At 37.6% G+C, this 57,671-nt stretch carries 57 protein-coding genes, 4 pseudogenes and 2 CRISPR repeat arrays (1 of these 63 running past the window's edge); of the genes and pseudogenes, 33 read left to right on the forward strand and 28 right to left on the reverse strand.

What is annotated here, in order from left to right; all coding sequences use genetic code 11:
• Window positions 1–194: 194 nt before the first annotated feature.
• From QWY93_RS19575 to QWY93_RS00015, 6 genes are all read left to right on the forward strand, one after another.
• Entirely contained in the window at window positions 195–434 is a 240-nt protein-coding gene (locus QWY93_RS19575) for a condensation domain-containing protein (protein ID WP_353959642.1), read from the forward strand.
• Between the two features lie 171 nt (window positions 435–605).
• Window positions 606–929: a condensation domain-containing protein gene (locus QWY93_RS19580; RefSeq protein ID WP_353959643.1), complete on the forward strand. Its 324-nt coding sequence runs from the start codon at window positions 606–608 to the stop codon at window positions 927–929.
• 400 nt (window positions 930–1,329) lie between these two features.
• The gene (locus QWY93_RS00005; protein ID WP_290246151.1) at window positions 1,330–1,539 is read left to right on the forward strand and encodes an AMP-binding protein; all 210 of its coding nucleotides are present in this window, start codon (window positions 1,330–1,332) and stop codon (window positions 1,537–1,539) included.
• The gene (locus QWY93_RS19585) at window positions 1,532–1,723 is read left to right on the forward strand and encodes an AMP-binding protein (RefSeq protein WP_353959596.1); all 192 of its coding nucleotides are present in this window, start codon (window positions 1,532–1,534) and stop codon (window positions 1,721–1,723) included. Before QWY93_RS00005 ends, QWY93_RS19585 begins: the two co-directional genes overlap by 8 nt.
• Window positions 1,720–2,619 (forward strand): AMP-binding protein, encoded by a 900-nt coding sequence (locus QWY93_RS00010; protein WP_290246152.1) that lies wholly within the window; start codon window positions 1,720–1,722, stop codon window positions 2,617–2,619. The genes QWY93_RS19585 and QWY93_RS00010 overlap by 4 nt, the downstream gene beginning before the upstream one ends.
• Window positions 2,616–2,945: a phosphopantetheine-binding protein gene (locus QWY93_RS00015; RefSeq protein WP_290246153.1), complete on the forward strand. Its 330-nt coding sequence runs from the start codon at window positions 2,616–2,618 to the stop codon at window positions 2,943–2,945. Before QWY93_RS00010 ends, QWY93_RS00015 begins: the two co-directional genes overlap by 4 nt.
• Here QWY93_RS00015 and QWY93_RS00020 read toward each other — a convergent pair.
• The 20 genes and pseudogenes from QWY93_RS00020 to QWY93_RS00110 all read right to left on the reverse strand — a co-directional run bounded on the left by QWY93_RS00020 (window position 2,930) and on the right by QWY93_RS00110 (window position 17,966).
• Window positions 2,930–3,379, reverse strand: coding sequence for a sulfotransferase family protein (locus QWY93_RS00020; RefSeq protein WP_290248793.1), 450 nt, complete (start codon window positions 3,377–3,379; stop codon window positions 2,930–2,932). The genes QWY93_RS00015 and QWY93_RS00020 overlap by 16 nt on opposite strands.
• 55 nt (window positions 3,380–3,434) lie before the next feature.
• Window positions 3,435–4,022 (reverse strand): hypothetical protein, encoded by a 588-nt coding sequence (locus QWY93_RS00025; protein ID WP_290246154.1) that lies wholly within the window; start codon window positions 4,020–4,022, stop codon window positions 3,435–3,437.
• Window positions 4,023–4,201: 179 nt separating this feature from the next.
• A pseudogene (locus QWY93_RS19590) lies at window positions 4,202–4,914 on the reverse strand (sterol desaturase family protein).
• Between the two features lie 273 nt (window positions 4,915–5,187).
• A pseudogene (locus QWY93_RS00030) lies at window positions 5,188–6,107 on the reverse strand (IS1595 family transposase).
• A gap of 266 nt (window positions 6,108–6,373) precedes the next feature.
• Window positions 6,374–8,469: direct repeats of the CRISPR family, unit length 46 nt; unit sequence GTTGTGAATTGCTTTCAGAATTATACCTTAGCTAGGTAATCACAGC.
• A 115-nt stretch (window positions 8,470–8,584) separates the two neighbouring features.
• Complete coding sequence (cas2, locus tag QWY93_RS00035; protein ID WP_290246155.1) at window positions 8,585–8,932, reverse strand: CRISPR-associated endonuclease Cas2; 348 nt, start codon at window positions 8,930–8,932, stop codon at window positions 8,585–8,587.
• Entirely contained in the window at window positions 8,925–9,425 is a 501-nt protein-coding gene (gene cas1 / locus QWY93_RS00040; RefSeq protein WP_353959644.1) for a type II CRISPR-associated endonuclease Cas1, read from the reverse strand. The genes cas2 (QWY93_RS00035) and cas1 (QWY93_RS00040) overlap by 8 nt, the downstream gene beginning before the upstream one ends.
• Window positions 9,376–9,816: a type II CRISPR-associated endonuclease Cas1 gene (gene cas1 / locus QWY93_RS00045; protein WP_290246156.1), complete on the reverse strand. Its 441-nt coding sequence runs from the start codon at window positions 9,814–9,816 to the stop codon at window positions 9,376–9,378. The genes cas1 (QWY93_RS00040) and cas1 (QWY93_RS00045) overlap by 50 nt, the downstream gene beginning before the upstream one ends.
• Window positions 9,817–9,833: 17 nt before the next feature.
• Window positions 9,834–10,109: a hypothetical protein gene (locus tag QWY93_RS00050; RefSeq protein WP_290246157.1), complete on the reverse strand. Its 276-nt coding sequence runs from the start codon at window positions 10,107–10,109 to the stop codon at window positions 9,834–9,836.
• A 74-nt stretch (window positions 10,110–10,183) separates the two neighbouring features.
• A complete protein-coding gene (locus tag QWY93_RS00055) occupies window positions 10,184–10,438 on the reverse strand; it encodes a hypothetical protein (RefSeq protein WP_290246158.1) in 255 nt (84 codons plus the stop codon).
• A 31-nt stretch (window positions 10,439–10,469) separates the two neighbouring features.
• Window positions 10,470–10,628, reverse strand: a complete 159-nt coding sequence (locus QWY93_RS00060; RefSeq protein ID WP_290246159.1) for a hypothetical protein — start codon at window positions 10,626–10,628, stop codon at window positions 10,470–10,472.
• A gap of 246 nt (window positions 10,629–10,874) precedes the next feature.
• Entirely contained in the window at window positions 10,875–11,282 is a 408-nt protein-coding gene (locus tag QWY93_RS00065; protein WP_290246160.1) for a hypothetical protein, read from the reverse strand.
• Window positions 11,234–11,767, reverse strand: a complete 534-nt coding sequence (locus QWY93_RS00070; protein WP_290248876.1) for a hypothetical protein — start codon at window positions 11,765–11,767, stop codon at window positions 11,234–11,236. The genes QWY93_RS00065 and QWY93_RS00070 overlap by 49 nt, the downstream gene beginning before the upstream one ends.
• A 149-nt stretch (window positions 11,768–11,916) precedes the next feature.
• Window positions 11,917–12,663: pseudogene (gene cas9 / locus QWY93_RS00075) on the reverse strand (type II CRISPR RNA-guided endonuclease Cas9); the annotation flags it as partial.
• Complete coding sequence (locus QWY93_RS00080) at window positions 12,567–12,968, reverse strand: hypothetical protein (protein ID WP_290248877.1); 402 nt, start codon at window positions 12,966–12,968, stop codon at window positions 12,567–12,569. The gene QWY93_RS00080 and the pseudogene cas9 (QWY93_RS00075), both read right to left, overlap by 97 nt.
• A gap of 267 nt (window positions 12,969–13,235) precedes the next feature.
• The gene (locus tag QWY93_RS00085; protein WP_290246161.1) at window positions 13,236–13,583 is read right to left on the reverse strand and encodes a hypothetical protein; all 348 of its coding nucleotides are present in this window, start codon (window positions 13,581–13,583) and stop codon (window positions 13,236–13,238) included.
• Window positions 13,584–13,597: 14 nt separating this feature from the next.
• A complete protein-coding gene (cas9, locus tag QWY93_RS00090) occupies window positions 13,598–15,058 on the reverse strand; it encodes a type II CRISPR RNA-guided endonuclease Cas9 (RefSeq protein ID WP_290248795.1) in 1,461 nt (486 codons plus the stop codon).
• On the reverse strand, window positions 14,947–15,198 hold the full coding sequence (locus QWY93_RS00095) for a hypothetical protein (RefSeq protein WP_290246162.1): 252 nt from the start codon (window positions 15,196–15,198) through the stop codon (window positions 14,947–14,949). Before QWY93_RS00095 ends, cas9 (QWY93_RS00090) begins: the two co-directional genes overlap by 112 nt.
• Window positions 15,199–15,346: 148 nt before the next feature.
• Window positions 15,347–15,823, reverse strand: a complete 477-nt coding sequence (locus QWY93_RS00100) for an HIRAN domain-containing protein (RefSeq protein ID WP_290246163.1) — start codon at window positions 15,821–15,823, stop codon at window positions 15,347–15,349.
• 436 nt (window positions 15,824–16,259) lie between these two features.
• Window positions 16,260–16,990 (reverse strand): annotated as a pseudogene (locus tag QWY93_RS00105) (LytR/AlgR family response regulator transcription factor).
• 13 nt (window positions 16,991–17,003) lie between these two features.
• Window positions 17,004–17,966: a sensor histidine kinase gene (locus tag QWY93_RS00110; RefSeq protein WP_353959597.1), complete on the reverse strand. Its 963-nt coding sequence runs from the start codon at window positions 17,964–17,966 to the stop codon at window positions 17,004–17,006.
• Between the two features lie 421 nt (window positions 17,967–18,387).
• On the opposite strand from QWY93_RS00110, the gene QWY93_RS00115 reads away from it, so the two are divergent.
• The 19 genes from QWY93_RS00115 to QWY93_RS00195 all read left to right on the forward strand — a co-directional run bounded on the left by QWY93_RS00115 (window position 18,388) and on the right by QWY93_RS00195 (window position 33,119).
• Complete coding sequence (locus QWY93_RS00115; protein ID WP_290246164.1) at window positions 18,388–19,041, forward strand: sensor histidine kinase; 654 nt, start codon at window positions 18,388–18,390, stop codon at window positions 19,039–19,041.
• Between the two features lie 166 nt (window positions 19,042–19,207).
• Window positions 19,208–19,426, forward strand: a complete 219-nt coding sequence (locus QWY93_RS19600) for a LytR/AlgR family response regulator transcription factor (RefSeq protein ID WP_353959598.1) — start codon at window positions 19,208–19,210, stop codon at window positions 19,424–19,426.
• A 38-nt stretch (window positions 19,427–19,464) separates the two neighbouring features.
• Window positions 19,465–19,617, forward strand: a complete 153-nt coding sequence (locus QWY93_RS19605; RefSeq protein WP_353959599.1) for a hypothetical protein — start codon at window positions 19,465–19,467, stop codon at window positions 19,615–19,617.
• Window positions 19,592–19,768, forward strand: coding sequence for a LytTR family transcriptional regulator DNA-binding domain-containing protein (locus QWY93_RS19610; protein ID WP_353959600.1), 177 nt, complete (start codon window positions 19,592–19,594; stop codon window positions 19,766–19,768). Before QWY93_RS19605 ends, QWY93_RS19610 begins: the two co-directional genes overlap by 26 nt.
• Window positions 19,769–20,205: 437 nt before the next feature.
• Window positions 20,206–20,682: an HIRAN domain-containing protein gene (locus tag QWY93_RS00125; RefSeq protein ID WP_290246163.1), complete on the forward strand. Its 477-nt coding sequence runs from the start codon at window positions 20,206–20,208 to the stop codon at window positions 20,680–20,682.
• A gap of 148 nt (window positions 20,683–20,830) precedes the next feature.
• Entirely contained in the window at window positions 20,831–21,259 is a 429-nt protein-coding gene (locus QWY93_RS00130; protein WP_290246165.1) for a hypothetical protein, read from the forward strand.
• Complete coding sequence (locus tag QWY93_RS00135; protein WP_290246166.1) at window positions 21,220–21,660, forward strand: hypothetical protein; 441 nt, start codon at window positions 21,220–21,222, stop codon at window positions 21,658–21,660. Before QWY93_RS00130 ends, QWY93_RS00135 begins: the two co-directional genes overlap by 40 nt.
• Window positions 21,641–22,156, forward strand: a complete 516-nt coding sequence (locus tag QWY93_RS00140; protein ID WP_290246167.1) for a hypothetical protein — start codon at window positions 21,641–21,643, stop codon at window positions 22,154–22,156. Before QWY93_RS00135 ends, QWY93_RS00140 begins: the two co-directional genes overlap by 20 nt.
• A 90-nt stretch (window positions 22,157–22,246) precedes the next feature.
• Window positions 22,247–22,639 carry a hypothetical protein gene (locus QWY93_RS00145; RefSeq protein WP_290246168.1) on the forward strand — a complete coding sequence of 131 codons (393 nt, stop codon included), beginning with the start codon at window positions 22,247–22,249 and terminating at the stop codon, window positions 22,637–22,639.
• 262 nt (window positions 22,640–22,901) lie between these two features.
• Window positions 22,902–23,369, forward strand: a complete 468-nt coding sequence (locus QWY93_RS00150) for a hypothetical protein (RefSeq protein ID WP_290246169.1) — start codon at window positions 22,902–22,904, stop codon at window positions 23,367–23,369.
• Window positions 23,335–23,796, forward strand: a complete 462-nt coding sequence (gene cas9 / locus QWY93_RS00155; protein WP_290246170.1) for a type II CRISPR RNA-guided endonuclease Cas9 — start codon at window positions 23,335–23,337, stop codon at window positions 23,794–23,796. The genes QWY93_RS00150 and cas9 (QWY93_RS00155) overlap by 35 nt, the downstream gene beginning before the upstream one ends.
• Entirely contained in the window at window positions 23,759–24,589 is an 831-nt protein-coding gene (locus QWY93_RS00160) for a hypothetical protein (protein ID WP_290246171.1), read from the forward strand. The genes cas9 (QWY93_RS00155) and QWY93_RS00160 overlap by 38 nt, the downstream gene beginning before the upstream one ends.
• A 165-nt stretch (window positions 24,590–24,754) precedes the next feature.
• Window positions 24,755–25,429 (forward strand): hypothetical protein, encoded by a 675-nt coding sequence (locus QWY93_RS00165; RefSeq protein ID WP_290246172.1) that lies wholly within the window; start codon window positions 24,755–24,757, stop codon window positions 25,427–25,429.
• A gap of 170 nt (window positions 25,430–25,599) precedes the next feature.
• Complete coding sequence (locus QWY93_RS00170) at window positions 25,600–26,205, forward strand: transposase (RefSeq protein ID WP_290246173.1); 606 nt, start codon at window positions 25,600–25,602, stop codon at window positions 26,203–26,205.
• Window positions 26,206–26,222: 17 nt separating this feature from the next.
• Complete coding sequence (gene cas1, locus QWY93_RS00175; protein WP_290246174.1) at window positions 26,223–27,116, forward strand: type II CRISPR-associated endonuclease Cas1; 894 nt, start codon at window positions 26,223–26,225, stop codon at window positions 27,114–27,116.
• Entirely contained in the window at window positions 27,109–27,456 is a 348-nt protein-coding gene (gene cas2, locus QWY93_RS00180) for a CRISPR-associated endonuclease Cas2 (RefSeq protein WP_290246155.1), read from the forward strand. The genes cas1 (QWY93_RS00175) and cas2 (QWY93_RS00180) overlap by 8 nt, the downstream gene beginning before the upstream one ends.
• Window positions 27,457–27,572: 116 nt before the next feature.
• A CRISPR array of direct repeats spans window positions 27,573–29,668; the repeat unit is 46 nt; unit sequence GCTGTGATTACCTAGCTAAGGTATAATTCTGAAAGCAATTCACAAC.
• A gap of 265 nt (window positions 29,669–29,933) precedes the next feature.
• Window positions 29,934–30,854: an IS1595 family transposase gene (locus tag QWY93_RS00185; RefSeq protein ID WP_290246175.1), complete on the forward strand. Its 921-nt coding sequence runs from the start codon at window positions 29,934–29,936 to the stop codon at window positions 30,852–30,854.
• 230 nt (window positions 30,855–31,084) lie between these two features.
• Window positions 31,085–31,867, forward strand: coding sequence for a sterol desaturase family protein (locus tag QWY93_RS00190; protein ID WP_290246176.1), 783 nt, complete (start codon window positions 31,085–31,087; stop codon window positions 31,865–31,867).
• Between the two features lie 157 nt (window positions 31,868–32,024).
• On the forward strand, window positions 32,025–33,119 hold the full coding sequence (locus QWY93_RS00195; RefSeq protein ID WP_290246177.1) for a sulfotransferase family protein: 1,095 nt from the start codon (window positions 32,025–32,027) through the stop codon (window positions 33,117–33,119).
• On the opposite strand, the gene QWY93_RS00200 is transcribed toward QWY93_RS00195, so the two are convergent.
• The 5 genes from QWY93_RS00200 to QWY93_RS00220 form a co-directional block, all read right to left on the reverse strand.
• Window positions 33,104–36,337, reverse strand: coding sequence for a non-ribosomal peptide synthetase (locus tag QWY93_RS00200; RefSeq protein WP_290246178.1), 3,234 nt, complete (start codon window positions 36,335–36,337; stop codon window positions 33,104–33,106). The two genes, QWY93_RS00195 and QWY93_RS00200, sit on opposite strands and share 16 nt — an antisense overlap.
• Entirely contained in the window at window positions 36,327–42,005 is a 5,679-nt protein-coding gene (locus QWY93_RS00205) for a type I polyketide synthase (RefSeq protein WP_290246179.1), read from the reverse strand. The genes QWY93_RS00200 and QWY93_RS00205 overlap by 11 nt, the downstream gene beginning before the upstream one ends.
• Before the next feature lie 47 nt (window positions 42,006–42,052).
• Entirely contained in the window at window positions 42,053–43,357 is a 1,305-nt protein-coding gene (locus tag QWY93_RS00210; RefSeq protein ID WP_290246180.1) for an LLM class flavin-dependent oxidoreductase, read from the reverse strand.
• The gene (locus QWY93_RS00215; RefSeq protein WP_290246181.1) at window positions 43,354–45,078 is read right to left on the reverse strand and encodes a fatty acyl-AMP ligase; all 1,725 of its coding nucleotides are present in this window, start codon (window positions 45,076–45,078) and stop codon (window positions 43,354–43,356) included. The genes QWY93_RS00210 and QWY93_RS00215 overlap by 4 nt, the downstream gene beginning before the upstream one ends.
• A 541-nt stretch (window positions 45,079–45,619) precedes the next feature.
• Complete coding sequence (locus QWY93_RS00220) at window positions 45,620–45,922, reverse strand: hypothetical protein (protein ID WP_290248878.1); 303 nt, start codon at window positions 45,920–45,922, stop codon at window positions 45,620–45,622.
• Here QWY93_RS00220 and QWY93_RS00225 point away from each other — a divergent pair.
• Both QWY93_RS00225 and QWY93_RS00230 read left to right on the forward strand, forming a co-directional pair.
• A complete protein-coding gene (locus QWY93_RS00225) occupies window positions 45,921–47,540 on the forward strand; it encodes a 3-oxoacyl-[acyl-carrier-protein] synthase III C-terminal domain-containing protein (protein ID WP_290248796.1) in 1,620 nt (539 codons plus the stop codon). The genes QWY93_RS00220 and QWY93_RS00225 overlap by 2 nt on opposite strands.
• Window positions 47,541–47,551: 11 nt before the next feature.
• Window positions 47,552–48,907 carry a cytochrome P450 gene (locus tag QWY93_RS00230; protein ID WP_290246182.1) on the forward strand — a complete coding sequence of 452 codons (1,356 nt, stop codon included), beginning with the start codon at window positions 47,552–47,554 and terminating at the stop codon, window positions 48,905–48,907.
• A 1,236-nt stretch (window positions 48,908–50,143) separates the two neighbouring features.
• On the opposite strand, the gene QWY93_RS00235 is transcribed toward QWY93_RS00230, so the two are convergent.
• Window positions 50,144–50,599, reverse strand: coding sequence for a hypothetical protein (locus tag QWY93_RS00235; RefSeq protein ID WP_290246183.1), 456 nt, complete (start codon window positions 50,597–50,599; stop codon window positions 50,144–50,146).
• Between the two features lie 132 nt (window positions 50,600–50,731).
• Complete coding sequence (locus tag QWY93_RS00240) at window positions 50,732–50,854, reverse strand: hypothetical protein (protein ID WP_290246184.1); 123 nt, start codon at window positions 50,852–50,854, stop codon at window positions 50,732–50,734.
• 314 nt (window positions 50,855–51,168) lie between these two features.
• On the opposite strand from QWY93_RS00240, the gene QWY93_RS00245 reads away from it, so the two are divergent.
• The 5 genes from QWY93_RS00245 to QWY93_RS00265 all read left to right on the forward strand — a co-directional run bounded on the left by QWY93_RS00245 (window position 51,169) and on the right by QWY93_RS00265 (window position 55,093).
• Window positions 51,169–51,723 carry a peroxiredoxin family protein gene (locus QWY93_RS00245; RefSeq protein ID WP_290246185.1) on the forward strand — a complete coding sequence of 185 codons (555 nt, stop codon included), beginning with the start codon at window positions 51,169–51,171 and terminating at the stop codon, window positions 51,721–51,723.
• Window positions 51,701–52,162: a protein-disulfide reductase DsbD domain-containing protein gene (locus QWY93_RS00250; protein WP_290246186.1), complete on the forward strand. Its 462-nt coding sequence runs from the start codon at window positions 51,701–51,703 to the stop codon at window positions 52,160–52,162. Before QWY93_RS00245 ends, QWY93_RS00250 begins: the two co-directional genes overlap by 23 nt.
• Window positions 52,163–52,365: 203 nt before the next feature.
• The gene (locus QWY93_RS00255; protein WP_290246187.1) at window positions 52,366–52,842 is read left to right on the forward strand and encodes a nucleoside deaminase; all 477 of its coding nucleotides are present in this window, start codon (window positions 52,366–52,368) and stop codon (window positions 52,840–52,842) included.
• Window positions 52,843–52,881: 39 nt separating this feature from the next.
• Window positions 52,882–53,409 carry a hypothetical protein gene (locus tag QWY93_RS00260; protein ID WP_290246188.1) on the forward strand — a complete coding sequence of 176 codons (528 nt, stop codon included), beginning with the start codon at window positions 52,882–52,884 and terminating at the stop codon, window positions 53,407–53,409.
• Window positions 53,410–53,740: 331 nt separating this feature from the next.
• On the forward strand, window positions 53,741–55,093 hold the full coding sequence (locus QWY93_RS00265) for a transposase (protein WP_290246189.1): 1,353 nt from the start codon (window positions 53,741–53,743) through the stop codon (window positions 55,091–55,093).
• A gap of 292 nt (window positions 55,094–55,385) precedes the next feature.
• On the opposite strand, the gene QWY93_RS00270 is transcribed toward QWY93_RS00265, so the two are convergent.
• The gene (locus tag QWY93_RS00270) at window positions 55,386–56,939 is read right to left on the reverse strand and encodes a hypothetical protein (RefSeq protein WP_290246190.1); all 1,554 of its coding nucleotides are present in this window, start codon (window positions 56,937–56,939) and stop codon (window positions 55,386–55,388) included.
• Between the two features lie 141 nt (window positions 56,940–57,080).
• Here QWY93_RS00270 and QWY93_RS00275 point away from each other — a divergent pair, with 141 nt between their 5' ends.
• Window positions 57,081–57,671, forward strand: partial view of a 2-isopropylmalate synthase gene (locus tag QWY93_RS00275; RefSeq protein ID WP_290246191.1) — the 5' portion only. 582 nt of this gene lie beyond the right edge of the window; 591 of the gene's 1,173 nt are visible here — the first part of the coding sequence; the start codon lies at window positions 57,081–57,083; the stop codon falls past the right edge of the window.

Consider the following 57,671-nt stretch of genomic DNA (forward strand, 5'->3'; position numbering starts at 1 on the left):
TGCGCACACACTTTGTTTTGGCCTTGGAAGGCCTGTCCCAGAAATTAATCACAAAAGCCAAAATAATTATTCCTGTATAAACCTAAAGAGATATGAAACAGAAGACCCGATAAAAACTGGTGGCGTCAACTAGCGAAAAGGAAGTTTTGAAACCTTTTTGATTTAACCCAGGCAACCGTTAATTCAACTTAAATATTTCAAGCCAACATCAGGTCCATTATCTGTTAGTGAATGCCCATCACACAGTTGCAGATGGGTGGTCATTGGGGGTTTTTCTAAATGAATTAATTAGTTTTTATAAAGCAAATGTCAAGGGTGAAAATGTTCAATTGATTGATTTGCCCATCCAGTATGCTGATTTTGCTATTGGCAAAAACAGCAAAGCTGCCCAACATGAAGCCAGTTTTCCCTATCATATTGGAAAGAACAATTAGCTGGCGAAATTCCTATATTGGACTTGCCGATTGATAACCAAGGGTTCTAAGCGAACCTTCTCCGGGGGAACGCATCGGTTTGTTCTTTCGAAGAAATGGCAATTGCTATCGAAGATCTTGCCCGAAAGGAGGATGTTACTCCTTATATGATACTTTTAAACCGTCTTTTACATTTTTCTTCATAGATACAGTGGCCAGGAAGATATTATTATTGGCACCCCAGTTGCCAACCGAAGTTACCCAGAGCAGGAGCTTTTAATAGGAGTATTTATCAATACACTTTCACTCGGGCCAATCTTTCAGGAAATCCAATTTCCGGAATTTATAAAACAGGTGAAGAAAGTTGCCTTAGGTGCTTTTGCCCATCAGGATTTGCCCTTTGAGAAATTGGTAGAGGAGCTTAAGCCCAAGCGAGACTTAAATCGTACTCCTCTTTTCCAAGTTGTTTCAATTTTCAAAATTCACCCCAGCCAAAACTGGAAATGCCGGTCTTGAGGTTACCTCCAGGATATTGATACCGGGGTTTCCCAATTTGACCTGACCCTAATGCTTTCCAAGGTGAGGGAACAGTATCATGCAACGTTGGAATACAATAAGGATATTTTTAAACCTACTTCCATCCAAAGGATGTTTATGTCCTTCCCATTACTTTTAGAAAATGCTATACGCTATCCAGAAAGGCCAATATCAAAGTGAAATACCTGTCTGGAATGCAACTAAGCCCTACTTCTTTATCAAGGAGTCATTCCAAAATTGAATTCCCTAGGGATAAGTGTTTTCATCATTTCTTTGAAGCGCAAGCTGCAAAAAAACCTAATAATATTGCAGTGATCTATAATCATAAGCACTTTTCTTATAGAGAATTAAACTTAAGAGCCAATGCCTTAGCTAAGCAATGCTTGAAAGGGGAGTTGGTGCAGGTTCAAGGGTAGGCGTTTGGATGAAAAGGTCAATAGAAATGCTGGTAGCTCTTTTGGCAGTTAGTAAGACTGGTGCAGCATATGTTCCTGTACATGCCTCCATCCCAATACGCCGGGTTGAGTTTATTCTAAAGGACGCACAGGTAGGTGTTTTGTTGACGAATATTGAGACCAAATTTGGATAATTTTGAGTTATCAATAATCCGCTTAACAGAAAATTCAAAGTTTAAAAATGGGGAGTTTTCAAACCCCAACATTAAAATTGACCCAGAGCAACTTGCTTATATTATCTATACCTCCGGATCAACAGGTACTCCAAAAGGGGTAATGATTAGTCATGCTTCTTTGACAAATTTCTTTGTTCGATGAGTAAAAGCCCTGGGATTTGTCAGAATGATATCCTGTTAGCAATTACTTCCCTTTCTTTTGATATTGCTGCTTTGGAGCTATTTTTGCCTTTGATGGTAGGAGCAACCATTATTATTGCCAGTGATGAGCTGCTCTCACAACCCCAGGAGCTTTGTGAATCAATAGATAAATTTAAGGTAAGTATTATGCAGGCCACCCCTGCAATTTGGCAATTGCTTCTCGAGACAGAATGGAAAGGTAGGCCAAACTTAAAAGCCTTATGTGGTGGTGATGTTTTGTCACTTCAACTGGCAAATAATCTTTTGGAAAGGGTGGGGAAATTGTGGAATATGTATGGGCCCACTGAAACGACTATTTGGTCCTCTATAAGTTTAATAAAAAAAGGAGATACACGGATTACCATTGGTCAGCCTATTGACAATACGCAGCTTTATATTCTAGACCGGTACCAACAGCAATTGCCGGTAAATGTAGTAGGGGAGCTTCATATTGGAGGGGAAGGAATAGCCCGTGGATATGTAAATATGCCCCAATTGACAGAAAAGAAATTTATACCTGACCCTTTCTCCCTCCAGAAAGGGGCTAAATTGTACAAAACTGGTGATCTAGCAAGGTATTTGGCTGATGGTTCTATTGAAATTTTGGACAGAAAAGATGACCAAGTTAAAATTCAGGGAAATCGAATGGAGTTAGGGGAAATTTCTGCTCTAATGGTTCAACACCCAATAGTAAAAGATGCCATTACCCTTGCCAGGCAAGAAAAATCTGGCGAAAAACGATTAGTCACTTATTTTGTCCCTAAAGCCTTTGATAAACCTCTTGATTTGGGAGAATTGAAAGAGTTTTTGGGTGAAAGACTTCCTAATTATATGATTCCAACTTCCTTATTCCAATGAACTCATTTCCTTTAACTCCAAATGGAAAGATTAACCGGAAGGCTTTTCCAGTACCAGAAGATGTAAGGCTACTTTCTGGTTATATAGGGCCAAGGTGTGAAGAGGAGCAAATTTTGGTGGAAATTTGGCAAAACATATTAAATATTGAACAGGTGGGAGTGAATGAGAATTTTTTTGACCTTGGTGGAGCATCATTGCAGAGTCTCCAAATGGTGGCCAATGCAAATATGTATGGATTAAAAATAAAAGTAGAAGATATCTTTGAATATCAAACCATCCATGAATTGGCAACTTACCTAAAAGGGGAAAATTACAATATGGGATAATTCCAATAGCGGAGAAAAGGTTCCAGTTTTTCAGTAACAATTTCCCTTTCATTTTTAGCTATTGTATGTTTTAGTTGCACAAAATCCTTCTGTGGTCCAATAAATGATTTTAACTTATCTTTACAATAATCGAAATCTGGAAGGTGGAGAGTTTGATATGTTTTTTGAAGGGTTTCCAGTGGATTTTTTATGAAATCAATATAGGCGAGTTCGGTCAATTGCCCTGGTGGAATTAAATCTTTTGTCTCCAAATACCGTGACATCATTTGAGAATAGGTGTCCAAAATTATTTTATTGACATTGACCTTATTGCTGTTTTGTAAAGCGTAAACTTTTTGAACTACTTTCCAAAAACACTTATTGGAAGCGTATACCTCATAGGGATTACGATGAATGAAAATAAATTTAGCTTTGGAAAAATGGAAAGCAAAAATTTTATTCTAGCTGTATTGGGTGGACTTTTGAGTACAAGTTGTTTTTGATGATTCGCTATGGAAATTTTTTGAGCAGATAAACAAACGAATCCTTCCAAGCTTCTAATTCGGATTTTGTAATATTCTCGAAAAGCACATATTTACTAAACTGTTCATTCATCATCCCAGGGAAGAAGTAACCCCATTGGGCCCCTTTTTCATCTAAATAAGTGGTCATTGTGGCATCCTCTTCACCGGGAAAGCGAAAAGATAAGGGTACCCTGTGCACGGAATCTTTTAGTTTAAAAATCCGACAAATAAGCTCAAAAATTGGTAGTAATTTTTTTTCTGTACTTAACATTATTTCAGGTAGTACCATTTGATAATTACTATGATAACCAAAACGGTTGTCCTGCACCAAGCACTGGTGTAGATAAGAAGTTCCACTGCGATAATAACCAAGGATAAAAAGGGGAGACTTTTCAATTTGATGTTGACTGATTTTTTGATCATATAAGGCTAGCTCGATCCACCTGATAGGTTCAAATAATATGATCTTTAACAGCCATGGAGGGGTGTTTTTAAGCTTTGAAGGGTCAATACCACCATTTTTTCTGACCATCTTGTAAAAAGAAAATAAAGGAAGTGGAAAAAAACGGTGCATGAGCTGGCTGTTTTATCTTAATACATATAGCATTTTGAAAAAAAGTTAAAGTTTTTCCTCAATATTTCTCCAGGGAATACATTTATTAAATTTTGATAATTTTAATTCAATTAAAAAAATAAAGACCTGCCCAAGGTTAACTTTTTTTTGGGTAAAACTAATGGGCCATTTTTATTTTTTCACCAAATCTTTTTTTGAATGCTATCGTAAATTTTTACATAATCCGAATGTTCTGTCCCCATCAATCTATCCCAAATTCTAAAATATAGTCCATAATTCCCTTTAAAATTTGAATGATGAAGATTATGGTAAACAGAACTATTTATTACTTCAAATAACCAGGAGTTCCTAAACCACTTGGGCATGATTTCAAATCCCAAATGCCCGTAAACGTTTATGGTAAATGTACAAAAATTAAAAGTCAAAAACATTAATGGGTGAATTGGGACCGATAAAACGAGAATTGGAATAAAGAAACCAAAGTAAATGCTTCCCAAAAATGAAAAGAGTAAGAAGCCCAAGGGGTAGGGGAAATGGATTTATGATGAACCCAATGTATGGTTTTAAAAAATAAGGGAAGATGGTATATCCTATGTAACCAATAAAAGTAAGTGTCATGGATAAATAAGGATAAAATCAAGCTAATAGGCATCCACCATAAGGGATAAGCCGTAATATCCCTGTAAATTTTGGTGTACTCCACCCAAGGACCGCGGATAATGATTATTGCTGCAAGAACAAATATGATATTAGAAACAAGGGAATGAAAAATCTCCCTTTTAAAATCCTTGCCATTGGCCAATCTTTTCTGAATTTTTGCTTTAAAATATTTATAAAAATAAAACTTATAAAAAATCAAAAAGGATACTCCTGCAACTACAAAGTATCGCATAAATGCAATGCCCACCCGATCAAAAAGGCAATAATATTTTCCATTTGACTTATGGTTGGATTAATACTAATATTTCAGATTAAGATTTACATCCAATACTTTTTTGGCTATGGTCTTTTTTAATGAGTTTTTGATCCATTTCTTAAACTTTATGGGTATAAGGCCTAATCAAATATTCCAAAGCATAATAAACCACAATTAACTAATAGAAAGTTAGAAAAATTAAATTTTACTTTTTAGAAAAAGTAAAGAATAAATTAATTTTAATTATGATTATCCGCAATCATGCCAGTAAGGATAAATGGAAGCAATAATGAGCCGGTCAAAAAGTTTTTGACCGAAATATTTTCTGTTGAGCTTATAACTAAACTCATCAAGATAGTTTTGCATCATCCTTTCACTTATCATATGGTATGTCTGCAGCTGTTTCTTTAAATTACTTATGGCTATATGAACCCATTTGAGGTTAAAATGGCCTTTATCAGTTCCAGAGACCTCTCTGACATGAACCTCAATACAGTCACCCAGATCTGAGAAGGTGGTACTCTTATCTGTTTGAAGCACTGAGTCCTGATCAATGAATTCTTTGACCAGACCTTGGGCTGTTTTTGCCTCTAAGTTCTTTATCTTCTTCATTTTAAAATATCTACAGCTCTTTTCAAGCTTTCCGGATTCAGGGTTTTCTAAAACTGTCGATTCGGCCATTACCGCTACAATGGACTGTTTTTGACTGCCCCTGCCTCTTTTGAGCTTGTTTTGGGATTTGGCTTTGGTGGCTTTTCCTACAAAGGCCTCATCATATTCTACCATATCCTCAAGCCTATAGATATCATCGCGTTGTCCCATGACCTTCCTGAGTTTATGGTACATCCTGAAAACAGGTTCATACCGCTTCATCCCAAGCTGCCTTTGTAGCTCTGAGGCACTGAAGCTCTTCTTAGTGGCGGTTATGAAGGTCATGGCCAGCAGCCAGGTCCTAATTGGAAGGTTGCTGTTTCCATAACAGTACCACTCTTGATGCTGGTCCTGAACCCACATGAAGCACATTGAAAGGACTTCTTGTTTTCAAGCCAATAATGACGGTTACAGCTGCACCGTTTGCAAATGATGCCCGATTTTGTCCTTTGTTCTCTAATGAACTTAATACAGGAAGACTCGTCAGGAAACCGATTAATGAAGTTGATTATATTCATGGTCAAAACCGTTTATTTTGACCCAATTTATACAGAGTAATAACTTAACTAAAGCTATTGACACTAACTGTCACTTTTAATTTATTTGGCTACTGGTGTCATTGCGGATATACATAATTTTAATTTTAAAAATAAAATATTCATTATGCGTTTTTTTAAAATAACGAAAAAAATTATAGGTGAAATCATTAGGGGAAGATGCCAGGGAGATCCTCCCTAGTAAGGTAATCACAGCAAAAAAAACTGCTGTTTAAACTGGAAATGCTGTTGTGAATTGCTTTCAGAATTATACCTTAGCTAGGTAATCACAGCAGAGTAATTTTGGAAATAGAACAGAGCATTGTTGTGAATTGCTTTCAGAATTATACCTTAGCTAGGTAATCACAGCTATGCCATAAAATTTATTATTAGCCAACTTGTTGTGAATTGCTTTCAGAATTATACCTTAGCTAGGTAATCACAGCTAATAGCATTAATTACACCTGAACCACACGGTTGTGAATTGCTTTCAGAATTATACCTTAGCTAGGTAATCACAGCCTTTCAACATTGTCATGAGTTATTCTTCCGTTGTGAATTGCTTTCAGAATTATACCTTAGCTAGGTAATCACAGCATTTGATACTGAATTTACCGGATCAGTAACGTTGTGAATTGCTTTCAGAATTATACCTTAGCTAGGTAATCACAGCATGCCTTCGAAGCTCTTCAATACCTTGACCGTTGTGAATTGCTTTCAGAATTATACCTTAGCTAGGTAATCACAGCACAAGTGTAATGAATGCCACCGCTATTGTGGTTGTGAATTGCTTTCAGAATTATACCTTAGCTAGGTAATCACAGCTTTTGATATTGAAGGAAAGCCAGATTATGTGTTGTGAATTGCTTTCAGAATTATACCTTAGCTAGGTAATCACAGCTGTATATGAAAACTGCTTCGAGCCTCCTACGTTGTGAATTGCTTTCAGAATTATACCTTAGCTAGGTAATCACAGCGTTTTTGCATAGGAACTGATAGAAACCTGTAGTTGTGAATTGCTTTCAGAATTATACCTTAGCTAGGTAATCACAGCTTTCTTCTGTTTATTAATCCTTTAATTTCCGTTGTGAATTGCTTTCAGAATTATACCTTAGCTAGGTAATCACAGCTGGAAATATTCAACTTCCTCCAGGTAATCAGTTGTGAATTGCTTTCAGAATTATACCTTAGCTAGGTAATCACAGCCTTAGGCGAAAATGAAAATAGAACAATGCAGTTGTGAATTGCTTTCAGAATTATACCTTAGCTAGGTAATCACAGCCTCCTTTTTGTGCCCATGGTAGGCAAGAGGGTTGTGAATTGCTTTCAGAATTATACCTTAGCTAGGTAATCACAGCTGGCCTGTAGTGTTCCGGCTCTCCTATTATGTTGTGAATTGCTTTCAGAATTATACCTTAGCTAGGTAATCACAGCAAATAGGCTCAATCATGCAGAGGAGGATTTGTTGTGAATTGCTTTCAGAATTATACCTTAGCTAGGTAATCACAGCAAAGGGCGCTTTTATAGTTACCAACATTTCGTTGTGAATTGCTTTCAGAATTATACCTTAGCTAGGTAATCACAGCCTATGGTGGCACAGGCCAACAAAGACAATGTTGTGAATTGCTTTCAGAATTATACCTTAGCTAGGTAATCACAGCCCACCCCTAAATTATCCCTATGCAGGAAATGTTGTGAATTGCTTTCAGAATTATACCTTAGCTAGGTAATCACAGCAAGGGGTGCAATATGAATTTAAAGGTCATCGTTGTGAATTGCTTTCAGAATTATACCTTAGCTAGGTAATCACAGCGTCTTTATGTCCTAACATTTTGGAAACTGTGTTGTGAATTGCTTTCAGAATTATACCTTAGCTAGGTAATCACAGCGTTACAAAATCAGGCTCAGAATGTTAATGCGTTGTGAATTGCTTTCAGAATTATACCTTAGCTAGGTAATCACAGCGAATCATTTGAGCGGGGGATATTTGAGGGAGTTGTGAATTGCTTTCAGAATTATACCTTAGCTAGGTAATCACAGCACCTGAAATTACCTGCACTTGGAGCACCTGTTGTGAATTGCTTTCAGAATTATACCTTAGCTAGGTAATCACAGCCAGAGGAGCCGCGAAAAAACAACAAAAGCGGTTGTGAATTGCTTTCAGAATTATACCTTAGCTAGGTAATCACAGCTGTGGGATTTGAGGAGGCTTCATCATGTACGTTGTGAATTGCTTTCAGAATTATACCTTAGCTAGGTAATCACAGCCCCCTCCGATTAGCAAACTCCCTATCTGCCGTTGTGAATTGCTTTCAGAATTATACCTTAGCTAGGTAATCACAGCATACCTCCATGTAAGTGGTTGGTATGCTGTTGTTTAAGTTGATATTTAGAAATAAAAAATCAAGCTGTTTTGGGTTGTTAAAAAGGATAGTAGGCCAATTTCATTTTTCAAATGATTAAAATAAATCCAATTGTTGGGAGGGAGGTTCATTATCTACACTTTTGGTTCCGTGAAAAATTTCCATCAAGCCAAATTGCCGGTCTGTAATCGACATAATACCCACTTTTCCCTTCGGTGGAAGATTTTTTTTGACCCTTTTGATATGCACATCAGCATTTTCCCGGCTGGGGCAAAACCGCATATAGATGGAAAACTGGAACATGGCAAAGCCATCATCCAGAAGTTTTTTCCGGAAGGAGGAGGCTATCCTCCGGTCCTTTTTGGTTTCCGTTGGCAAATCAAAAAAAACTAAAACCCACAAAGTTCTATATTGGTTAAGTCTTGAAAAATAGCTTTCATCCATATTCGGGGTAAATAATTTTCCGGCTAATGCCTGCAAAACATTCAAATAAAGAACTGGTCGTTCTACTGGCTGCAACCATTAAAGGGCTTTTTTGCCCATCAATAATTACATCCAAGACCGGAATTTGTAATAATTCTCTTTTTAGGCAAGTGGTGAGTTGGGTGATATCTTCTTCTGTGTCCACAATATGGGACACGATCAGGTCAACAAAAGGTCGATAGGGTTCCATAATATCATCGGCCAGACAGTATGCATTGTATTTATTTCGATGCCAAATGCCAACATGGGGTAAAAGACCGGAAGAAACCAATGCTCTGGCAATAACAGCCCTAAGAATGGCATAACCATAATTTAAAAGGTTATTGGGAGGGATACCGGTTTGGTGGCGGTTGAATTCTGGAATATCAAATATATTTTGCCAATATATGGCGGCGGCCTGGGCTTCATGGTTGCCAGTATCCCCGGAATTTACATTTTGGCCAGGTATTGTAATCGTTTATTTTCTTCCCTTTATCTTCCAAAAGGCAGGCTTGATTTTGGATTTTGGCCGATACTGTTTGCTGCCAAAGGTTTTTTTTCAATGGGAGGGAAGCATTGAGTTGGTGTTTGATCCTTTCAGTTTGTTCGGTGTGGCCATGGATGGGAAGAAGGAGGCCGTTGGGAAGGTGTTGCCCATTGCAAGTTACTACGGCAACTTTCTGATTATTCAATTTGGCCAATAGTCCATTGGTGATAGTGATCTGCGGATTTTCCAATATGACCATACCGATGTCTTCTATGGGAACTGTCTTATCAGGTTTATCATCTGTAAATGCTATCACCAATTGTTCATGCTTGGTGCTGAGGTAAGCAGGGTTTCCGAAGAAGAGGGTGCGTTTGATCATTTTTATAAGTTTATTACTTACTCTATTTCCAGGTTCTTATTTAATAATATCTCCCTTTTTACCTCCATCATATCATTGATATGAAATATTCCATCAAAGAAGTTCATAAAATAGGTACGCTCTAATAGAGACTTCTTTTCTAAATATTTATAAGCATGCCAGCCTGACCATTTCCAATCGTTTACCGATGTGGCAAACTCGTGTTTTATTGGGTTGAGATGGAAATACAGGAAGATTTCCTGCCATTGGGATGTTGTTTGGATTGGTTTTCTCCTGAAGTTATTGATAAACAAACTTCCTTTTCGTTTATACTTTTTGTTGAAAGTTTGGGCATAAGAACTGAAAAAGTTTGAAAATTGCTTGGAGATTAACTTCCCAAAGTTTCAAACTTTGGAAAAGTTTTCTTCAAGGCTTCCTCAGACTTTACCCCAACCAAAAAATGAAAATGATTGGGCATCAAGCAAAAAGCATAGGTGTCCACTACATTCCCTAAGTATTTGCTATACTGTTGGAGAAAAAAACGATAATTTTCCTCCTCCCGGAAAATATCCTCCGAGCCACTCGCTTGCCGGACGGGCAGGTTGGCGTGTTTGTAAATATGGTAGGATTGGCCTTGTTCCATAAGATTGGTGGTTTGTGCATATTCAAACCTGTCAGGTCTGGGAGACCTGACAGGTTTTGATATTTTCTAGAATGAGAATATGCCTTAAGGTGTCTTTGTAAGTGTTTGGAAATCCCTTTTTGGATTTGTTGGTGAATGAATTATCTAGTTTCCTGTTTTTAAGCTCTCCATTAAACTTCTTTATTTTCATACTCGTGGTTTCCTATTTTTATTATTCCTGATTTGTTATGGACACTTTTGATATTTCCAAGTCTATCTGTATTAAGCTTAGAACAAAATTCTTTTATCATCACACCATTTACACTTCTTTCCATTTTATTAAGCGCTGAATATTCAACTTTATTTACAATGGCGGTAGATACGTCTTGTCTAAGGAAAAAACATTGATTTCCTGAAGAACTCACCATTTTGTATATCCTTTCTGTTTGTTCCTTGGTTAGATTATTAAAGTCAATGGTGTCAATGTTTTCATCCTCATTTGGCACATACACCAAATCATTTGGAGATAAATAAAACAGTAATTTTCTTCTTTTTCGTTAATCTCTGGGACAGAAGTCAGCCCCTGTTTTTGCCTTTCTATCACAATATTCAAAGGGATGGTATCATAGCTTCGCTTCCCCTCACCATTTTGATATATGGCAAAAAATAGGTTGGTGCCTTTGGCAGCTTCCACATATTTCTTCCTCTTATTCCCCGTTTCTCCTACTTTAAATTTGTTCCCTTTTGGTTCATAAGTTCTTACCTTTAATATGGGCTTGTGAAATTTCCCCCCATTGAGTTGAATGATATTTTTGTTCATCTCATCAACTCCTTCTGGGGTGAAGGCCAACTGTTCTGGTGCCATAGATTTGCCTTTTTCATCAACCCTGTTTTATATTTTTCTAAATGGGCCAGTAGAATTTTTTGGATTCCGGTATCTGTAATTGATCCTTTAATCCGTTTTTCATTGAATGAAGTATCTAAGCTTGTACGTGTTGCTACTAAGTCATTTTCCCAATAATAAATTTCTACTCTAGAAATATCTTGAGTTTTCCACTTGTATTTTCTGTCCTTAAAATACTTGGTCAAAAGATTTTTATCATATTTCAATCTTGCTAAGGATTGAACTTCCTTTCTCAACGGCTTATTGACGATATCCGAAATATTGTCCAATGCAACTCCAAGAGAAACTTTCTTCTTTTTTCGAAGCTTAATTAGTCCAGAGACAGTGTCTTTATGTATTGGCTTCCTAATAGCCCAGTTAAGTCCTTTTTGTTCCACTATTTCTTTGGACTTTTGGCCGTTTTTTTTAATCCATTTTTCATATTTATTAGTAGCTTTATTTATCACCCTAAGGTTTTGCTTGAAACTTATTACTATGGTTTCTAAAGCGTTTCTGGAATCAATTGTAAAAGTTTCCCAGGGTTTTTGGAAATCTTTTGGCACCTCTCTTTCAATTCTATCTTTGGTTTTTGGGTGGAGTAAGCGACTTTTACATATTTTCTTAGTTTCCTATTTAGATCAAAGCGTTCCTTAGATTTTGCATATTGGTTATTTAAAAGGTTGACGTGATCACGTGTTGCACAAGCTATAACCAAAGCATCTAAAGCATGGTGTCTGTGGTCAATTCTCTTTTTTTGGAAACCTTTTGACAACTCAAGAGGCACGGTGGGTAAGTATTTTTGATGATTTTTGTTCCAGCTTGTAAAACCTTTTGAATTGGTAAGCTGATTCATCCGTTCGAAGCGGGTTAAGATTATCCCATTCCAAATATCATTCAACCCCCAATCCTGTTTAAGGGTAGCAGTGATTTTTCCGTTACCTGGAATAAGATTTTTGGAATTGATGCCTTCATCATTAGTTTCTGAACGGACTATATTGGATAGGACTGCTGAAATATACTTGCTTATGTAACGAGTGTCATTTATTTGGCGCTCGATCATCTTCTCCGGAATTTCCTCCATGAGCAATTTGTTCCGCTTTGAAAAGGATTTGGAGTAATGGTCTTTTACAAAAGTTTCATATGTCCTGACCTCAAATATTTTTACGCTCTTGCCAAAACCATTTTCTACTATTTCTCCGTGATGGTTTTTTATAAATTCTAAACCTATTTGATTGTCTTTTAATTTGTTCACGGAAGCTTCACATATTACTTTATTGCTGAAACTGTCATCAAAGTATCGGCTTTGTGGAATAATGTGTTCGATTTCATATTCAGAAGTAAAAAGCTTTGTAAATGGAATGATTTCACCTGTATACGGGGAACGATATTTTTGTTCAAGCCAAAGCTTATAGCGCAATAATCCGAAGAAGTAGGGATGGCCTTTTTGCTGATCTTTTCTATATCCTCTGGAATTTCAATATTGGAATTGAGCACTCCATTTTCATAAATTTTAAGAATTTCCTGCTGCATTGGTGAATATGGACGAACATTCTCAAAACCTGTATCATTCTTGAGTTCAGTTAGTAAAGCTTTTATACGAAGATTGGTGTTTTCATTATCCGTAATTTGGTTAGTTATTTGTTTGCGCTTATCTGCAGGATTTTTCATTTCCCGCCCCAATTCCACATGGATTTCATCAAAGAAATCTTTCTTCCCTTCGCCGTATTCTTGCCAAATATCCCTTACTACCCTGAGGGTTTCGGTTACTACTTGCTCTACAATGGGTTACGCAGTGAGTGCTGCTTGAAATCTTTGATATAACCATCCAAATCAACAACCGAATTCCATTTTTACTAATATCAGCTTCGGAATGTCTATCATAAACAATATAGCTTGCTAACCAAAGCTGTAAGCCTTGAAAATGATGGTACTCGGTTAAATTAATTGCTTTCTCCCTAACCCTATTTTGATCTTTTCATCAAATTCACCAGTTGTGACTTTATCAATCCTGCTTTTTGTTTTTTCATCAATAGCATCCCAACTCCAATATTTTCCTAAACGTAATAAGGGTAATAATTTTTTAATGGCTTTTAGAGAAAAAGGGCCGTACTCGCTTTTAAACGGGGGGAACTTTTTGAAATTTTCCACAAAGGAATTGACATCCAATCGGTGTTTTTCAGCAAAGGTTTTCAGGGCTTTTTCATATTCTATTTTATCTGTGACTGAGTAGATAATATGCCACAAATTGTACTCAATTTCTCTTGTGAAGAAATCAAAAGACATATTTTCGACTTTTTTTAATCTTCTCCTGATTTCATAACCAGTTTCATTACAGGGATATTTTTTGATTCATCCTTTACAGAATCATACACGTAATTCCATCGGTACTTTGCAGTTTCTGCATTTAACGCTTTTCCCTTCAGTTCTTTAGAGGTAAGCAAATGTTTCAATATAATCTTATGGTCTACCTCTTTTTGCCTCATCAAAAACTCAAAAAGATTTTCCCAATCTTCAATGTTGGATAGAAACTGGCCAGTTACATCAACTTCATCCTCCTTTTTGTAGATCTTAAGGTTATACATCCATTGCCAAACCCTGAATTCTTGATAATAAGGATTGGATTTGGGGACAGCATTCAGGTATTTGGTTTTCCTTTCTCCGTTAATCCTGAAATTTCTGTACTCTAACGAGCATTTTCCTATATTAAATTTTTGGCTTTTTAGAGGCCGTTGGTAAAAAATGATATCCTCAAGGAAAAGGTGTGTAAAATCCTTTTTGCTTAATGCCCATTGGTGTGCATCATTGTTTCTGTATAGTTCTCTCACACATTCGTTGTACAAACCTTCATCCGTTAATTCAGGATGAAATGCCTTTTGTTTTTCCAGAATAGCCTTTAATTCTTCTTTGTAGAATTTACGTTCAATAGTACGGACTAATTTGCCCTTTACTTTTTGACTTGGGTTTTGTAATAGTGTGTCGTAGATATATGCACCTACCGTTTTACTAGAATGGTCAATTTCCTGTTCGGTTTTCTTTTTGATTAGTGTCCAATCATCTTCCTTTGGGGCTCTAAAGCTCCTTTTTTCATTTCCCTCTTTATCCCTTTTAATTGAGCCATCCTCATCCAGGTCAGTAGTAACAATGAAATCCCTGACTTTATCTTTCCAATCGTATAAATCTGTTTTACTTGAACGTCTATAAACCCATCCATTTTCGAGAATCAGTGAATACCAAGTCTCTCCCTTTTTATTAGTTTCTTCAGCTTTTATATCGATAATTTTCAATGAATAAAACTCGACCAATTTATTAGGATTTTCTTCCTCCTCTTCTCCTCTAAACTGATAGTACCCCCGCTTTTGATTAAAATTTAGGATGACCCAAGCGAGCTCCTCTTTTTCAATTTTCTGAGAAAGTGCTTTTTTTCGTAGGAAATAGATTGTCCAGTCATAAGGGATTAGTTTTCCTTCTTCTAATAACTGTGGTTGACACTTCTTGAAATCAACAAGCATCTCCTCAAATGATTTTTTGAAGATGAATTCTTTATTATTAAAAGCCAGTTTGGGCTCCATTTCCCTCTTGAACTTGCCAAGGCGATTCTCGAAATCTATTTGTGAAGAGTAATGCTTAGGGAGAAATCCCAAAATATTCAAAATACGATGTAGCCTTTCCCTACGGAGTAAATGTCTCTCGCGGAGTCTTCGGGTTCCTCTGAAACCTGTTCTTTCAGCCGTTTGGGAAACTGAATTTCCTTTCCAAATTCTCCTAAAATATCCTGACTCATCGGAATAATCCTACTTCCCATTCCAAGTATTTCACCTTGCTTTTCCTCAAAGTTTTGCGCAACCAAAGCCCACCCAATAGAGTTTGTTCCCAAATCCAGTCCTAATATTCTTTTCATATTATAATTTAATTTATTCTTTATTTAACTTTTTTATTGCCTTTTTAAAATTCATTCCTAAATTGAAATCATAATTCTGAAAGCAATTCACAATAAGGATTATTCCGTTGTGAAAACATTCAAGGCGGGGCAACTCGCCTTTCTTTTTCTACCTCCTATATCCATCATCCACATCATCTGCTGCCTTGTTACTAAGTTTCTCTGTAGCTTCCTTTTCTGGGACGATCAGATTAGTCCAGATGCCTATTCCAAATTGATGCAAAGAAAGTTTAGCATTAACCATGGCATTTAACCTGGCACCAGCATCCATCAGGTTGGCCAGGACAATGTTTTCATAAGCAGGTAAATACCCCAGAAACATATTTTCCCATTTTACCCCAACTGCAATACGGTCATGTTCGTGTTCTGAAAATTGTTCCAAGATTACCAGGTCACCTGCCCGGATTTTCCCAAAACATTTATTTAAAGAATAATACTGGACCCCAAGCAGGTAATTGTCATATATTTGGATGGGCTTGGCAATCAGGTTGGTAACCAATTCAGCTTTAGGAGAAGAGCCTGGTAAAATCAGGGATATGCCTCCCAGTCCAGCCGATTTCAAAAATTCCTTTCGGTTAAGTTTCATAAAATTTTACTTTATGGGTCATTAAAGACCGAAAAACATGGATTAAAAAAGATGTTTACAAGCATCAAAAATAGAATTTTTGAATACAAACTGCGCTCTCCTTTTTTTGAATAAGATGCTTAGAATTAATCTCGTAATCTCTAAAATAACCATTTTATAGTGAAAATAATTACCTTTATTAGGTGAAATTTGCCCTTTCCGCTAGCTTCTTCAAAAAAAGATCCGGTGATTAGCATTCTAATTTAAATAATGGAGCACATTAATGAAATACCTAAATTGCGGTATTTTTTAAGATTAAGGGAATCGGGTTTTATCGGAGAGGAGGGAATAAATAGGGCTAAAATTAATATAAAACAATAAGTGGGGATGACCTAGCCAAACGTTGTTGGAGTAACCCTTCAAGGGTTCAAAACCTTGAAGGGTTTTACCATTAAAATCACCCCATCCAACGATTCAAAAACTTCAAAAAATTCTCCTTATAATTTTCACTTACCGTGATGGTGGATTTCCCAATTTGAATGCTGTTTTTGGTAATGGAGTGGATATGGTCCAGGGCTACAATAAAGGACCGGTGGACACGCATAAATTTATTGGAGGGGAGCAATTCCTCCATGTTTTTAAGGCTTGTCAGGGATAGGAGAGGATGGGGTTTGTCCACCAGGTGGACTTTGACATAATCTTTGTACGCTTCCACATAGAGAATGTCCTTTAGCAAAACTTTTACCAATTGATATTCCACCTTTAGAAAAATATATTCGGGTACTTCATCTACTTTTTTTATGGATTTTTTTGGTTTTCAAAAAACTGCAAAGCCTTGGTGCTGGCCTTAAGAAATTCCTCATAATTATAGGGCTTCAGCAGGTAATCCAGGGCATCCACTTTATACCCTTCAATGGCAAATTGGTTATAGGCAGTAGTGAAAATGATACGGCAAGGGGAATCCTTTTTATTGGCGCCCATAATTCTGGCCAGTTCCATCCCGGAAAGATCGGGCATTTGGATATCCAGAAAAACCAAGTCTACCGGTTCTTTATGAATAAAAGCCAGGGCATCGATTGCATTTTCAAATTTACCCATCAAGTTCAAAAATGAAGTTTGGCCGATAAACTTACTGATCATTTCCAGGGCAAGGGGTTCATCATCTACAGCGATACAATTGATTTTCATGCCAGGTGGATTTTTAGGTTGACGCGGTATTCATTTCCGGATTTTGATCATCGATTTCCAATTGAAACCGTTGAGCATAAAGCAATGAAAGCCTCCTTTTTGTATTGGTAAGGCCAATACCCTTTGCTTGCGATTCAGGGCTATTGGAATAAGAAGAAATGATATTGTTGCAGGTATATAGGTGCAATACCTGGTCCTTTTCAGATAGTTTCACTGTGATAACACTTTGTTGCTGAGAGCTGATGCCATGTTTGAAGCAGTTTTCAATAAAAGGAAGCAATATCATGGGCGCAATGCATTTTTCCTCCATCTGTTCCTGTATATCCAAGTTAATTTTTACCTTCTCAGATATCCGCAATTTCATTAACTCAATATAGTCTTTAATAAAATCAATTTCCCTACTCAATAGGGTCTGGCCCTTTTCTGTTTCATAAAGCACATAACGCATCAACCTGGAAAGTTTGTGCAGGGCAGTTTGGGCCCTTTCCACATCAATGTTGGTAAGGGAATAAATATTGTTGAGGGTATTGAAGAAAAAATGGGGATTGATTTGGGCTTTGAGATAAGATAGCTCCGATTTAATTCTTTGTTGGTCCAGTTGCTGTCTAAGGAACTCATCTGCCTGCCATTTTTTTACCGCCGCCACACTGGTGCTGATCCCAAGGGTAAGAAAAGCCACGATCAGGTTAAAAATATGGAAGGGGAGAGGTTTCTTTCTGGGGATATATTCCTCTTCAGGGTGAAAGGCCTGGTGCATCAGTTTGGGAAGACCCAACCAGTTTTCATAGTATTCCAGGAAGTACATGAGGATTACACTGACCCCAATTGTCAATAATAAAAACCAACCCACACGTGACTTAAACAGCAAGTTGGGAACCCATAAATGCTGATTGATATAAAATAAACCTATCAAAAGGATGAAAAAGGTAAACTGTCTAACCCAAAACTGATGGGGAAGGGCTACGTTCCAGGACAATGGAGTTAATAGGAAAAACAAGGTTCCCATCAGTATCCACCCTAAAATATAGGGTGGATAATGATGGGAACCTTGTTTTTCCTCATTAACTCCATTGTCCTGGAACGTAGCCCTTCCCCATCAGTTTTGGGTTAGACAGGTTACCTTTTTCATCCTTTGATAGGTTTATTTTATATCAATCAGCATTATGGGTTCCCAACTTGCTGTTTAAGTCACGTGTGGGTTGGTTTTATTATTGACAATTGGGGTCAGTGTAATCCTCATGTACTTCCTGGAATACTATGAAAACTGGTTGGGTCTTCCCAAACTGATGCACCAGGCCTTTCACCTGAAGAGGAATATATCCCAGAAAGAAAACCTCTCCCCTTCCATATTTTTAACCTGATCGTGGCTTTTTCTTACCCTTGGGATCAGCACCAGTGTGGCGGCGGTAAAAAAATGGCAGGCAGATGAGTTCCTTAGACAGCAACTGGACCAACAAAGAATTAAATCGGAGCTATCTTATCTCAAAGCCCAAATCAATCCCCATTTTTTCTTCAATACCCTCAACAATATTTATTCCCTTACCAACATTGATGTGGAAAGGGCCCAAACTGCCCTGCACAAACTTTCCAGGTTGATGCGTTATGTGCTTTATGAAACAGAAAAGGGCCAGACCCTATTGAGTAGGGAAATTGATTTTATTAAAGACTATATTGAGTTAATGAAATTGCGGATATCTGAGAAGGTAAAAATTAACTTGGATATACAGGAACAGATGGAGGAGGAAAAATGCATTGCGCCCATGATATTGCTTCCTTTTATTGAAAACTGCTTCAAACATGGCATCAGCTCTCAGCAACAAAGTGTTATCACAGTGAAACTATCTGAAAAGGACCAGGTATTGCACCTATATACCTGCAACAATATCATTTCTTCTTATTCCAATAGCCCTGAATCGCAAGCAAAGGGTATTGGCCTTACCAATACAAAAAGGAGGCTTTCATTGCTTTATGCTCAACGGTTTCAATTGGAAATCGATGATCAAAATCCGGAAAATGAATACCGCGTCAACCTAAAAATCCACCTGGCATGAAAATCAATTGTATCGCTGTAGATGATGAACCCCTTGCCCTGGAAATGATCAGTAAGTTTATCGGCCAAACTTCATTTTTGAACTTGATGGGTAAATTTGAAAATGCAATCGATGCCCTGGCTTTTATTCATAAAGAACCGGTAGACTTGGTTTTCTGGATATCCAAATGCCCGATCTTTCCGGGATGGAACTGGCCAGAATTATGGGCGCCAATAAAAAGGATTCCCCTTGCCGTATCATTTTCACTACTGCCTATAACCAATTTGCCATTGAAGGGTATAAAGTGGATGCCCTGGATTACCTGCTGAAGCCCTATAATTATGAGGAATTTCTTAAGGCCAGCACCAAGGCTTTGCAGTTTTTGAAAACCAAAAAAAATCCATAAAAAAAGTAGATGAAGTACCCGAATATATTTTTCTAAAGGTGGAATATCAATTGGTAAAAGTTTTGCTAAAGGACATTCTCTATGTGGAAGCGTACAAAGATTATGTCAAAGTCCACCTGGTGGACAAACCCCATCCTCTCCTATCCCTGACAAGCCTTAAAAAACATGGAGGAATTGCTCCCCTCCAATAAATTTATGCGTGTCCACCGGTCCTTTATTGTAGCCCTGGACCATATCCACTCCATTACCAAAAACAGCATTCAAATTGGGAAATCCACCATCACGGTAAGTGAAAATTATAAGGAGAATTTTTTGAAGTTTTTGAATCGTTGGATGGGGTGATTTTAATGGTAAAAACCCTTCAAGGTTTTGAACCCTTGAAGGGTTACTCCAACAACGTTTGGCTAGGTCATCCCCACTTATTGTTTTATATTAATTTTAGCCCTATTTATTCCCTCCTCTCCGATAAAACCCGATTCCCTTAATCTTAAAAAATACCGCAATTTAGGTATTTCATTAATGTGCTCCATTATTTAAATTAGAATGCTAATCACCGGATCTTTTTTTGAAGAAGCTAGCGGAAAGGGCAAATTTCACCTAATAAAGGTAATTATTTTCACTATAAAATGGTTATTTTAGAGATTACGAGATTAATTCTAAGCATCTTATTCAAAAAAAGGAGAGCGCAGTTTGTATTCAAAAATTCTATTTTTGATGCTTGTAAACATCTTTTTTAATCCATGTTTTTCGGTCTTTAATGACCCATAAAGTAAAATTTTATGAAACTTAACCGAAAGGAATTTTTGAAATCGGCTGGACTGGGAGGCATATCCCTGATTTTACCAGGCTCTTCTCCTAAAGCTGAATTGGTTACCAACCTGATTGCCAAGCCCATCCAAATATATGACAATTACCTGCTTGGGGTCCAGTATTATTCTTTAAATAAATGTTTTGGGAAAATCCGGGCAGGTGACCTGGTAATCTTGGAACAATTTTCAGAACACGAACATGACCGTATTGCAGTTGGGGTAAAATGGGAAAATATGTTTCTGGGGTATTTACCTGCTTATGAAAACATTGTCCTGGCCAACCTGATGGATGCTGGTGCCAGGTTAAATGCCATGGTTAATGCTAAACTTTCTTTGCATCAATTTGGAATAGGCATCTGGACTAATCTGATCGTCCCAGAAAAGGAAGCTACAGAGAAACTTAGTAACAAGGCAGCAGATGATGTGGATGATGGATATAGGAGGTAGAAAAAGAAAGGCGAGTTGCCCCGCCTTGAATGTTTTCACAACGGAATAATCCTTATTGTGAATTGCTTTCAGAATTATGATTTCAATTTAGGAATGAATTTTAAAAAGGCAATAAAAAAGTTAAATAAAGAATAAATTAAATTATAATATGAAAAGAATATTAGGACTGGATTTGGGAACAAACTCTATTGGGTGGGCTTTGGTTGCGCAAAACTTTGAGGAAAAGCAAGGTGAAATACTTGGAATGGGAAGTAGGATTATTCCGATGAGTCAGGATATTTTAGGAGAATTTGGAAAAGGAAATTCAGTTTCCCAAACGGCTGAAAGAACAGGTTTCAGAGGAACCCGAAGACTCCGCGAGAGACATTTACTCCGTAGGGAAAGGCTACATCGTATTTTGAATATTTTGGGATTTCTCCCTAAGCATTACTCTTCACAAATAGATTTCGAGAATCGCCTTGGCAAGTTCAAGAGGGAATGGAGCCCAAACTGGCTTTTAATAATAAAGAATTCATCTTCAAAAAATCATTTGAGGAGATGCTTGTTGATTTCAAGAAGTGTCAACCACAGTTATTAGAAGAAGGAAAACTAATCCCTTATGACTGGACAATCTATTTCCTACGAAAAAAAGCACTTTCTCAGAAAATTGAAAAAGAGGAGCTCGCTTGGGTCATCCTAAATTTTAATCAAAAGCGGGGGTACTATCAGTTTAGAGGAGAAGAGGAGGAAGAAAATCCTAATAAATTGGTCGAGTTTTATTCATTGAAAATTATCGATATAAAAGCTGAAGAAACTAATAAAAAGGGAGAGACTTGGTATTCACTGATTCTCGAAAATGGATGGGTTTATAGACGTTCAAGTAAAACAGATTTATACGATTGGAAAGATAAAGTCAGGGATTTCATTGTTACTACTGACCTGGATGAGGATGGCTCAATTAAAAGGGATAAAGAGGGAAATGAAAAAAAGGAGCTTTAGAGCCCCAAAGGAAGATGATTGGACACTAATCAAAAAGAAAACCGAACAGGAAATTGACCATTCTAGTAAAACGGTAGGTGCATATATCTACGACACACTATTACAAAACCCAAGTCAAAAAGTAAAGGGCAAATTAGTCCGTACTATTGAACGTAAATTCTACAAAGAAGAATTAAAGGCTATTCTGGAAAAAAAAAAGGCATTTCATCCTGAATTAACGGATGAAGGTTTGTACAACGAATGTGTGAGAGAACTATACAGAAACAATGATGCACACCAATGGGCATTAAGCAAAAAGGATTTTACACACCTTTTCCTTGAGGATATCATTTTTTACCAACGGCCTCTAAAAAGCCAAAAATTTAATATAGGAAAATGCTCGTTAGAGTACAGAAATTTCAGGATTAACGGAGAAAAGAAAAACCAAATACCTGAATGCTGTCCCCAAATCCAATCCTTATTATCAAGAATTCAGGGTTTGGCAATGGATGTATAACCTTAAGATCTACAAAAAGGAGGATGAAGTTGATGTAACTGGCCAGTTTCTATCCAACATTGAAGATTGGGAAAATCTTTTGAGTTTTTGATGAGGCAAAAAGAGGTAGACCATAAGATTATATTGAAACATTTGCTTACCTCTAAAGAACTGAAGGGAAAAGCGTTAAATGCAGAAACTGCAAAGTACCGATGGAATTACGTGTATGATTCTGTAAAGGATGAATCAAAAAAATATCCCTGTAATGAAACTGGTTATGAAATCAGGAGAAGATTAAAAAAAGTCGAAAATATGTCTTTTGATTTCTTCACAAGAGAAATTGAGTACAATTTGTGGCATATTATCTACTCAGTCACAGATAAAATAGAATATGAAAAAGCCCTGAAAACCTTTGCTGAAAAACACCGATTGGATGTCAATTCCTTTGTGGAAAATTTCAAAAAGTTCCCCCGTTTAAAAGCGAGTACGGCCCTTTTTCTCTAAAAGCCATTAAAAAATTATTACCCTTATTACGTTTAGGAAAATATTGGAGTTGGGATGCTATTGATGAAAAAACAAAAAGCAGGATTGATAAAGTCACAACTGGTGAATTTGATGAAAAGATCAAAAATAGGGTTAGGGAGAAAGCAATTAATTAACCGAGTACCATCATTTTCAAGGCTTACAGCTTTGGTTAGCAAGCTATATTGTTTATGATAGACATTCCGAAGCTGATATTAGTAAAAAATGGAATTCGGTTGTTGATTTGGATGGTTATATCAAAGATTTCAAGCAGCACTCACTGCGTAACCCCATTGTAGAGCAAGTAGTAACCGAAACCCTCAGGGTAGTAAGGGATATTTGGCAAGAATACGGCGAAGGGAAGAAAGATTTCTTTGATGAAATCCATGTGGAATTGGGGCGGGAAATGAAAAATCCTGCAGATAAGCGCAAACAAATAACTAACCAAATTACGGATAATGAAAACACCAATCTTCGTATAAAAGCTTTACTAACTGAACTCAAGAATGATACAGGTTTTGAGAATGTTCGTCCATATTCACCAATGCAGCAGGAAATTCTTAAAATTTATGAAAATGGAGTGCTCAATTCCAATATTGAAATTCCAGAGGATATAGAAAAGATCAGCAAAAAGGCCATCCCTACTTCTTCGGAATTATTGCGCTATAAGCTTTGGCTTGAACAAAAAATATCGTTCCCCGTATACAGGTGAAATCATTCCATTTACAAAGCTTTTTACTTCTGAATATGAAATCGAACACATTATTCCACAAAGCCGATACTTTGATGACAGTTTCAGCAATAAAGTAATATGTGAAGCTTCCGTGAACAAATTAAAAGACAATCAAATAGGTTTAGAATTTATAAAAAACCATCACGGAGAAATAGTAGAAAATGGTTTTGGCAAGAGCGTAAAAATATTTGAGGTCAGGACATATGAAACTTTTGTAAAAGACCATTACTCCAAATCCTTTTCAAAGCGGAACAAATTGCTCATGGAGGAAATTCCGGAGAAGATGATCGAGCGCCAAATAAATGACACTCGTTACATAAGCAAGTATATTTCAGCAGTCCTATCCAATATAGTCCGTTCAGAAACTAATGATGAAGGCATCAATTCCAAATCTTATTCCAGGTAACGGAAAAATCACTGCTACCCTTAAACAGGATTGGGGGTTGAATGATATTTGGAATGGGATAATCTTAACCCGCTTCGAACGGATGAATCAGCTTACCAATTCAAAAGGTTTTACAAGCTGGAACAAAAATCATCAAAAATACTTACCCACCGTGCCTCTTGAGTTGTCAAAAGGTTTCCAAAAAAAGAGAATTGACCACAGACACCATGCTTTAGATGCTTTGGTTATAGCTTGTGCAACACGTGATCACGTCAACCTTTTAAATAACCAATATGCAAAATCTAAGGAACGCTTTGATCTAAATAGGAAACTAAGAAAATATGTAAAAGTCGCTTACTCCCACCCAAAAACCAAAGATAGAATTGAAAGAGAGGTGCCAAAAGATTTCCAAAAACCCTGGGAAACTTTTACAATTGATTCCAGAAACGCTTTAGAAACCATAGTAATAAGTTTCAAGCAAAACCTTAGGGTGATAAATAAAGCTACTAATAAATATGAAAAATGGATTAAAAAAAACGGCCAAAAGTCCAAAGAAATAGTGGAACAAAAAGGACTTAACTGGGCTATTAGGAAGCCAATACATAAAGACACTGTCTCTGGACTAATTAAGCTTCGTTTAAAAAAGAAGAAAGTTTCTCTTGGAGTTGCATTGGACAATATTTCGGATATCGTCAATAAGCCGTTGAGAAAGGAAGTTCAATCCTTAGCAAGATTGAAATATGATAAAAATCTTTTGACCAAGTATTTAAGGACAGAAAATACAAGTGGAAAACTCAAGATATTTCTAGAGTAGAAATTTATTATTGGGAAAATGACTTAGTAGCAACACGTACAAGCTTAGATACTTCATTCAATGAAAAACGGATTAAAGGATCAATTACAGATACCGGAATCCAAAAAATTCTACTGGCCCATTTAGAAAAAATATAAAAACAGGGTTGATGAAAAAGGCAAATCTATGGCACCAGAACAGTTGGCCTTCACCCCAGAAGGAGTTGATGAGATGAACAAAAATATCATTCAACTCAATGGGGGGAAATTTCACAAGCCCATATTAAAGGTAAGAACTTATGAACCAAAAGGGAACAAATTTAAAGTAGGAGAAACGGGGAATAAGAGGAAGAAATATGTGGAAGCTGCCAAAGGCACCAACCTATTTTTTGCCATATATCAAAATGGTGAGGGGAAGCGAAGCTATGATACCATCCCTTTGAATATTGTGATAGAAAGGCAAAAACAGGGGCTGACTTCTGTCCCAGAGATTAACGAAAAAGAAGAAAAATTACTGTTTTATTTATCTCCAAATGATTTGGTGTATGTGCCAAATGAGGATGAAAACATTGACACCATTGACTTTAATAATCTAACCAAGGAACAAACAGAAAGGATATACAAAATGGTGAGTTCTTCAGGAAATCAATGTTTTTTCCTTAGACAAGACGTATCTACCGCCATTGTAAATAAAGTTGAATATTCAGCGCTTAATAAAATGGAAAGAAGTGTAAATGGTGTGATGATAAAAGAATTTTGTTCTAAGCTTAATACAGATAGACTTGGAAATATCAAAAGTGTCCATAACAAATCAGGAATAATAAAAATAGGAAACCACGAGTATGAAAATAAAGAAGTTTAATGGAGAGCTTAAAAACAGGAAACTAGATAATTCATTCACCAACAAATCCAAAAAGGGATTTCCAAACACTTACAAAGACACCTTAAGGCATATTCTCATTCTAGAAAATATCAAAACCTGTCAGGTCTCCCAGACCTGACAGGTTTGAATATGCACAAACCACCAATCTTATGGAACAAGGCCAATCCTACCATATTTACAAACACGCCAACCTGCCCGTCCGGCAAGCGAGTGGCTCGGAGGATATTTTCCGGGAGGAGGAAAATTATCGTTTTTTTCTCCAACAGTATAGCAAATACTTAGGGAATGTAGTGGACACCTATGCTTTTTGCTTGATGCCCAATCATTTTCATTTTTTGGTTGGGGTAAAGTCTGAGGAAGCCTTGAAGAAAACTTTTCCAAAGTTTGAAACTTTGGGAAAGTTAATCTCCAAGCAATTTTCAAACTTTTTCAGTTCTTATGCCCAAACTTTCAACAAAAAGTATAAACGAAAAGGAAGTTTGTTTATCAATAACTTCAGGAGAAAACCAATCCAAACAACATCCCAATGGCAGGAAATCTTCCTGTATTTCCATCTCAACCCAATAAAACACGAGTTTGCCACATCGGTAAACGATTGGAAATGGTCAGGCTGGCATGCTTATAAATATTTAGAAAAGAAGTCTCTATTAGAGCGTACCTATTTTATGAACTTCTTTGATGGAATATTTCATATCAATGATATGATGGAGGTAAAAAGGGAGATATTATTAAATAAGAACCTGGAAATAGAGTAAGTAATAAACTTATAAAAATGATCAAACGCACCCTCTTCTTCGGAAACCCTGCTTACCTCAGCACCAAGCATGAACAATTGGTGATAGCATTTACAGATGATAAACCTGATAAGACAGTTCCCATAGAAGACATCGGTATGGTCATATTGGAAAATCCGCAGATCACTATCACCAATGGACTATTGGCCAAATTGAATAATCAGAAAGTTGCCGTAGTAACTTGCAATGGGCAACACCTTCCCAACGGCCTCCTTCTTCCCATCCATGGCCACACCGAACAAACTGAAAGGATCAAACACCAACTCAATGCTTCCCTCCCATTGAAAAAAAACCTTTGGCAGCAAACAGTATCGGCCAAAATCCAAAATCAAGCCTGCCTTTTGGAAGATAAAGGGAAAGAAAATAAACGATTACAATACCTGGCCAAAAATGTAAATTCCGGGGATACTGGCAACCATGAAGCCCAGGCCGCCGCCATATATTGGCAAAATATATTTGATATTCCAGAATTCAACCGCCACCAAACCGGTATCCCTCCCAATAACCTTTTAAATTATGGTTATGCCATTCTTAGGGCTGTTATTGCCAGAGCATTGGTTTCTTCCGGTCTTTTACCCCATGTTGGCATTTGGCATCGAAATAAATACAATGCATACTGTCTGGCCGATGATATTATGGAACCCTATCGACCTTTTGTTGACCTGATCGTGTCCCATATTGTGGACACAGAAGAAGATATCACCCAACTCACCACTTGCCTAAAAAGAGAATTATTACAAATTCCGGTCTTGGATGTAATTATTGATGGGCAAAAAAGCCCTTTAATGGTTGCAGCCAGTAGAACGACCAGTTCTTTATTTGAATGTTTTGCAGGCATTAGCCGGAAAATTATTTACCCCGAATATGGATGAAAGCTATTTTTCAAGACTTAACCAATATAGAACTTTGTGGGTTTTAGTTTTTTTTGATTTGCCAACGGAAACCAAAAAGGACCGGAGGATAGCCTCCTCCTTCCGGAAAAAACTTCTGGATGATGGCTTTGCCATGTTCCAGTTTTCCATCTATATGCGGTTTTGCCCCAGCCGGGAAAATGCTGATGTGCATATCAAAAGGGTCAAAAAAAATCTTCCACCGAAGGGAAAAGTGGGTATTATGTCGATTACAGACCGGCAATTTGGCTTGATGGAAATTTTTCACGGAACCAAAAGTGTAGATAATGAACCTCCCTCCCAACAATTGGATTTATTTTAATCATTTGAAAAATGAAATTGGCCTACTATCCTTTTTAACAACCCAAAAACAGCTTGATTTTTTATTTCTAAATATCAACTTAAACAACAGCATACCAACCACTTACATGGAGGTATGCTGTGATTACCTAGCTAAGGTATAATTCTGAAAGCAATTCACAACGGCAGATAGGGAGTTTGCTAATCGGAGGGGGCTGTGATTACCTAGCTAAGGTATAATTCTGAAAGCAATTCACAACGTACATGATGAAGCCTCCTCAAATCCCACAGCTGTGATTACCTAGCTAAGGTATAATTCTGAAAGCAATTCACAACCGCTTTTGTTGTTTTTTCGCGGCTCCTCTGGCTGTGATTACCTAGCTAAGGTATAATTCTGAAAGCAATTCACAACAGGTGCTCCAAGTGCAGGTAATTTCAGGTGCTGTGATTACCTAGCTAAGGTATAATTCTGAAAGCAATTCACAACTCCCTCAAATATCCCCCGCTCAAATGATTCGCTGTGATTACCTAGCTAAGGTATAATTCTGAAAGCAATTCACAACGCATTAACATTCTGAGCCTGATTTTGTAACGCTGTGATTACCTAGCTAAGGTATAATTCTGAAAGCAATTCACAACACAGTTTCCAAAATGTTAGGACATAAAGACGCTGTGATTACCTAGCTAAGGTATAATTCTGAAAGCAATTCACAACGATGACCTTTAAATTCATATTGCACCCCTTGCTGTGATTACCTAGCTAAGGTATAATTCTGAAAGCAATTCACAACATTTCCTGCATAGGGATAATTTAGGGGTGGGCTGTGATTACCTAGCTAAGGTATAATTCTGAAAGCAATTCACAACATTGTCTTTGTTGGCCTGTGCCACCATAGGCTGTGATTACCTAGCTAAGGTATAATTCTGAAAGCAATTCACAACGAAATGTTGGTAACTATAAAAGCGCCCTTTGCTGTGATTACCTAGCTAAGGTATAATTCTGAAAGCAATTCACAACAAATCCTCCTCTGCATGATTGAGCCTATTTGCTGTGATTACCTAGCTAAGGTATAATTCTGAAAGCAATTCACAACATAATAGGAGAGCCGGAACACTACAGGCCAGCTGTGATTACCTAGCTAAGGTATAATTCTGAAAGCAATTCACAACCCTCTTGCCTACCATGGGCACAAAAAGGAGGCTGTGATTACCTAGCTAAGGTATAATTCTGAAAGCAATTCACAACTGCATTGTTCTATTTTCATTTTCGCCTAAGGCTGTGATTACCTAGCTAAGGTATAATTCTGAAAGCAATTCACAACTGATTACCTGGAGGAAGTTGAATATTTCCAGCTGTGATTACCTAGCTAAGGTATAATTCTGAAAGCAATTCACAACGGAAATTAAAGGATTAATAAACAGAAGAAAGCTGTGATTACCTAGCTAAGGTATAATTCTGAAAGCAATTCACAACTACAGGTTTCTATCAGTTCCTATGCAAAAACGCTGTGATTACCTAGCTAAGGTATAATTCTGAAAGCAATTCACAACGTAGGAGGCTCGAAGCAGTTTTCATATACAGCTGTGATTACCTAGCTAAGGTATAATTCTGAAAGCAATTCACAACACATAATCTGGCTTTCCTTCAATATCAAAAGCTGTGATTACCTAGCTAAGGTATAATTCTGAAAGCAATTCACAACCACAATAGCGGTGGCATTCATTACACTTGTGCTGTGATTACCTAGCTAAGGTATAATTCTGAAAGCAATTCACAACGGTCAAGGTATTGAAGAGCTTCGAAGGCATGCTGTGATTACCTAGCTAAGGTATAATTCTGAAAGCAATTCACAACGTTACTGATCCGGTAAATTCAGTATCAAATGCTGTGATTACCTAGCTAAGGTATAATTCTGAAAGCAATTCACAACGGAAGAATAACTCATGACAATGTTGAAAGGCTGTGATTACCTAGCTAAGGTATAATTCTGAAAGCAATTCACAACCGTGTGGTTCAGGTGTAATTAATGCTATTAGCTGTGATTACCTAGCTAAGGTATAATTCTGAAAGCAATTCACAACAAGTTGGCTAATAATAAATTTTATGGCATAGCTGTGATTACCTAGCTAAGGTATAATTCTGAAAGCAATTCACAACAATGCTCTGTTCTATTTCCAAAATTACTCTGCTGTGATTACCTAGCTAAGGTATAATTCTGAAAGCAATTCACAACAGCATTTCCAGTTTAAACAGCAGTTTTTTTGCTGTGATTACCTTACTAGGGAGGATCTCCCTGGCATCTTCCCCTAATGATTTCACCTATAATTTTTTTCGTTATTTTAAAAAAACGCATAATGAATATTTTATTTTTAAAATTAAAATTATGTATATCCGCAATGACACCAGTAGCCAAATAAATTAAAAGTGACAGTTAGTGTCAATAGCTTTAGTTAAGTTATTACTCTGTATAAATTGGGTCAAAATAAACGGTTTTGACCATGAATATAATCAACTTCATTAATCGGTTTCCTGACGAGTCTTCCTGTATTAAGTTCATTAGAGAACAAAGGACAAAATCGGGCATCATTTGCAAACGGTGCAGCTGTAACCGTCATTATTGGCTTGAAAACAAGAAGTCCTTTCAATGTGCTTCATGTGGGTTCAGGACCAGCATCAAGAGTGGTACTGTTATGGAAAACAGCAACCTTCCAATTAGGACCTGGCTGCTGGCCATGACCTTCATAACCGCCACTAAGAAGAGCTTCAGTGCCTCAGAGCTACAAAGGCAGCTTGGGATGAAGCGGTATGAACCTGTTTTCAGGATGTACCATAAACTCAGGAAGGTCATGGGACAACGCGATGATATCTATAGGCTTGAGGATATGGTAGAATATGATGAGGCCTTTGTAGGAAAAGCCACCAAAGCCAAATCCCAAAACAAGCTCAAAAGAGGCAGGGGCAGTCAAAAACAGTCCATTGTAGCGGTAATGGCCGAATCGACAGTTTTAGAAAACCCTGAATCCGGAAAGCTTGAAAAGAGCTGTAGATATTTTAAAATGAAGAAGATAAAGAACTTAGAGGCAAAAACAGCCCAAGGTCTGGTCAAAGAATTCATTGATCAGGACTCAGTGCTTCAAACAGATAAGAGTACCACCTTCTCAGATCTGGGTGACTGTATTGAGGTTCATGTCAGAGAGGTCTCTGGAACTGATAAAGGCCATTTTAACCTCAAATGGGTTCATATAGCCATAAGTAATTTAAAGAAACAGCTGCAGACATACCATATGATAAGTGAAAGGATGATGCAAAACTATCTTGATGAGTTTAGTTATAAGCTCAACAGAAAATATTTCGGTCAAAAACTTTTTGACCGGCTCATTATTGCTTCCATTTATCCTTACTGGCATGATTGCGGATAATCATAATTAAAATTAATTTATTCTTTACTTTTTCTAAAAAGTAAAATTTAATTTTTCTAACTTTCTATTAGTTAATTGTGGTTTATTATGCTTTGGAATATTTGATTAGGCCTTATACCCATAAAGTTTAAGAAATGGATCAAAAACTCATTAAAAAAGACCATAGCCAAAAAAGTATTGGATGTAAATCTTAATCTGAAATATTAGTATTAATCCAACCATAAGTCAAAATGGAAAATATTATTGCCTTTTTGATCGGGGTGGGCATTGCATTTATGCGATACTTTGTAGTTGCAGGAGTATCCTTTTTGATTTTTTATAAGTTTTATTTTTATAAATATTTTAAAGCAAAAATTCAGAAAAGATTGGCCAATGGCAAGGATTTTAAAAGGGAGATTTTTCATTCCCTTGTTTCTAATATCATATTTGTTCTTGCAGCAATAATCATTATCCGCGGTCCTTGGGTGGAGTACACCAAAATTTACAGGGATATTACGGCTTATCCCTTATGGTGGATGCCTATTAGCTTGATTTTATCCTTATTTATCCATGACACTTACTTTTATTGGTTACATAGGATATACCATCTTCCCTTATTTTTTAAAACCATACATTGGGTTCATCATAAATCCATTTCCCCTACCCCTTGGGCTTCTTACTCTTTTCATTTTTGGGAAGCATTTACTTTGGTTTTCTTTATTCCAATTCTCGTTTTATCGGTCCCAATTCACCCATTAATGTTTTTGACTTTTAATTTTTGTACATTTACCATAAACGTTTACGGGCATTTGGGATTTGAAATCATGCCCAAGTGGTTTAGGAACTCCTGGTTATTTGAAGTAATAAATAGTTCTGTTTACCATAATCTTCATCATTCAAATTTTAAAGGGAATTATGGACTATATTTTAGAATTTGGGATAGATTGATGGGGACAGAACATTCGGATTATGTAAAAATTTACGATAGCATTCAAAAAAGAAGATTTGGTGAAAAAATAAAAATGGCCCATTAGTTTTACCCAAAAAAAAGTTAACCTTGGGCAGGTCTTTATTTTTTTAATTGAATTAAAATTATCAAAATTTAATAAATGTATTCCCTGGAGAAATATTGAGGAAAAACTTTAACTTTTTTTCAAAATGCTATATGTATTAAGATAAAACAGCCAGCTCATGCACCGTTTTTTTCCACTTCCTTTATTTTCTTTTTACAAGATGGTCAGAAAAAATGGTGGTATTGACCCTTCAAAGCTTAAAAACACCCCTCCATGGCTGTTAAAGATCATATTATTTGAACCTATCAGGTGGATCGAGCTAGCCTTATATGATCAAAAAATCAGTCAACATCAAATTGAAAAGTCTCCCCTTTTTATCCTTGGTTATTATCGCAGTGGAACTTCTTATCTACACCAGTGCTTGGTGCAGGACAACCGTTTTGGTTATCATAGTAATTATCAAATGGTACTACCTGAAATAATGTTAAGTACAGAAAAAAAATTACTACCAATTTTTGAGCTTATTTGTCGGATTTTTAAACTAAAAGATTCCGTGCACAGGGTACCCTTATCTTTTCGCTTTCCCGGTGAAGAGGATGCCACAATGACCACTTATTTAGATGAAAAAGGGGCCCAATGGGGTTACTTCTTCCCTGGGATGATGAATGAACAGTTTAGTAAATATGTGCTTTTCGAGAATATTACAAAATCCGAATTAGAAGCTTGGAAGGATTCGTTTGTTTATCTGCTCAAAAAAATTTCCATAGCGAATCATCAAAAACAACTTGTACTCAAAAGTCCACCCAATACAGCTAGAATAAAATTTTTGCTTTCCATTTTTCCCAAAGCTAAATTTATTTTCATTCATCGTAATCCCTATGAGGTATACGCTTCCAATAAGTGTTTTTGGAAAGTAGTTCAAAAAGTTTACGCTTTACAAAACAGCAATAAGGTCAATGTCAATAAAATAATTTTGGACACCTATTCTCAAATGATGTCACGGTATTTGGAGACAAAAGATTTAATTCCACCAGGGCAATTGACCGAACTCGCCTATATTGATTTCATAAAAAATCCACTGGAAACCCTTCAAAAAACATATCAAACTCTCCACCTTCCAGATTTCGATTATTGTAAAGATAAGTTAAAATCATTTATTGGACCACAGAAGGATTTTGTGCAACTAAAACATACAATAGCTAAAAATGAAAGGGAAATTGTTACTGAAAAACTGGAACCTTTTCTCCGCTATTGGAATTATCCCATATTGTAATTTTCCCCTTTTAGGTAAGTTGCCAATTCATGGATGGTTTGATATTCAAAGATATCTTCTACTTTTATTTTTAATCCATACATATTTGCATTGGCCACCATTTGGAGACTCTGCAATGATGCTCCACCAAGGTCAAAAAAATTCTCATTCACTCCCACCTGTTCAATATTTAATATGTTTTGCCAAATTTCCACCAAAATTTGCTCCTCTTCACACCTTGGCCCTATATAACCAGAAAGTAGCCTTACATCTTCTGGTACTGGAAAAGCCTTCCGGTTAATCTTTCCATTTGGAGTTAAAGGAAATGAGTTCATTGGAATAAGGAAGTTGGGAATCATATAATTAGGAAGTCTTTCACCCAAAAACTCTTTCAATTCTCCCAAATCAAGAGGTTTATCAAAGGCTTTAGGGACAAAATAAGTGACTAATCGTTTTTCGCCAGATTTTTCTTGCCTGGCAAGGGTAATGGCATCTTTTACTATTGGGTGTTGAACCATTAGAGCAGAAATTTCCCCTAACTCCATTCGATTTCCCTGAATTTTAACTTGGTCATCTTTTCTGTCCAAAATTTCAATAGAACCATCAGCCAAATACCTTGCTAGATCACCAGTTTTGTACAATTTAGCCCCTTTCTGGAGGGAGAAAGGGTCAGGTATAAATTTCTTTTCTGTCAATTGGGGCATATTTACATATCCACGGGCTATTCCTTCCCCTCCAATATGAAGCTCCCCTACTACATTTACCGGCAATTGCTGTTGGTACCGGTCTAGAATATAAAGCTGCGTATTGTCAATAGGCTGACCAATGGTAATCCGTGTATCTCCTTTTTTTATTAAACTTATAGAGGACCAAATAGTCGTTTCAGTGGGCCCATACATATTCCACAATTTCCCCACCCTTTCCAAAAGATTATTTGCCAGTTGAAGTGACAAAACATCACCACCACATAAGGCTTTTAAGTTTGGCCTACCTTTCCATTCTGTCTCGAGAAGCAATTGCCAAATTGCAGGGGTGGCCTGCATAATACTTACCTTAAATTTATCTATTGATTCACAAAGCTCCTGGGGTTGTGAGAGCAGCTCATCACTGGCAATAATAATGGTTGCTCCTACCATCAAAGGCAAAAATAGCTCCAAAGCAGCAATATCAAAAGAAAGGGAAGTAATTGCTAACAGGATATCATTCTGACAAATCCCAGGGCTTTTACTCATCGAACAAAGAAAATTTGTCAAAGAAGCATGACTAATCATTACCCCTTTTGGAGTACCTGTTGATCCGGAGGTATAGATAATATAAGCAAGTTGCTCTGGGTCAATTTTAATGTTGGGGTTTGAAAACTCCCCATTTTTAAACTTTGAATTTTCTGTTAAGCGGATTATTGATAACTCAAAATTATCCAAAATTTTGGTCTCAATATTCGTCAACAAAACACCTACCTGTGCGTCCTTTAGAATAAACTCAACCCGGCGTATTGGGATGGAGGCATGTACAGGAACATATGCTGCACCAGTCTTACTAACTGCCAAAAGAGCTACCAGCATTTCTATTGACCTTTTCATCCAAACGCCTACCCTTGAACCTGCACCAACTCCCCTTTCAAGCAATTGCTTAGCTAAGGCATTGGCTCTTAAGTTTAATTCTCTATAAGAAAAGTGCTTATGATTATAGATCACTGCAATATTATTAGGTTTTTTTGCAGCTTGCGCTTCAAAGAAATGATGAAAACACTTATCCCTAGGGAATTCAATTTTGGAATGACTCCTTGATAAAGAAGTAGGGCTTAGTTGCATTCCAGACAGGTATTTCAACTTTGATATTGGCCTTTCTGGATAGCGTATAGCATTTTCTAAAAGTAATGGGAAGGACATAAACATCCTTTGGATGGAAGTAGGTTTAAAAATATCCTTATTGTATTCCAACGTTGCATGATACTGTTCCCTCACCTTGGAAAGCATTAAGGTCAGGTCAAATTGGGAAACCCCGGTATCAATATCCTGGAAGGTAACCTCAAGACCGGGCATTTCCAGTTTTGGCTGGGGTGAATTTTGAAAATTGAAAACAACTTGGAAAAGAGGAGTACGATTTAAGTCTCGCTTGGGCTTAAGCTCCTCTACCAATTTCTCAAAGGGCAAATCCTGATGGGCAAAAGCACCTAAGGCAACTTTCTTCACCTGTTTTAATAAATTCCGGAAAATTGGATTTCCTGAAAGATTGGCCCGGAGTGAAAGTGTATTGATAAATACTCCTATTAAAAGCTCCTGCTCTGGGTAACTTCGGTTGGCAACTGGGGTGCCAATAATAATATCTTCCTGGCCACTGTATCTATGAAGAAAAATGTAAAAGACGGTTAAAAGTATCATATAAGGAGTAACATCCTCCTTTCGGGCAAGATCTTCGATAGCAATTGCCATTTCTTTCGAAAGAACAAACCGATGCGTTCCCCCGGAGAAGGTTCGCTTAGAACCCCTTGGGTTATCAATCGGCAAGTCCAATATAGGAATTTCGCCAGCTAATTGTTCTTTCCAATATGATAGGGAAAACTGGGCTTCATGTTGGGCAGCTTTGCTGTTTTGCCAATAAGCAAAATCAGCATACTGGATGGGCAAATCAATCAATTGAACATTTTCACCCTTGACATTTGCTTTATAAAAACTAATTAATTCATTTAGAAAAACCCCCAATGACCACCCATCTGCAACTGTGTGATGGGCAATCACTAACAGATAATGGACCTGATCGTTGGCTTGAAATAATTTAAGTTGAATTAACGGTGCCTGGGTTAAATCAAAAGGTTTCAAAACTTCCTTTTCAGCTAGTTGACGCACCAGTTTATCGGGGTCTTCTGTTTCATAGCTCTTTAGGTTTATTACAGGAATAATTATTTTGGCTTTTTGATTAATTTCTGGGACAGGCATTCCAAGGCCAAAAACAAAGTGTGTGCGCAGGGATTCATGCCGCTCTAATATTTGATTTGTACTTTTTTCTAAAGCGTCCAAAAATAGATTTCCCTTTAATTTGATTAAGACAGAGAGATTATTTACTGCCGTTCCTCGATCAAGCAATTCAAGAAAAAGTTGGCGTTGTTGTGGAAGCGAGAGTTTTAATGGACTTTCCGTAGGCTTTTTTGAAATAAAAGTTTTGTTAAGCCCTGATGCCCCCCTTTGCAACCACTTATGTAATAGGGCACGTTTTCCAACAGAAAGGTCTTTATTGGTCATCTTCGTCATTTTCTGAAATTAATCTCTGAATTTCCTCCTCACTCATTTCATCAACCTGTTTCACAATTTCATCCTCCAACAAACCAGCAAGGCGTTCTATTGTAAAAGCCTGAAAAGCATCTTTGGGATTGATACTGACACCATAAGACTTTCTTGTCAAGGCAAGGATTTGAGCAGCTAAAACCGAATCTCCTCCAAGTTCAAAGAAAGAATCATAAATTCCGATTTGATCAATATGCAAGGTTTGGCGCCACAAATCGGCCAACATCTTTTCCAATTTAGTTCGGGGAGCCACATATTTTTGGCGTAAATTTGGTCTCGAATATAGGCTTGCCTTAAGAGTACCTCTACCTCCAACTTCTTCAAAAAATGGCATGGCTGAAGCCGCCGGATACAGCCCTAACATATCTTTTAAATCAAAAGGCAAAACTGTAATTTGAGGATTAGGTTCTAATGATAACCTCCCCATAATTTCTAACCCCTCCTCGACTTTTATCACCTTCACCAAGTGTTGGGGCAAAGCTTTTTCTTCTTTAATTTTTTCCTTGGTTTCAAACGCCAACCCTACTTCTGCCCATGGTCCCCAATTGAAACTGATCGCCGGAAGCCCTAAGGAATGACGATAATGGGCCATGGCATCCAAATAAGCATTTGCTGCTGTATAATTTCCTTGACCTGGTGACCCTAAAACTGAAACCGCTGAGGAAAAAAGAACAAAAAAATCCAAAGGACTTCCTATTGTCTCATTGTGAAGATTCCAAGTGCCGGCCACTTTTGGAGCCATTACTTTTTTCATCCTTTCTGCATCAAGATTTACCAGCGCAGCATCATCCAGCAAACCTGCAGCATGGACTATTCCCCTCAAATCTGGAAATTCCTTTTTAATTATTGTAAAAATTCCCCTCAATTGATCTGCATTACTAACATCTGCTTTCATTGTAACTATTTGAGCTCCATCTTTCCCCATTTTCCTAAGAGCATCCTTTATCAAATGAGTAGGATCACTTCTTCCCAAAAGGACTAAATGTTTCGCTCCTTTAGAAACCATCCATTTGGCCGTAGACAAGCCCAGTCCACCCAAACCACCTGTAATAAGATAAGTGCTATCAGACCTTATATCAATTTCAGGAATACTTGATTTTTGGAAAGGTTCAAAGGACAATAGACGTAATACAAAACGTTCATTATTCCTAAAAGCAATTTGATCCTCCCGATCTTCCACTAATAACTGACCTACAAGTTGGGCTATAGTGGATTCCAATGATTGTTGAGGATCCAGATCGATGCGGACACAATTTAATTCCGGAAGTTCAAAACTGATAGCTTTTCCTACTCCCCACAAAGGAGATTGCTCTAATGCTACTACCTCACCATTTTTAACAGCTTGGGCTCCTCTAGTAACAAGCCACAAATGCGGTGACCCTGCAATTCGGCCTGCAAGAGCCTTCAATAAAAGTAATATGCTATTACATCCAAGAGCTTCAATGGTTGAGGCTTCTCCTGGCAATTGTGATGGAATAGAAAGGCTCCATAAATGAATAATTCCAAAGAAAGATGAGGAAATCTCTTTAATAAGATTTTCTATCATTGCATGGATTTCTTCTTCTTTTAAATTAAGGGTATCCCTTACATTCAAAAAATGACAATTTTGGCCACTGGCTTCCAACTTCCTTCCTAATGCTTCCCCTACACCTTGGTCATCAGCAAAAATTAGCCAATTCCTTTTTTTATTTTCTAAATAGGATTGCTTTAATAAAGCCTTATTTAGCTTCCATTTTAATTGATAGAACCAGATGTCTTTTTTGAGGCATTGGGGAAGTATTCTATTTTCAATCCGTTTCAATTGTAATCCCCTGAATTCTGCAACAACTTGCTTATTTTCATCAGTGATTTGAATATCAGTATTTATCATACTAACTTCTAATCCCGTTTCTGAAATCAACTTAACATGGCTCCATAACTTGGTTCCTCCAGGAGTTGAGAAAAAGCTTATTTGCTCACATCCATAGGGTATGTAATGGTTGTTTGTGGAAGATATTATGGGTAGTGCAGCAATGACCTGAAAACAAGCATCCAAAAGTGCTGGGTGAAATTGATATCCCTCGACCTGGTTCTTCAAAGTTACAGGCAGCTCAATTTCCCCCATCGCTTCTTTATCGAATTGCCAACCCTGTTTTATCCCTTGAAAAGAAATTCCATATCGGTACCCCAGATTTCTTAATTTTTTATAAAATTCTGCACCGAAAAAGTCAGGTTTATCAATTTTTTTATGAAATTTTTTTGTGGTAATACTGAAATCAATTGCAACCAAAACATCTTGGGCAGGATGAAAATTTACCGAAGCATAATGAACCCAATCTGAATTCCATTTTCCATAAACATTGAAGGAGTACCTCCCATTTTTTGCAGGAACCAAATGAGTCTGCAGCAATTTTGATTTTTCTTCTACCAACACCATTTTTTCCAAAAAAGTAATGTCCCTCATCACGTGGGTTGCCAACAAACCTGATTCTTTGGCCGCTTGAAGTGCCATTTCAAGGTAAACTGAAGCAGGAAGTACTATTTCGCCCTCAATAAGATGATCCCTTAGAAAAGGAACCATGGCAGTATTGATCTCGGATTGCCATATGTAATGGGATGTTTTTTTTGCAATTTCTACCCGGGAACCCAACAAGGCCTTTGCGGAAGATGATGTATTATTCCCCCTTTTGACACAAGTGGTGGTGAGATTTGGAGAAGGATTATCAATCCAATAGCGTTGCCGTTGCCATGAAATAGGAGGAATAAAAACATATTTTCCTTTTCCAGGATAAAGGTGGTCCCAGGATACAGAAAAACCTCTTGTGTATAGCCTTCCCAAAGACTTAATTAGGATTTCCCTTTCTGATTCCCCCCTGCTCATAGAAGGAAGTAAATTTATTTCCTGATCCTGACCAGAGTATGATTGTTGTATTGAACTGAGTAAAATAGGATGTGGTCCGATTTCTATAAAGTTAAAAAATCCCTCCCCAAGCACTTTTTTTATTGCTTCCAAAAACAACACTGGTTTTCTGATGTTATCTACCCAATATTCAGCATCGTATGTAAGATGGTCTCCATTGGTACCTGTTAAAGTGGAAAATATGGGGATCTTTGGAGGCCTGGAGTCAATTTCTCCCAAAAGCCTTAACAATTCAACACGAAGTACATCTATTTGGGGACTGTGAGAAGCAATATCAACTTTTACCCACCTGCAGAATAGGTTTTGGTGATCAAGGATATTTTTTATTTCCTCAAGTATTTCAGGGTCCCCAGAAAGCACTGTAGAAGAAGGTCCATTAATCGCGGCCACGGATACTTCTTCTTTACAATCTTTTATGAGATCTTTTGCCTGATCATGGGTCAGTTCGGTTGCAAGCATCCTTCCCCTCCCTTTTAAAATCTTTAATTGTTGACTTCTTAGGCAAATGATCCTTGTAGCATCCTCCAAACTTAAAATTCCAGCTATGTAGGCAGCTGCCACCTCCCCCATACTGTGACCTATTACCACATCAGGAATTATACCCCAGGATTTCCAAAGTCCTGCAAGGGCAATTTGAATGGCAAATATCGCGGGTTGTACGAAATTGATTTCTCCTAATTCTTGCTCTGAAGACTCAGCCATCAATCCCCCCTTCAAGGACCAGTTGAACTGGATTTGGATAATTTTATCAATTTGGTCAATCAATTGGGAAAATCTTTTTTCCCTTTTGAGCAGTTCTCTACCCATCCCCATCCACTGTCCCCCTTGTCCAGAAAAAACAAATACCAATTTAGGTGAACGATCCATTGCCTTATCCCCTAAGATAAGATTGGGACTTGGCACTCCTGAAATAAATGACTGTAGGCCAAGTGACAATTCTCCGGCAGAACACCCCATTATCGCTAAACGGATAGCATAATCACTTCTTCTTTTTCCCGCAGCTAAACAGATGTCCTTTATTACCCCATTATATCCAGAGTCAATAAAATGCTTAAAGCTCGTTGCAAGCGATTGAAGATTTTCATTACTGTTTGCAGATAGAGGTAAAAGGTGGAACATGGAATCTGATACAGCATTGTTTTTTTTGCTATCAGATTTTTTATCCATTATTGCTTCAGACAATACCACATGAACATTTGTTCCTCCGAAGCCGAAAGAACTTACACCAGAGATAATCGGTCCATCACTAGCTGGCCACCTTTCTTTTTCACTTTGTACCTGAATATTTAAATCCTCAAAGGGAATATGAGGGTTTGGAGAATGAAAATGCAAACTTGGGGGAAGCATTTTGTTTTTAATGGACAATACTACTTTAATTAACCCGGCAATTCCAGCTGCAGCCTCCAGGTGCCCAATATTGGTTTTGACGGAACCTATTGAACAATGGTTATTTACCCGGCCTTTACCCAGGATAGCCCCAATGGCTGAAGCCTCCATAGAATCACCCAAAAGAGTTCCGGTACCATGTGCCTCTATATATTGAACTTTTTGAGGTGAAATTCCTGCTGAACGGTAAGCTTCCCTCAACAAAAATTCCTGGGATTCTTTATTAGGTGCTATCAATCCATTGGTTCGGCCATCCTGAACTATCGCACTTCCTAATATCATAGCATGTATGGGGTCTCCATCTTCCAAAGCAGAGGAAAGTGGCTTTAGGACTATCACTCCTCCACCTTCTCCTCGAACATAACCATTAGCATCTGCATCAAATGTTTTACACCTTCCATCGGGGGACAGGACACCTGCTTTGGTAAATCCAATAGAATGTGCTGGAGATAAAATCATATTTACTCCACCTGCAAGTGCGGTGGTACATTCTCCAATCTTTAAGCTTTGACAGGCCAAATATACTGCAGTAAGGGATGAAGAACATGCCGTATCAATAGCCATACTGGGACCCTTAAGGTTATAAAAATAGGAAATGCGATTAGCCGTAATGGATAATCCTGCTCCCGTTCCCGAATGGCTGGTAATAGCAAATGGGTTTTCTAATTGGAGTTGGCTATATTCATTTACGGAAACACCTATAAAAACTCCAGTCCGGGAACCATCTAGTTGCTTTTTTCCCAAGCCTGCGTTATCAATTGCCTCATAGGATAACTCCAGTAACAATCTCTGTTGGGGATCCATTTGTTTTGCCTCATTGGGTGATATGCCAAAAAAGAAAGGGTCGAAAAGATCAATATTTTCCAAAAAACCTCCCCATTTTGAGATTGATTTTCCAGGAATTGTTGGGTCAGGATTATAAAACAATTCTTTGGGCCAACGATCAGCTGGTATTTCGGTAATGGCATCAGTGCCATTAATGAGCAAATTCCAAAAGGATTGAGGGTCATTTGCTCCTGGAAATCGACATCCCAAACCAATTATAGCAATCGGTTCCTTAGCAAGGACTGAATCAACTGATTCCTTATCTGATTTTTTTTCCCCTGGGGAATAGGTCGCCAAATAATGGGAAAGTGCTATGATACTGGGATATTCATAGGCAAGTGTAGGTGAGAGTCGATGTCCCAATAATTCCTCCAGGTCCCCTGAGAGCATTACTGCATCTCTGGATGTAAGGCCATAGCTTGAAAAGGGTTCTCCAAGCTCAATTTCTTCAGGTTCTACATGAAGTAGTTTAGAAATCTGGGTAATTAGCCAATCCTGAATTTGCCTCGCATTCATAAGATTTAGTTTGAACTTTCCGAGGATATACCTTGTGCCTTAATTCGTTATTTGGAACTTTTTCCTCCCACCTGCATTTTCCAAAATGCTGTCATGCCTGGCCTACGATCAGGGACCTTTTGAGCATCTTTTGAGCTACTTTTTTCCCACAAAAGCGGATAGGCTTCCACTGGGGGAAGGTCATTCATTGCTTCATGGGAAATGATTTTTTTATTTGCTTCAGCAATGAATGGTGCCAATTCTTCTTGTTTTTCTTTTTCCCGCTTAGCCTCTCTTTCCCTGAATTCTGGTAATACCTTTTTAGCAAATAGCTCCAAGGATTTACATATTTCCTCATGGCGATAGCGGCCACATTGGTGCAAAAGAATCAATTGGTCCACCCCTGCATTTTCCAAGGATTGAAAATTTTCAATCAATTGTTTAGGGGTTCCAATTCCACCCATCCCTGCTTTCTTGCGTTCTCGTTCCAATTGTTGATCAATGGACTGGGGACGATTTTTGAATTCATTCCATAGGTTGGTTTTACCGGGTACATGTACCCCATCACGCCAATAATGCCCTAAACCAAATGCAAAAAATTGAGCCCCCTCTTGACCAAGTTTTCTTGCTGTTTTATGATCTTCATGACACATAAAACCGGTTAACATTGCAACATTTGGGTTTACAACTTGTGCTAAAGGGTTACACTCCCTCTTGAAGGTATTATAATACTCTTCTACCCAAAATTTAGCTTCTTCAGCATTTACAAATGCAAAGGTCAATGCACCAATACCCAGTTGGGCGGACATTTTAAGGCTGTCACGGTTGGAGCATGCTGACCAAACTGGGGGATGTGGTTTTTGTAAAGGTTTTGGGACTATATTTCTGTGTGGCATCGAGAAGTATTTCCCCTGGAAACCAGGATAAGGATCCATGCTCATCATTTTGGAAGCTTCTTGTAATGCTTCTGCCCACATGGGACGTTTATCTACAAAATCAACTCCAAACCCCTCTAACTCCATTCTTGACCCCGACTCGCCTGTTCCCCATTCTACACGTCCACCACTGAGAATATCCAAGGTTGCCAGCCGTTCTGCTACTCTGGCTGGGTGATTAAATTTGGGAGACATCACCACAATACCATGACCTAACCGAATTGTTTTTGTCCTTTGGCTACATGCGGCAAGGAAAAGTTCGGGAGCAGAAGAATGACAGTATTCCTCAAGAAAATGATGTTCTTGCACCCAGACATAGTCAATTCCTATTTGGTCGGCCAACTCTACTTGCTCCAAAGCTTCCTCAAAAAGCTTTTCCTCATCCCCCTCAGCCCAAGGACGGGGCAATTGCAAATCAATAAATATTCCAAATTTCATGGCATAGTGATTTCTTTTAATACTCCAGATAGGTAATCCTCTTTACAGAGGTAATGTCTAATTTTACCACTTGTGGTCCTTGGTATGCTTCCAGGCAAAGTCAATTTGATATCATATATAGATACATTATGTTGCTCAGCCACTGCTTGGCGTATTGATTTTTTCACTTCCTCTATATTTTGAATTAACCAGTATTGAATTTCTGCAATTACTACCACTTGATCCTTTTCAGAATTTTCAATTGAAAAAACCGCGCAACCTGCAGGCCGTATGCTGGGATGAGCAGAAATCACCGTTCTTTCAATATCATGGGCATAGTGATTTTTCCCATCAATAATTATTATGTCCTTTAGTCTACCAGTGATGTATAACTCATCTTCAAATACAAACCCTAAATCCCCTGTTCGTAAAAAGGGGCCTTCACCAGTTTCTGACAAGTACCCTCCAAAAGTCACTGAAGATTCCAAAGGGTTGTTCCAATACCCCTTTGCTATGCTTTGACCGGCAACCCATACTTCCCCTATTTCATTGGGATCACAAGAATTCAGATTTTCCGGATTAACAATCTTTATTTTAATACTGTCAAATTTTTTCCCACACCCTACTATTTGTGCTATGTCCTCTTCTGATCCTTTGGAAAAAACAACTTTGTTTTTTTCCAGTCCGGACTTTAAAAGTTTCTGAGATACAAACCTGCGGTTTTTTGCTCCTCCGGTTACCATCAAAGTAGCTTCTGCCAATCCGTAGCAGGGCAAAAAAGCTTCCTTCCTAAAACCACAAGGGGCAAAGAATTCGGTAAATTTATCCAATGTATTTTTTCTTATGGGCTCCGCCCCATTAAAAGCAACTTCCCAAGTGCTTAAATCAAGTTGATCTCTATCTTCTGGTTTGACCTTTTTCAAGCAAACATCATAAGCAAAGTTTGGCCCACCGCTACTGGTAGCTTTATATCGCGTGATCGCTTGTAGCCAACGGATTGGTTTTTGTAAAATCATCAAATTGGGAATTATTGTTACCGTAAAACCTGTAAAAAGGGGCTGTAAAAATCCCCCAATGAGTCCCATATCGTGATAAGGGGGTAACCAAATGACTCCTCGGCTCTCATGGGTATGCCCAAAACACTCTTGGATAATCTCCTGATTATGCATCAGGTTGTTATGACTCACCATTACCCCTTTTGGGAAGAAAGTTGACCCGGATGTATATTGTAGAAAAGCGAGTTCTTCACCATTATAATCCGATTGCTCCCAATTTTTTGACAATTCCTCAGTGTCAATCCCCTCAGTTGCCAATAATTTTAGCGATTTGAACTTTTCTTTCAAACCGCTTCCTATTTGTATTGACCTAAAAAGTGAATTACTTAAAAGCGCTACCTTAGGCTTAGCATTTTCAATTATCCTAAGCGTTGTTTCCAATGTTGTTTCAAGACGGGCTGGATGGGGAGGTGAGACTGGAACAGCAATTATTTTAGCATACAAACAACCAAGAAAGGATATAATGAAATCCAAGCCTGAAGAATGTAAAATAATGGCGCGTTCACCTTCATTTATTGTTTCTTGCAAAAGTGCTCCGATGGATCGGGCCTGGCGATCTAATTCTTTGTAGGAAATAGTTTCTTCATCGCATTCTCCATCCTTTAAAAATCGATATGCCAAATTATGTGGCTGAAGATTTGAACGCCACCTTAATATTTCGACCAATGTTAATGGCTTTTTCCCCATTGATAAGAAATTTATCAGCTAAAAACCGCAATAGTTTTTCAGATGTTAACATATAGATTGATTGGCGATTCTTTTTTGCCTAATTAATGAAATTACAGGTTACTTTGAACTGGATTCAATCTCATAAAATTTCAATAAAACCTTGATTCATTTAAAAACTTTAAAGACTGATAATTCAAAGAGCTTTTTATTAAGGTTGGACTAATTCAAATTTAGGTGGAGAAATTAATCAAAATCTTATTTGTTTTAACCTATACTTAAGTTATAATTTATTTACATAAATAACAAAATAACAAATTCAAAAAAGCATTTAGACCCCATTAATTAGTATATTATTAGGTGAATAAATTATCGCGTTTTTTACTAGAAAAGAAAGTTGAAAATGAAATTCCCAAAAAATATTTTTTTAAGGAATTTATTGATTTTGAATTCAATATCCTGAAAACATGGGCCATGAAAAAAACACCATAATTGAAAGCATAGGCACCTACCTTCCAACTCAATCCATTTTATCCAGTGAGATAATAAGGGGTTGTAAAAATCATATCAGATTTCCATTAGAAAAATTATCCGGAATAAAGAGCCGAAGGGTTGCAGGGCAACATGAGTTTTCAATTGATTTAGCTAGAAATGCCATCATTGACTGTTTTGAGAAATCAAAATTTGGCCCAACTGATATTGATATCCTAATATGTTGTAATATTTCCCGATATGATGGTCCGGATATTATTTCTTTTGAACCTTGTACTTCTGTCAAACTAAAGCATGAGCTAGGTTTCTCCCATGCCATTGTTTTTGATATTACCAATGCTTGTGCCGGCTTATTTACAGGAATATACATCATCAATACCTTATTAAAATCCGGAGCAATAAGTCGAGGCATGGTGGCAAGTGGTGAAAACTTAACACATGTAACGAACACAGCCCAAAAAGAAATTGAAAGTTTCATGGATTCCCGTCTAGCTTGCCTTACTCTGGGAGATGCTGGAGCAGCATTGATTTTAGAACAATCCGAAAGCAAAGAAACGGGATTTCATGAAATAGAACTTCAAACCTTCGGCAGATACAGTGAATACTGTATAGTCAATGTTTCCCAAAATGGTGGATGGATCATGCAGACGGACGCAGTAAACCTGACCGAAGTCGGAATTAAATCAGGTGCCCAACAATCTATTCAATTACTCCAAAAGGCTGGTTGGTTACCAGATAGGTTTCAACATCTAATACTGCACCAAACCTCTAAAACATCACTTAAAAGTGCAAGAGATGAAATCAATAAAATATTTAACCACTCAATTTTAAACGACCAAAACACCATAAACAATCTTGAAAATAGGGGAAACACTGCTTCCACTTCACATTTTATTGCCTTATCTGATCAAATCCGCAATAATAAGATTAAATCAGGAGATAAAGTTATTTTTGGTATTACCGCCTCTGGACTTACAACGGGCACTGCACTTTACACCTTTGATGACTTACCAAATAGATTGAATCATAAGAAATTATCTCAAAATATTGAGCACACCAAAAATTTAATCCATTCATCAAAAATTGATAAACTTCAGAATATCCGGATTGGAATAGAAAAGGTAGGGACGGTAACTGATGAAGTTCCCCAATCAAAAGATTCCCTGGAATTACTTCAAAATGCTGCGGAAAATTGTCTAATTAAATCTTCGTATCAAAAGAATGACATAGGATTATTAATTCATTCAGGAGTATATCGTAGTGGATACATATTAGAACCGGCTTATGCAACTTTACTTTCCGGTAGGCTGAACATGAATGCAACTTTCTTGAACCCTAATAACAAAAAAACACTTGCTTTTGATATTTTTAATGGTTCTTTGGGATTTCTAAACGCTTGTTTTGTTGCCCAGCATATGATAGGTATGGGAAAATGTCAGCAAGCAATGATTGTGGCGACTGAATATGAAAACAATGCAAATCAATTTCCTGATAAACTTTTGGGAGTTCGGACAACTGCATCGGCCACCATAATGCATACACCCTCGAATAACAATACGGGTTTTTCAAATTTCTCCTTCCTTTATAAAACTTCCTATTTAAATTCCTATTCCACTTATTGTTCTACCGCTGAAGTCTACCCGTACCTTCATATAAAAAAGGATCCTGACCTTGAACAAAAATATATTGATAATATTTATGAATGTATTGAAGACCTTTTAGAAAAAGAAGGGCTTTTTATAGATCAAATCAAATGGATATTTCCACCCCAAATTTCATTTGATTTCATTGTTAATTTAAGTCAACAATTAAATCTTCCATTAGAAAAATTCATTGATGTGGTTCAATCAGGACCTGATTTATTTTCTTCCTCTATCCCCATAGCCTTCGAATACGCCCAGGAAAAACATCTCATAAAAGAGGGGGATATAGGTTTAATGATTGCAGCAGGTTCTGGAATCCAAGTAGGGGCTGCTATATACCATTTTTAATCTTTCATATTATGAAAAAGCCCCTATATACATCCAAGCATCCTCCGGGCCCCAAAAGACTAAACCCTTTTTCAAATTTATTGGGTTTTAGAAAGGATAGTCTTGGTTTCATGAAAAATATCGCTGAGAAATATGGAGATATTGCTCAATTTAAAATAGGACATCTTCGAATTTTACTGTTAAATCACCCGGACTTTATCAAAGAAGTGCTTTCCACACAACAGGATAATTTCGTCAAAGGTAGGCCCCTAAAAATGGCAAAAGAACTATTAGGAGAGGGATTGCTTACTAGTGAAGGGGATTTTCATAAGCACCATTCGCGAATAATGCAACCGGCATTTCACCGGAAAATGATGGACATTTATTCCCCTGTCATGTCAGAATTTGCCTCAAGGTTAATGAACGGCTGGAAAAATGGGACATCGGTGGATATTTTTAAAGAAATGGTCAGAATGAGTACCGGAATTGCTGGAAAGACCATGTTTGGTGTTGATTTAGAAGAAGAAGCTGCAGAAATTAATCAGGAATTTGAATCTATAATGGATATTTTTGGAAGGGTAACCCTTCCATTTGCGGAATATTTGCTTAAGCTTCCTCTTCCAGGCTCTATTAGATTTTTTAAAGCAAAAAGTCGATTGGATAAAATCATTTATAAAATTATTGAAGAGCGCCGGAAAACTAAATTAGACAAAGGTGATTTACTTTCCCTGCTACTTTTAGCCCAAGAAACAAATAAAAAAGATCGTGGGATCAGCAATGAGGAAATCCGGGATGAAGCCCTTACTCTATTACTCACCGCATTTGACACTACTTCCCTTGCTCTTACCTGGACCTGGTACCTCCTTTCGCAAAATCCACTAGCTGAGGAAGAATTACATGAAGAAGTCGACCAAGTATTACAAGGTCGGCAACCTACTTTGGATGATTATCCAAAGTTGAAATTTACCAAAATGGTTTTCACAGAAGCAATGCGGTTATACCCCCCTATTTATGTTATCGTCCGAGAAGCCCGTTCAAATTTAACAATCGGCGATTATTTCATTCCTAAGGGAACCATTGTCTTGATGAGCCCTTACCTGATACATCACGATTCAAGGTTTCATAAAGACCCCATGAAGTTCAATCCTCAATCTTGGGCACCTTCCACTAATCGACAAAAATCAAAATATGAGTATTTTCCATTCAGTGAAGGTCCACGTTCATGTATTGGTCAGCATTATGCCTGGTTAGAGGGGGTTATGGTTATCGCTTCAATCTCTCAATTTTGGCGGCTAAAATTGGTGCCGGATCAAGTGGTGGAAATGGCCCAATTATTAAACCTCAGACCCAAAAATGGGATACTGATGCAACTAGAAAAAAGAAAGTAAAATATGACCAAACATCTAGTTCATTGACAACATTCGATTCCAATTATGTCACCCCCTAAAGGCACGGTTCATATTTGGCGATTCTCCCTTGATTTAGGTGAAGGCAAAGAAAATATTTAACATCAATACTTTCTATTGAGGAGCTTGAAAAGGTTGGAAGGCTTCATTTTGAAAAAAATAAAATCCAATCAATTGCTGCACGTGGATTGTTACGTCAAATCTTGGGCTTTTATATAGAGATAAAACCCGATCAAATTCAATTTGATTATTAAATATGGGAAACCCCAATTAAGACCAGAAATTGGTTGGGAAAACATCAATTTCGATCTATCACATTCCAGCAACAAAGCCCTTTTAGATTTTTCTAAAAATCGGAATGTTAGGATCGAAATTGAGCAAATTCGACATGATGTTTCTTATGATCATTTTATCCGTAATTTTTTTTTAAAGAGGGAAATCAGGTTAATAAAGGAAATTACTCAGGAAAAAAGACCGGAAATATTTATTCAATTTTAGACAAGAAAGGAAGCTTTACTTAAAGCTTTTGGGAAAGGGCTTTCTTTTCCAATGGAGCCATTGTATGTATCCTCAATTAGTGGAAAATCACCTTCACTAATCCATATCTTAAATTGGGGATTGTAAAATTCAAATTGGTATGCACGAGATCATTACACCGGGAAAGAATATCCAGCAGCTGTTGCTACTGATGGAGATTTAGGTGACCTCTCATTTTATCATTAATCCTTATAAGCTGATCTTGGGATTATGATTTTCTTTATTACTCAACTTAATCAAGTTAGTGAGATAAAATTGGTCACAAGAAAACTTCCAGTTGGTAATTGCCGGAATCGAATTTTATAGATTTACTGTTATTAAAAATTACATTTGATAATTGGACATCAATTCATCTGTCAACTGAGTGTACACAATAATTCTCTTTGATTACCTAGCTAAGGTAGAATTCTGAAAGCGATTCACATTAGGCTTCCATGAATAACCAAAAGTTCAGATAACCCTGTTATTTTTTCTAACGCTTCAGGAAAAGATGGAATAATCCCTATCAAATACACCGCCGGTATCTTCTACCTCATATTAGCCCCTACTTAAGGTGAATAATTTCACACTTTTGAAGAAATAGGGAATTCAATCAGTATTAGAAATAGAAACCACTTTTTTCAATTTGAAATGGGTAAAAAAAGGCGAGCTTTTTTGCCCGCCCTTAAGACAAAATGTTTTTTAAGGTTGAAAAATAGCGAAATGGGAATCGGCACATTCTCCAGGGTCATCAGTAACCTGACCAGCATCGAGAAAAGTGGTACATCCTCCATCAAATGAATTGATTAAATCCGGCATATTAGCAGGTACTTTTGGACCATGACTTCGAAGCACCAAATGCACTTCTGCACCCCAAGGGTCTATTAAGCCGAATATCGGAATATCTAATCCCAACAAGTCATTAAAAAAAGGCATAGCAGATCCAGACAAGTCTCCTACTTTTTTATGGCCACTTATGGTTATAGAGGAATTTCCTGCGATATTTCCTCCTCCAAAGGAAACATCTGTCATGGTTTCAGGATTAAAAATGTCTGGTTCACCGCATGGACTGGTGGCACAATTTTCAGGGGCATTGAATATTACAAACCAGATGGTATAAGCATTCCCCGCTATAAGTTCCTCTGCATGCAAACTCATTGAAATTCCCTTTGGCCCCCTTATTAGACCGGCTGAAGACCCTTCCACAGGGCTACTTGGATCAGAAAAGGCAAAAACTGGTTGACTGTTTTGGGTACCACCTTTACGAGCCCATTCATCAGCCAAATTCCCCTATTCATAAGAACCCAAAGAAATTTTGGGAACACCCACATACGCTGCTTCTTCTTCAATCTCAGAACAAGCCAAAATAAACAGCGAAATTGAAGCTGTTAGGAAAATAACTAAGCCTTTCATGGTTGTTTTGGGTTAATTTTTAAATGAAAATATGGATACGAATTTTTTAATACCAGCAGGTTTTTAAGTATTATCAAAATTAATTCTTTTACCCCCCTAATCAAATAAAACAAAGTTTAAATAACTGTATTTCAATGTTTTATAGAATAAAATATTATTATCATTATATCGGTTCAAAAAGAAATTTAACTTGATCTCCTAATAAATTTCTCTATTCATTATTTCAACAGGTTTTTCCGGTTTGAAGATCATTGAAATCCAGAAAAATCATTTAAATATTGATTATATTTACAGACATAAAACGCTATACATCAATGAATTATAAAATATCCATATTAGTCCTTTATTTGATTAGTCTGCCTTTATGGGCACAAGGCCAGACCGAATCAATGGACTCCAAGGGAATGGAACTTCCGGATTTCACATTAGTGGATCTGGAAGGCAATACTATTTCCTCTGAAGATTTCAAAGGCGGCTATTTGGTCATCCATATTGCTACTACCTGGTGTCCGTTTTGCAATGCCGAAGCTCCCTATCTTGAAGAGCTAGCCCAGAATTACAGAAATAAAAATGTCAAAGTCCTCATTATCGATGTGAAAGAACCTGCTTCCCTGGTAAAAGAAAAACTGCAAGACCGTTTCAATTTTAGCTTCCCGGTAATATTGGATGAAGATGGGACTGTGGCGGCAAGTTTTGCCCCTGAGGACGTATTGCCCGACTTGGCCCGGGATGAAGTAATGCTTGCCTCCAATATATTAGTTGATCTGGAGGGAAATATCCAATATATGTCCTTGCTGGATTCTAAGAATTTTGACGCAAAACTTTTGGGGCTTAAAGCTAAACTTGATGAGCTATTGTCTGAAAATTAGTATTGGGATACTCCTACTGATTGGGATCACCCTTCCAGCAAATGGACAAGAAAAACACTGGGTAAAACTGATTAATGAGCAAATTACCTTAAAAGAAAATAATCAACAGCTAGAGTTGGTTTTTGCCATTCAAAATGGAATGCACATTCAGGCAGATGAAGTGAATGACCCCAATTTTATTCCAACCCGGATTACCATAGAATGGCCAGCATCTTTTCAAATTGACTCTGCTCAGTTTTCTGCCCCAAAAACTTTCAAAATGATTGGAGAAGATCAGCCTTTGCAAGTATTTTCTAATCAATTCACTGTGAAATTTTTGGTAAAAAAAGCCCAAAAGGGGACTTTTAAAATCCCAGGAGAATTATACTATCAAGCTTGCAATGCCTATAAATGCTTTTTTCCAAGGACTTTAAATTTTAACATAGACTTGCAAAACTAACAACTTATCCATTTGCTTTGAATTTTCAGAAAAAAGGCGATTTAATTCCTTTAGCTCCTAAAATCTTTTAATTCTGCGGATATTTATCTCTTTTTATTTTTTCATTTTACCAATCATATGGTTATTTTCATAAAGGAAGCCTGAGGTTTTGAATTGCTTTTGAAAGGCTTTTAATATTATGGAAACAAACCGATTATAAGCAAATGACTGAACAGCAACGAACCTTTATGGAAATGGCAATTTCCCTGGCAAAAGAAGGAATGAGTTCCGGAAAGGGAGGCCCGTTTGGCTGTATTGTTGTAAAAGAGGGGGTCGTCATTGGAAAAGGAAACAATAGTGTCCTAAGTACCAATGACCCAACTGCTCATGCGGAGATCATGGCCATCCGGGATGCCTGCAAATCACTTGGACATTTTCAGCTTGAAGACTGTGAGGTTTATTCCTCCTGTGAACCTTGCCCTATGTGCCTGGGAGCCATTTATTGGGCAAGACCTAAGCGCGTATTTTTTGCCAATACCAGAAAGGATGCCGCCAATGCTGGGTTTGATGATGATTTTATTTATCAGGAACTCCCGATTGCCCCTGAAAACAGGAAAATACCCATGATCCATTTTAAACAAAATGGAGCTAAGGAGGTATTCCAAATGTGGATCGACAAACCAGATAAGAAAATATACTGAATCCATTTTAATTAAATCAGTAACCAAAACCTTATGATTATGAATACTAGGAACATATTAATAATTATATCTCTTATCATTTTGGTGGCATGCTCGTCATCAAATGAGGATCAGTTTGAATATCAAGAGGAAAAAGTCTTGGACAAAGAATCCGGGGATGAATATTCCATGGAAAAATTTGACACCCTTACCGTGGTTCATATTGATGGGACACAGGAGGAAATCCTGGTGGAAGATGCGCCTTTTTATGGCTCTGAAAAAGGTACCAAATTCATTAAATCCGGTGAAAGCCGATTAGAAAAAAGAGAAGAAGCTTTGATGGCAGAGAAAAAACAAAAAATCAAGGAGGAAAGAATCAAAAGGTATGAATCTTTTAGTGATGAAGAACTCCTTGAAGAATTTAACAGGCTTCGAGAGGAGGATGCCTCCTTTTCCCAGCAAATGGACGTAATAATTGAGCTGGAACGCAGAGAAGTTATTGGAAGGGATGAGGTTCCATCCATGCTTGAGGAGGATTCCACCATGATCGATTACGATTTGGAATACAATCCTGAATCCATGGATTAGGTATTCCATAATACTCTTTTCTTATAGATTACGGTGACCAAAATGGAATCGAATATCTTATTTACAGGAAGGAAGGCTGCATATTCCAAGGTGAAATATTCAATGGAAATGAAAAATATTCCGGCTGTATTTTGACTTTGGAATAAGTAAAAAAAGGTGGTTTGTGTCCGCACAAACCACCTTTTCTATAGGGCTTCTTGTTAATTAGCTAAATCACTGACTCTTAATAAACAGGGTTGCGAAAAAATAACTCAAAAACCCCGAAAATCGTCCAAAAGGGCTTTTTCCGGGGTTTTCTTTTTCGTATTTTTTGTTTGCAGACAAAAATACTATGAAAGATACCATACAGCTCCCTATTTTCAAAGACTTTGACGGATACTCTCCAAAGTATCACTTTTTCAAGAATTCCTTGCTTGGCCAGATCCATGACAGCCTGCCATGGGAAAAGCTTTCGAGCCTTGTTCCTGAAAAGCTGCAGGGGCCTGGTGCCCCAAGGTGGTTCGGTGCCAAGGGCATGTTTGCCCTGATGTTTTTGAAAGCCTACCTGAATACCTCAGACCGCCAATTGATAGAGCGTTTCAATACCGACTGGAGCCTTCAGTATTTCTGCGGGAAAGTATTGGCAGCAGACCAACAGATCCGGGACCTTACCATTATGACACGGATCAGGGCCTACATCGAGGAACATTGCCACTGGGAACAGATCCAAGAGGTACTAATGGATCACTGGAAACAGGATGTGGACAACAGCCACGTCTTATTAATGGATGCCACCTGTTATGAAAGTTATGTCCGTTTCCCCACCGACCCCAAACTACTCTGGGAATGCTGCCAGTGGGTGTTTGAAAAGCAACTGTTCAAAAAATGTAAACAATTGGGCATAAAAAGGCCCCGGTCAAAATACAGGGAGCAGAAGGCCAAACAGCTTGGCTACTTCCGTAAAAGACGCAAATCCTTTAAGGAAACCCTCAAAAGGAAAAAATCCCTGGTCTTCCTGTTGGAAAAAGGACTTGGCCAGTTACAAGAGATCCTAGACTTTTATCAAGGGGCGGGGCTTAAACCAAATGACTTTGCCTGTCTGAAGACCATCAAAAAAGTCTTGGTCCAGCAGCAGTTTTTGTTGGAAAATCCTCCCTCCGAACTTAAGGACCGCATCGTTTCCCTCCATAAACCTTATCTCCGGCCGATCGTCCGGGGAAAGGAAAACAAACCTGTGGAGTTCGGTATGAAAGCCCATATCCTTCAGACAGGCGGGCTATCATTTATCGATAAACTGGACTTCAACAACTTCAATGAATGTACCCGGTTGAAAATATCCACGGTAAAACATACCCGGATTTTCGGACAGACTTCCCAGCTGGGTGCCGACCGGATTTATGCCACCAATGCCAACAGAAAGTATTGTACCTCCAAAGACATATTCACCGGCTTCCCCAAAAAAGGCCCCAAACCGCACAACAAAGCCGAAAAGATTCTGAGTGCTGAAGTCTCCAAACAAAGGGCAACGGCAATGGAAGGGGCTTTCGGCAACCATAAAAACCACTATGGACTGGTTAAAATACGAGTAAAGGGAGATAAAAGGGAAAAGCTGGCCGTGCTGTTCGGCATTATGGCAGCCAACGCCGTAGCAGTTGCCAAACGAAGAAACCAACAGGAATCCCCGCCCATCAACAAAGCTGCTTGACAAAAACTACCGCCGGAAAGAAGGATTACAGGACAGGTGTGTCCAATTGTCAAAACCACCCCAAAAATCAACCCCTTCAATTCAGTAATTGTACTTTTCCTTACACAAATTGTACTCTGAATTTTACTTCAAAGTACCCTAAAAACAAATTAACCTTTTAGTTAAGTCACTAAAAGGTTAATTATGTCTATTTCCCAAAGAGGCCTCTATATCAACCCTACCGTTAACAAATAACAGCTATCTCATTTTATTATTCTGCTATTAAAACCTAAAATGGGGAATTGATAATGTCCTACTTCTCCATCTTTTTCAAAAACTTTTCCCGGATAATTTCCTGTACAGGTCTTCCCTGAATTTTACTTTCCAACCAAGAGATGATATCCAAATATAAAAAAGCCCTTTTCTCATAAGGATCCTGCTCATATTGCTGGAGACGGTCCCGGAGTTCGATAAAAGCAGATTTCAACTGGTAATCATAAATCCTGCTAAGATTACGGATAAAATGCATCATTTCCTGCTGGACCAGGTGCAAGTCCTGCATTTTAATAAGGAACTTATATACATTCTTAATCTGGATTTCCAAATTATCATCCATGCCTTCCTCATAGCTGGCGATTAATTTCAGAATATGGGCAAAGCACTGCAAATCTTCCCTTAACCCATCCCCTACATGGCTTATGACTTCATCCAAATGCTTGATGGCATTAACATTATCTCCACTACCAAAGTACAGACAGGCAATTTTGTAATGCAGTACCATTACATGATGGACATCCAATTTTCCGGATAAGGCCTTCATTTCTTTCAAAAGGGATGGCACCACTTTTTCCAAACCCTCTGTAAAATCCCCCGTCAAAAAATGAAAATTGATACTATTTGAGTAATAATAAAGGAAAGCCAAAATTCTGCAGTTTTCATCCATCTTAAAATCATCTTCCTCCAGACTTTTTTTAAACTGGACAAAAACCGAAGAAAACCGGTCATATTGTTGCATATAAAACAGGGCATCTAAAAGGTAATGGTAAGCTTTTAAATAGTTTCCTGTGGCCACTTTTTTCATTTGTGGATTTTCAATATAAAGATCCACCCACCTCTGGGCTGCCCGAAAGCACAGCGGAAAATCCTGGATAATATGATAAAACCAAACTTGGGCCTGGAACAGGTATAATTTTTCGTAGAAGTTTAAATTTTCTGGTTCATAGTCAGGCATGTTTTTGAGGTAATAAGCTTCCACCAATTTCCGGTCATATTCATCTTTGACATGGCCAACTTTTAGGTACAATCCATACAATTGCAGGGAAAGGTTGCTGAATGAATTTTTCAATGAGGCACTGTTGACCAAGGTTTTAGCCTCATTGGCCAAAATCTCTGCCCGGTCCCTCATACTTCTGGTAATATGCTGGGATTCGATTACCTTTTCTAATTCCACAATCCTAAGTATAAGGGTATCCAGAAAGTATTTCCTGGCGATTTGCTTGGCCCGGTCCAGTAACCTCAAGCTCTGTTGATATAGGCCTTTATTATAAAGTATCCTGGCAAAGTCAATTTGCTCATTCAACTGTAATTCCACATTTTGATCTGCATAGATCAACCTTAAACTGGTCAAAATCTGCTTATACAAATGAGACTTCATATTTGCCAATTGTTTTTTGGAAACAGGAGCTTTTTTTAAGAGTTTTTCCTCATCATAATGGTCCAACCTGTCCATGGCCTCGAAAAGTTGTATAAATTTGGCATTCTCATTTGCCCCAAATCTCTTTGCATATAATTTAAAACCCCGCTTTTCAGAGGGGGTCAAAGATTTAATTAAAATAAATGCAGAATCTTTTTCTTTGTTTGACTTCATATAGTTTTAAACTGCAAATTATTGGTTTTCAGCTTTTTATAACCTAACTTACACAGTTAGACATTGGACAAATAAAGTTAAAGGAATTTACAATCAAAGCATAAGCTTTTACTTTAGATTTTCGATAAAAAAATACGCATTATGGATAAACGACAAGTACTGATCTTTGATACCACCTTGAGGGACGGAGAACAGGTCCCCGGCTGCAAATTGAATACTCCTCAAAAGATTGAGATTGCCCAGCAGCTGGAAAAGCTGGGGGTAGATGTGATCGAAGCCGGATTTCCAATTTCAAGTCCCGGTGATTTCAACTCAGTCGTAGAAATTTCAAAAAGTGTATCCGAACCTATCATCTGTGGACTTTCCAGAGGAGTGAAAAAGGATATTGAGGTTGCTGCTGAAGCCCTGAAATATGCCAAACGCCCACGAATCCACACCGGAATCGGCACCTCCCCTTCCCATATCAAATACAAATTTAAAAGCACGCCAGAGCTAATCCTTGAAAGAGGTGTAGAAGCTGTCAAGCATGCCAAAAGATTTGTGGAAGATGTGGAGTTTTACGCAGAGGACGCAGGAAGAACTGACAACGAATACCTTGCCCGTATATGTGAGGAGGTTATAAAAGCGGGTGCTACGGTACTTAATATTCCGGACACCACCGGCTATTGCCTTCCAGATGAATATGGCGCCAAAATAAAATACCTGATGGACAATGTAAGAGGGATAGAGAAT

The organism is Echinicola jeungdonensis (genome assembly GCF_030409905.1).
GTDB classification, from domain to species: Bacteria; Bacteroidota; Bacteroidia; order Cytophagales; family Cyclobacteriaceae; genus Echinicola; species Echinicola jeungdonensis.

Excerpts from the sequence above, each read along its gene's own strand:
- QWY93_RS00005 (WP_290246151.1), top strand. The coding sequence starts at position 1,330 with ATGCTTGAAAGGGGAGTTGGTGCAGGTTCAAGGGTAGGCGTTTGGATG.
- QWY93_RS00010 (WP_290246152.1), top strand. The coding sequence starts at position 1,720 with ATGAGTAAAAGCCCTGGGATTTGTCAGAATGATATCCTGTTAGCAATT.
- QWY93_RS00015 (WP_290246153.1), top strand. The coding sequence starts at position 2,616 with ATGAACTCATTTCCTTTAACTCCAAATGGAAAGATTAACCGGAAGGCT.
- QWY93_RS00025 (WP_290246154.1), bottom strand. The coding sequence starts at position 4,022 with ATGCACCGTTTTTTTCCACTTCCTTTATTTTCTTTTTACAAGATGGTC.
- cas2 (WP_290246155.1), bottom strand. The coding sequence starts at position 8,932 with ATGGATGAAAGCTATTTTTCAAGACTTAACCAATATAGAACTTTGTGG.
- cas1 (WP_290246156.1), bottom strand. The coding sequence starts at position 9,816 with ATGATCAAACGCACCCTCTTCTTCGGAAACCCTGCTTACCTCAGCACC.
- QWY93_RS00055 (WP_290246158.1), bottom strand. The coding sequence starts at position 10,438 with ATGGAACAAGGCCAATCCTACCATATTTACAAACACGCCAACCTGCCC.
- QWY93_RS00060 (WP_290246159.1), bottom strand. The coding sequence starts at position 10,628 with ATGAAAATAAAGAAGTTTAATGGAGAGCTTAAAAACAGGAAACTAGAT.
- QWY93_RS00065 (WP_290246160.1), bottom strand. The coding sequence starts at position 11,282 with ATGGCACCAGAACAGTTGGCCTTCACCCCAGAAGGAGTTGATGAGATG.
- QWY93_RS00080 (WP_290248877.1), bottom strand. The coding sequence starts at position 12,968 with ATGAAAAATCCTGCAGATAAGCGCAAACAAATAACTAACCAAATTACG.
- QWY93_RS00085 (WP_290246161.1), bottom strand. The coding sequence starts at position 13,583 with ATGTCTTTTGATTTCTTCACAAGAGAAATTGAGTACAATTTGTGGCAT.
- QWY93_RS00095 (WP_290246162.1), bottom strand. The coding sequence starts at position 15,198 with ATGAAAAGAATATTAGGACTGGATTTGGGAACAAACTCTATTGGGTGG.
- QWY93_RS00100 (WP_290246163.1), bottom strand. The coding sequence starts at position 15,823 with ATGAAACTTAACCGAAAGGAATTTTTGAAATCGGCTGGACTGGGAGGC.
- QWY93_RS19600 (WP_353959598.1), top strand. The coding sequence starts at position 19,208 with ATGCCCGATCTTTCCGGGATGGAACTGGCCAGAATTATGGGCGCCAAT.
- QWY93_RS19610 (WP_353959600.1), top strand. The coding sequence starts at position 19,592 with ATGGAGGAATTGCTCCCCTCCAATAAATTTATGCGTGTCCACCGGTCC.
- QWY93_RS00125 (WP_290246163.1), top strand. The coding sequence starts at position 20,206 with ATGAAACTTAACCGAAAGGAATTTTTGAAATCGGCTGGACTGGGAGGC.
- QWY93_RS00130 (WP_290246165.1), top strand. The coding sequence starts at position 20,831 with ATGAAAAGAATATTAGGACTGGATTTGGGAACAAACTCTATTGGGTGG.
- QWY93_RS00135 (WP_290246166.1), top strand. The coding sequence starts at position 21,220 with ATGCTTGTTGATTTCAAGAAGTGTCAACCACAGTTATTAGAAGAAGGA.
- QWY93_RS00140 (WP_290246167.1), top strand. The coding sequence starts at position 21,641 with ATGAAAAAAAGGAGCTTTAGAGCCCCAAAGGAAGATGATTGGACACTA.
- QWY93_RS00145 (WP_290246168.1), top strand. The coding sequence starts at position 22,247 with ATGAGGCAAAAAGAGGTAGACCATAAGATTATATTGAAACATTTGCTT.
- QWY93_RS00160 (WP_290246171.1), top strand. The coding sequence starts at position 23,759 with ATGATGAAGGCATCAATTCCAAATCTTATTCCAGGTAACGGAAAAATC.
- QWY93_RS00165 (WP_290246172.1), top strand. The coding sequence starts at position 24,755 with ATGGCACCAGAACAGTTGGCCTTCACCCCAGAAGGAGTTGATGAGATG.
- QWY93_RS00170 (WP_290246173.1), top strand. The coding sequence starts at position 25,600 with ATGGAACAAGGCCAATCCTACCATATTTACAAACACGCCAACCTGCCC.
- cas1 (WP_290246174.1), top strand. The coding sequence starts at position 26,223 with ATGATCAAACGCACCCTCTTCTTCGGAAACCCTGCTTACCTCAGCACC.
- cas2 (WP_290246155.1), top strand. The coding sequence starts at position 27,109 with ATGGATGAAAGCTATTTTTCAAGACTTAACCAATATAGAACTTTGTGG.
- QWY93_RS00185 (WP_290246175.1), top strand. The coding sequence starts at position 29,934 with ATGAATATAATCAACTTCATTAATCGGTTTCCTGACGAGTCTTCCTGT.
- QWY93_RS00190 (WP_290246176.1), top strand. The coding sequence starts at position 31,085 with ATGGAAAATATTATTGCCTTTTTGATCGGGGTGGGCATTGCATTTATG.
- QWY93_RS00195 (WP_290246177.1), top strand. The coding sequence starts at position 32,025 with ATGCACCGTTTTTTTCCACTTCCTTTATTTTCTTTTTACAAGATGGTC.
- QWY93_RS00200 (WP_290246178.1), bottom strand. The coding sequence starts at position 36,337 with ATGACCAATAAAGACCTTTCTGTTGGAAAACGTGCCCTATTACATAAG.
- QWY93_RS00205 (WP_290246179.1), bottom strand. The coding sequence starts at position 42,005 with ATGAATGCGAGGCAAATTCAGGATTGGCTAATTACCCAGATTTCTAAA.
- QWY93_RS00210 (WP_290246180.1), bottom strand. The coding sequence starts at position 43,357 with ATGAAATTTGGAATATTTATTGATTTGCAATTGCCCCGTCCTTGGGCT.
- QWY93_RS00215 (WP_290246181.1), bottom strand. The coding sequence starts at position 45,078 with ATGGGGAAAAAGCCATTAACATTGGTCGAAATATTAAGGTGGCGTTCA.
- QWY93_RS00220 (WP_290248878.1), bottom strand. The coding sequence starts at position 45,922 with ATGATGTATATTCCTGTAAATAAGCCGGCACAAGCATTGGTAATATCA.
- QWY93_RS00230 (WP_290246182.1), top strand. The coding sequence starts at position 47,552 with ATGAAAAAGCCCCTATATACATCCAAGCATCCTCCGGGCCCCAAAAGA.
- QWY93_RS00235 (WP_290246183.1), bottom strand. The coding sequence starts at position 50,599 with ATGAGTTTGCATGCAGAGGAACTTATAGCGGGGAATGCTTATACCATC.
- QWY93_RS00240 (WP_290246184.1), bottom strand. The coding sequence starts at position 50,854 with ATGAAAGGCTTAGTTATTTTCCTAACAGCTTCAATTTCGCTGTTTATT.
- QWY93_RS00245 (WP_290246185.1), top strand. The coding sequence starts at position 51,169 with ATGAATTATAAAATATCCATATTAGTCCTTTATTTGATTAGTCTGCCT.
- QWY93_RS00250 (WP_290246186.1), top strand. The coding sequence starts at position 51,701 with ATGAGCTATTGTCTGAAAATTAGTATTGGGATACTCCTACTGATTGGG.
- QWY93_RS00255 (WP_290246187.1), top strand. The coding sequence starts at position 52,366 with ATGACTGAACAGCAACGAACCTTTATGGAAATGGCAATTTCCCTGGCA.
- QWY93_RS00260 (WP_290246188.1), top strand. The coding sequence starts at position 52,882 with ATGAATACTAGGAACATATTAATAATTATATCTCTTATCATTTTGGTG.
- QWY93_RS00265 (WP_290246189.1), top strand. The coding sequence starts at position 53,741 with ATGAAAGATACCATACAGCTCCCTATTTTCAAAGACTTTGACGGATAC.
- QWY93_RS00270 (WP_290246190.1), bottom strand. The coding sequence starts at position 56,939 with ATGAAGTCAAACAAAGAAAAAGATTCTGCATTTATTTTAATTAAATCT.